The sequence below is a fragment of the Kitasatospora sp. NPDC127111 genome (genome assembly GCF_042677465.1).
Lineage (GTDB): Bacteria > Actinomycetota > Actinomycetes > Streptomycetales > Streptomycetaceae > Kitasatospora.
In genome coordinates this window covers 1-57,671 of record NZ_JBHXTG010000005.1, presented here as the reverse complement: position 1 = coordinate 57,671, position 57,671 = coordinate 1, and the positions used below count along the sequence as shown (strand labels likewise).

The following is a 57,671-nucleotide window of genomic DNA, read 5'->3' as shown; positions in this document are numbered from 1 at the left end:
CAGCGGGGCGCCGTTGTGCAGGCAGCGCAGCACGACCGAGCCGGAGAGCAGCGCCAGCTCCTCCTGGCCCTCGGGGTAGCGCCGGCCGAGGACCTCGATCTCCCGGCGGGGCAGCACCTTGCGCGGGCGCGGGGCGTACGAGAAGACCCGGAACCACTCGATCGAGTCACCGCTGTAGCGACCGATACCAAAAACCCACCCCTTGCCGTCGGTCTGGGGGACCGGGGCGGAGGTGGGCTTGCCGTTCTCGTCGAGGTCGGGCTGCGTCGAGGCGTCGGCGGGCATTTTGAGCCGGTAACTGCAGTCGAACGTGCCACCGACACGCTGGATGACACGGCGGCGTACCGCGAACGCGACCAGGCCGATCACACCCAGCGCCACGACCGCCGCACACACGACAAGGGCGAGGACCATGCTCACCTACCTCCTCGCTACCCGCGTTCCCCGTATCGGTCGGATCAGGCGACCGCGTTGACCTACCAACTGAGACGACAGTCCCGGGGTCACGCTCACGCGTCCCCGGGACCGTCGGTCGACCCCGCTAGAGGGTCTGGCGCACTCAGGCGTGGGCCTTGAGACCGCGCGCCGCGAACAGTCGCACCTCGGCGCGACGCTCGGCGTGCTCGTCCAGGTCCGACTTCGCCTTCTCCAGTGCCCGCTCGGCACGGGCGACATCGATCTCGTCCGCCAGCTCGGCGATCTCCGCGAGCAGAGACAGCTTGTTGTCGGCGAAGGAGATGAAGCCACCGTGCACCGCGGCGATCACGGTGCCGCCGTCCACCGTGCGGATGGTGACCGGGCCGGTCTCCAGCACGCTCAGCACCGGCGTGTGACCCGGCATGATGCCGGTGTCACCGGAGGCCGTACGGGCGACGACGATGGTGGCCGCACCGGACCACACCTTGCGGTCGGCTGCGACCAGCTCGACGTGCAGCTCAGCCAACGTGGGCTCCTAGGCTCATGCAACCCCCGATTACTCGGGAGTTTCGGTAAGAATAACGGCCCCGCGCCCCCGGCATGAAACCGGCGGCACGGATTTGACCGGAATCACAGCCGATGCGACGTGAGGGGTGGTCCCCAGGCTCGGGGGCCACCCCTCACGGTCACTCAGCTGCTACCGGCCGCGATTACTTCTTCGCCAGCTCGGCGGCGTTCTTCTCGAGGTCCTCGATGCCACCGCACATGAAGAAGGCCTGCTCCGGAACGGCGTCGTACTTGCCGTCCGCGATCGCGTTGAAGGCCTCGATGGTCTCCGACAGCGGGACGGTCGAGCCCTCGACACCGGTGAACTGCTTCGCCACGTAGGTGTTCTGCGAGAGGAAGCGCTCGATGCGGCGGGCACGGTGGACCGTGACCTTGTCCTCCTCGGACAGCTCGTCGATACCGAGGATCGCGATGATGTCCTGCAGGTCCTTGTACTTCTGCAGGATCCCCTTGATACGGACGGCCGTGTCGTAGTGGTTCTGCGCGATGTACCGCGGGTCGAGGATGCGGGACGTGGAGTCCAGCGGGTCGACGGCCGGGTAGATGCCCTTCTCCGAGATCGGGCGCGACAGAACGGTGGTCGCGTCCAGGTGGGCGAAGGTGGTGGCCGGCGCCGGGTCGGTCAGGTCGTCCGCGGGGACGTAGATCGCCTGCATCGAGGTGATCGAGTGACCGCGGGTCGAGGTGATGCGCTCCTGCAGGAGGCCCATCTCGTCGGCCAGGTTCGGCTGGTAGCCCACCGCGGAGGGCATGCGGCCGAGCAGGGTCGACACCTCGGAACCGGCCTGGGTGAACCGGAAGATGTTGTCGATGAAGAGGAGCACGTCCTGCTTCTCGACGTCACGGAAGTACTCCGCCATGGTCAGCGCGGACAGCGCGACGCGCAGACGGGTGCCCGGCGGCTCGTCCATCTGGCCGAAGACCAGCGCGGTCTTGTCCAGAACGCCCGAGTCGACCATCTCGTCGATGAGGTCGTTGCCCTCACGGGTGCGCTCGCCGACGCCGGCGAACACCGACACACCACCGAAGTTCTCGGCGACGCGGTAGATCATCTCCTGGATCAGAACGGTCTTGCCGACACCGGCACCACCGAACAGACCGATCTTGCCACCCTGGACGTACGGGGTGAGGAGGTCGATGACCTTGATGCCGGTCTCGAACATCTCGGTCTTGGACTCGAGGTCCTTGAAGTCCGGGGCCTTGCGGTGGATCGGCCAGCGGACCTCGACCTGCTTGTCGAACTCCGCCTGGTCCACGTTCAGCACGTCACCGAGGGCGTTGAAGACCTTGCCCTTGGTGATCTGGCCGACCGGCACGGAGATGGCGGCACCCGTGTCGGTGACCTGCGCGCCACGGACCAGGCCGTCGGTCGGCTGCATCGAGATGCCGCGGACCAGGCCGTCGCCGAGGTGCTGGGCGACCTCGAGGGTGAGGGTCTTCTTGCCGGTGCCGTCGGGGTTGTCCACCTCGACGTGCAGGGCGTTGTACATGTCCGGGATCGCGTCGACGGGGAACTCCACGTCGACGACCGGGCCGATGACCCGCGCGACGCGGCCCGTCGCCGTGGTCGGCTCAACAGTGGTGGTCATTCTCATTCGCTCCCGCGGCTGGCGTCAGCGAGCGCGTTGGCGCCACCGACGATCTCGCTGATTTCCTGGGTGATCTCGGCCTGACGGGCCGAGTTGGCAAGCCGCGTGAGCGACTTGATGAGCTCGCCGGCGTTGTCCGTCGCGCTCTTCATCGCACGCCGGCGAGCGGCGTGCTCGGAGGCGGCCGACTGCAGCAGCGCGTTGTAGATCCGGCTCTCGACGTACCGCGGCAGCAGCGCGTCGAGGACGCCCTCCGCCGACGGCTCGAAGTCGTACAGCGGGAAGATCTCGTGCTTGGCCTTCGACTCGTCGCTGAGCTCGACCTCGTCCAGCTTCAGCGGCAGCAGCCGGGCGTCGACCGCCGTCTGCGTCAGCATCGACTCGAACTTCGTCGAGATCAGGTGGAGCTCGTCCACGCCGCCCGTCTCGGCCGTGAAGGCCTCGATCAGGTCGACCGCCACGGCCTTCGCGTCACCGTAGGTCGGCTTGTCGGAGAATCCCGTCCACGAGCCCTCGACCGGGAGGTCGCGGAAGCTGTAGTACGAGACGCCCTTGCGGCCGACGATGTACGTCACCACGTCCTTGCCCTCGTCGCGGAGCTTCGCACTGAGCGTGAGCGCCTGCTTGATGGCGTTGGTCGAGTAACCGCCCGCCAGACCGCGGTCCGCCGTGATCAGCAGAACGGCGGCCCGGGTGGCGTTCGGGTTCTCGGTGGTGAGCGGGTGCTTGGCGTTGGACCGGGTGGCCACCGCCGTCACCGCCCGGGTGAGCTCATCGGCGTACGGAGTGGAGGCGGCCACCGCGCGCTGCGCCTTGACGATGCGCGACGCGGAGATCATCTCCATCGCCTTGGTGATCTTCTTCGTCGCGGTGACAGAGCGGATCCGGCGCTTGTAGACCCGAAGCTGTGCTCCCATGGGTCGTTACGTCCTTTCCCTCGCTACCGGACTCAGGCCTGCTCGGAGAGCAGCTTGCCGTCGGCGGTCTGGTAACCCTGCTTGAAGGCGTCGATCGCGGTGGTCAGCGCGTCGACGGTGCCGTCGGCGAGCAGACCGGTCTCGACGATGCCCGCCAGCAGGTCCTTGTGCTGCAGACGGACGTGGTCCAGGAACTCGCGCTCGAAGCGGCGGATCTCGGCGACCGGGACGTCGTCCAGCTTGCCGGTGGTGCCGGCCCAGATGGAGACGACCTGCTCCTCGACCGGGAACGGCTGGTACTGGCCCTGCTTCAGCAGCTCGACCATGCGCGCACCGCGCTCCAGCTGGGCCTTGGAGGCCGCGTCCAGGTCGGAACCGAAGGCGGCGAACGCCTCCAGCTCACGGTACTGGGCGAGGTCCAGACGCAGGCGGCCGGCGACCGAGCGCATGGCCTTGATCTGGGCGGAGCCACCGACGCGGGAGACCGAGATGCCGACGTTCACGGCCGGGCGGATGCCGGCGTTGAACAGGTCGGACTCCAGGAAGCACTGGCCGTCGGTGATGGAGATGACGTTGGTCGGGATGTACGCCGAGACGTCGTTGGCCTTGGTCTCGATGATCGGCAGACCGGTCATCGAGCCGCCGCCGAGGGCGTCGTTCAGCTTGGCGCAGCGCTCCAGCAGGCGGGAGTGCAGGTAGAAGACGTCACCCGGGTAGGCCTCGCGGCCCGGCGGGCGGCGCAGCAGCAGGGAGACGGAGCGGTAGGCCTCGGCCTGCTTCGACAGGTCGTCGAAGATGATCAGGACGTGCTTGCCGTCGTACATCCACTCCTGGCCGATGGCGGAGCCGGTGTACGGGGCGAGGTACTTGAAGCCGGCCGGGTCGGAGGCGGGAGCAGCCACGATGGTGGTGTACTCCAGCGCGCCGGCCTCCTCCAGGGCGCCGCGGACGGACGCGATGGTGGAGCCCTTCTGGCCGACGGCGACGTAGATGCAGCGGACCTGCTTCTCCGGGTCGCCCGAGCGCCAGTTGTCGCGCTGGTTGATGATCGTGTCGACGGCCACCGCGGTCTTGCCGGTCTGGCGGTCACCGATGATCAGCTGACGCTGGCCACGGCCGATCGGGGTCATCGCGTCGATGGCCTTGATGCCGGTCTGCAGCGGCTGCTTGACCGACTTGCGGGCCATGACGCCGGGGGCCTGCAGCTCCAGGGCGCGGCGGCCGGTGGAGGCGATGTCGCCCAGACCGTCGATCGGGTTGCCCAGCGGGTCCACGACGCGGCCGAGGTAGCCGTCGCCGACCGGGACGGAGAGGACCTCGCCGGTGCGGCGCACCGTCTGGCCCTCCTCGATGCCGCTGAACTCACCGAGGACGACGACACCGATCTCACGGGTGTCGAGGTTCAGCGCGAGGCCGAGCGTGCCGTCCTCGAACTTCAGCAGCTCGTTCGCCATGACCGAGGGCAGGCCCTCGACCTTGGCAATACCGTCCATGGCCTCGGTGACCGTGCCGACCTCTTCACGCGAGGCCGCGTCCGGCTGGTACGACTGGACAAAGTCGGCCAGCGCGTCCCGGATCTCCTCCGGACGGATCGTAAGCTCCGCCATCAGGCTTCCCTGCTCTCCTAGTTTGCGATCCTCGGCCCGCCATTGAGGGCCGCAAGTATTCGACTCTCGGCCGGGTCTCTCGAACCGGCCGTACGATTTGCCGGCTCCGGTGGAGCCGGTTCCCGACCGAGGGTCGGATGTGCTTCGGTGCTCAGCCTTCGAGCGACTGGCGAGCGCCTTCGAGGCGGCTCGACACGGTGCCGTCGATGATCTCGTCACCGATCTGGACCTTGACACCGCCGACGACCTCGGGGTCGACGTCGATGTTCAGGTGCACCTGGCGGCCGTACAGCCGGCCCAGAGCACCCGACAGGCGCTCCTTCTGGCCGTCCGACAGCGGCACCGCGGTGGTGACCAGGGCCACCACGCGCCCGCGCCGGGCGGCGGCGAGCTTCGAGTAGGACTCCAGGCCCTGTTCCAGGCTACGGCCACGCGGGTTGTTCACCAGGGCGGTGACCAGCCGGACGGTGCCCGCGTTGGCGCGGCCGCCGAGCAGCTTCTTGATCAGCGCGGCCTTGGCGACGGCACCGGCCTTGGGCTCGGTCAGCGCGGCGCGCAGCTCCTGGGAGCCGCTCACCACCCGGCCGAACCGGAACAGCTCGTCCTCGACGTCGTCCAGGACACCGGCCTTGTCGGCGGCGATGACCTCGGCGTACGCGGCCAGCTCCTCCGTGGCGTCGACCAGGTCGCGCGCGCCCGACCAGCGGGAGCGGACCAGGCCGGAGACCAGGTCGAGGGTCTCGCCGGAGACCTGGCCGGTCAGCAGCGAGGAGACCAGCTGGGCCTTGTCCTGGCCCGACCGGGACGGGTCGGTCAGGACGCGGCGCAGCGACACCTCGCGGTCCAGCAGGACCGTGACGGCGGTGAGCTCCTCGGCGACCTTGGCCGCGTCCACCGAGGTGGAGTCGGTCAGGCTGTCGAGGTTCTGCCGCCCGGCGGCGAGGGCCTCGCGGCTAGCGCCGATCACTTGGCCGCACCCTGAGCAACGGCGGCCTTGGCCTCCAGCTCATCCAGGAAGCGGTCGATGACACCGCTCTGCCGCGCGTGGTCCTCCAGGGACTCGCCCACGATGCGGGAGGCCAGCTGCGAAGCGAGCGAACCCACGTCCTGGCGCAGGGCGGCGGTCGCCTGCTTCTTGTCGGCCTCGATCTGGGCGTGGCCGGCGGCGACGATGGCCTCGCGCTGGCGCTGGCCCTCCTCGCGCATCTCCGCGAGCTGGGCGGCGCCCTGCTCGCGAGCCTGCTCGACGATCCGAGCGGCCTCGTGACGCGCCTCGGCGAGCTCGGCGCGGTACTGCTCAAGCAGGGCCTGGGCCTCGGCCTGAGCGGTCTCGGCCCGCTCCATGCCGCCCTCGATGGCGTCCCGGCGCTCCGACAGCACCTTCTCGATGCTGGGGAGGAGCTTCTTGCCGAGCAGACCGAAGACGATGAAGAAGCAGAGCAGGCCGATGATGATCTCGGGCCACGCGGGAAGGAGAGGATTCATCTTCTCCTCGGCCGCGAGCTGCGCCGCGAACGTCATATCTGGACCTTCCTCGAAAGGGTCTACGGCAGGATTACTTGTTGCCGAAGACGAACGGCATGACGATGCCGATGAGGGCGAGCGCCTCGGTCAGCGCGAAGCCGATGAACATGTTGGAGCGGATGAGACCGGCGGCCTCGGGCTGACGGGCCATGGCCTGGACACCGTTACCGAAGATGAGACCGACGCCGATGCCGGGGCCGATGGCGGCGAGGCCGTAGCCGATGGAGGCGACGGAACCGTAGACAGTGCCCTCAGCGAGGAAGCTCATTGCAGTTGTCCTTTGCAGGGGTGGTGAACCGGTGGTGATTGGCCACCGGGCGATCCGGGAGTTGGTTCGGGGTGGGGCCGCGGCCCCTGGCTCAGTGCGCCTCTTCGAGGGCACCGGCGATGTAGCTGCTGGCCAGCATCACGAAGATGTAGGCCTGCAGGAACTGGACCAGCAGCTCGAAGGCGGTCAGCGCGACGGCGACGACGAACGAGGCCGAGCCGTACAGCGCGCCCAGGCTCGGGCTGAGCAGGTACCAGGAGGCGATGGAGAACATCACGATCAGCAGGTGGCCGGCGAACATGTTCGCGAAGGCTCGGACCGCGAGCGTGAAGGGACGCACGAAGATGTTCGAGAAGAACTCGATCGGCACCAGGATGAACATGACCCAGCCGGGGATGCCCGAGGGCCAGCAGAGGTTCTTCATGCCGCCGACGAAGCCGTGCTTCTTGAAGGTCAGCGTCATGTAGGTGATCCACACGACGCCGGCCAGACCCGCCGGGAAGGCGATCGCCGCGGTGACCGGGAACTGGGCGAACGGGATGATCGACATGATGTTCATCAGCCAGATGAAGAAGAACATCGAGACGAGCATCGGGACGTACTTCTCGCCCTTCTTGCCGATCGTCTCCAGCACGATGGACCGCTTGACGAAGTCGTAGCCGATCTCACCGACCAGCTGCAGCTTGCCGGGGACCAGGCGCGGCTTGGCGAAGGAGGCCCAGAAGAAGACGACCACAAGCACTGCGACGATCATCGACAGCAGCATCGGCTTGTTGAAGTAGAAGCTGCCGATCGTGAAGATCGGCTCGAAGTCGAACTCGTTCAGGCCCGGGGCCGGGAAGCCGCAGCCGGCGTCCCCGAAGTGGCAACTGCCTGAGGCGAGGTACGTGAGCTGATCAGCACTCACCACGGACTCCTTCGTCGTGACGCATGGTTACGGCAACCTCGGTGTGTCGGCGTGGCCTGCGACCACGGAGCGGCACTGGAACTTGATGGGTTTCTCGCGGACCCCGCGCGGCAGCGAGCTGCGCCACTGCGGGACCATCGAAGACTGCGCGGATCCGGGGGGCGATCCGTCCACCTATCGGACAGACCTGGCCGCTTCCCGTACTCCGTTGTTGCGACGGACGATAGCAGCCCGTCAGTGCGGCATAAACACCGCCCCCCTCGTTGGGGGGACAGCTGGGCCCCGTCACTGTTGACGCCCCTTGTCCGACGGCTTGTCGGCCTTGTTTTCGGAGGCGTCGGGGTTGACGTAGAAGGTCTTGGCCTTCAGTGCGCCGCGCACCTGGAAGCCCGTCCAGATCAGGGCGCAGCCCAGCAGCGTGAAGGCGAACGCCTGCCGGTTGAAGAGTTCGGTGTTCTTGAAGACCGCGAGGACGATGCCGACCAGCAGGATCTGAGTGGTGTAGACCAGCAGCGCCGCGGCCATCATGATGTGCGGGTTCGACCTGGTCAGCCGGTCGAGGGCGACCTGGCCGGAGCTGAAGAAGGCCATCACCAGCAGCGTTCCGAAGAGGGCGCCGAGCAGTCCCTTGCCACCCGCGACGGCAAAGGAGATCACCATGGCGATGATCCCGGCGACCGCAGTGGGGATCGCGGCGCCTCGGAGGATCCGGGCGTCGTTGGACGGCATGTCGGCAACTCCGGCGGCATGTCGATGTGGCAGGGGGACGGGCACAGAACGTGGTGGGTGACACCGGACCGAGGGGGCCCGGGCCGGCCGCTCGGCGGCGAGCCCGTCGAGGGAGACCGGCCAGGGACGGAAGTCATCCACCTGTGAGGTCTTTCGGCGTGTTCTCGGTACTCGTGAACGGTATCACAAACTATTTGATGAGAGCTTTACCATGAATGTGTGGTACCTGTCACACTGACGGCCCAACGGTGCCGCCGTACGGGTGAAGCATCTTGACGTCGCGTCAGCTCACCTACCGGTTGCGGCCACCGAAGTGACCGCGGCCGCCGGCCGTCGAGTTCTTCGGAAGTTCACCCAGCAGTTCCTTGTCCTTCGCGGACAGCTCGGCCATCGGCGCGGAGGTGGGCGCGGTCACCGCGGGGTCGGCCCCGGCGGCCGGCGCGGCACCGCGGGCCGGACCGCGGCGCCGGTAGCGCGGCGGGACGAAGGCCTGCACGGCGCGCGGCGCGCGCGGGCGGAACCGCGGGGTGAGCAGGACGACCAGGCCGACCAGGCAGAGCCCGGTCAGGGTCAGGATCACCGTGCGGCCGGTGTTGGTGACCGAGAAGGCGACGGTGCCGAAGGCGATCAGCGCGGCCCAGAAGTACATGATCAGCACGGCCCGGCTGTGCGAGTGGCCGACCTGGAGCAGCCGGTGGTGCAGGTGGCGCTTGTCGGCGGCGAACGGCGACTGGCCGGCCCAGGTGCGGCGGACCACGGCGAGCAGCAGGTCGGCCAGCGGCAGCGCGATGACGGTCAGCGGCAGCAGCAGCGGGATGTAGATCGGGACGAGGGCGTGCACGGTGGCGGTCTGCGAACCGGTGGTGCTGGTGATCAGGTCCGGGTCGACGCGGCCGGTGATGGAGATCGCGGCGACGGCCAGCATCAGGCCGAGCATCATCGAGCCGGAGTCGCCCATGAAGATCCGGGCCGGGTGCAGGTTGTGGGCCAGGAAGCCCAGGCACATGCCGATCAGCAGCACGCTGAACAGCACGGCGGGGGCGGCGTCCGTGATCGTGTAGCCGTACCAGAGCCGGTACGAGTACAGGAAGAAGGCCATCGCGGCGATGCAGACCATGCCGCCGGCCAGACCGTCCAGGCCGTCGATGAAGTTCACCGCGTTGACCATGACGACGACCATGACGACCGAGATGACCATGCCCTGGGTCGGGCTCACCGCGACCGCGCCGACACCGGGCACCGGCAGGGTGATCACGGTGACCCCCTGCCAGACCATCACGCCGGCCGCGATCATCTGGCCGCCCAGCTTGACCAGCGCGTCCACGCCCCACTTGTCGTCGAGCACGCCGAGCAGCCACATGATCCCGGCGCCGGAGAGCAGCGCGCGGATGTCGGTGCCCTGGGAGAAGACCTTGGACAGGTTGTCCAGCTGCGAGGCGACCAGGATGCCCGCGCAGAGGCCGCCGAACATGGCGATGCCCCCGAGCCGGGGCGTGGGCTCGCGGTGCACGTCACGGGCGCGCAGCGGCGGCATCGCGCCGGCCGCGATGGCGAACTTCCGGACCGGGCCGGTCAGCAGGTAGGTGACGGCCGCGGTGCAGAACAGCACCAGCAGATACTCACGCACCACTGGCCTCCTGCAGCACTGTCCGACGGGTGGGTACCGAAGGTACTCCCGTGCCTGTCCGGGGTTCGAGGTGCGTCGCCACGCCACACACCTTATTGAGTCGGACGCCCGGAACGCGCATCGCGGTTCGCCCTACCGGGTAGGTGGTCCGGATACCCGCCTACCGGCGGTCGGCGAAGGCCCCCGCGATCTCCCGGACCCGGGCGCCGATCCGCACGTCCGTCCCCCCGGCGAGCAGGCGTCCGACCAGGCCGGCGATCTCGGCCAGTTCGGCCTCGCCCATGCCCTGCGAGGTGACCGTCCCGGTGCCGAGCCGGATCCCGGAGGCCTCGGACGGCGGTGCCGGGTCGTACGGCAGGGCGCACTTGCCGAGCATCAGCCCGGCGGCGGCGCAACGGCGCTCGGCCTCGGCGCCGCTGACCCCGAGCGGGCCGACGTCCGCGGTCACCAGGTGGGTGTCGGTCCCCCCGGTCAGCGGGCGCATCCCGGCCTCCGCGAGCCCCGCGGCCAGGACGCGCGCCCCCGCGACGGTGCGGTGGGCGTACGCGCGGTACTCGGGGGTGGCCGCCTCGGCGAACGCGACGGCCTTGCCGGCCACCTCGTTCATCGCCCCGCCGCCCTGGCTGAACGGGAACACCGCCCGGTCGACCCGCTCGGCCAGCTCGGCGGTGCAGAGCAGCAGGCCGCCGCGCGGGCCGCGGAGCAGCTTGTGGGTGGCGGCCACGGTGACGTCCGCGTACGGCACCGGGGAGGGCGCCACGCCGGCCGCGACCAGGCCGGTGGTCTGCGCGGCGGCGGCGATCAGGTAGGCGTCCACCTCGTCGGCGATCTCCCGGAAGGCGGCCCAGTCCGGGTGCCGCGGGTGCGAGATGGACCCGGCGACGATGGCCTTGGGGCGGTACCGGTGGGCCAGCTCCCGGACCTCGTCGAGGTCGGTCAGGCCGTCCTCGCGGCGCACCCCGTAGCCGACGAAGTCGAACCAGCGGCCGGAGAAGTTGGCCCGCGAGCCGCAGCTGAGGTGACCGCCGTGTTCGAGCGACATCGCGAGCACCACGTCGCCCGGCCGCAGCAGCGCCGCGTACGTCGCCAGCATCGCCGAAGTGGCCGACCGGGGCTGGACGTTGGCGTGCGGGGCGGAGAACAGGGCGCGGGCCCGGTCGATCGCCAGCAGCTCGGCGGCGTCCGCCAGCGCGCAGCCGGTGTGGTGGCGCCGGCCGGGGTAGCCCTCGGCGTACTTGTCGATCAGCGGGCCGCCGAGCGCGGCCAGCACGGCCGGGCTGGTGAGGTTCTCCCCCGCCAGCAGCTGGATGCTCTCGGCCCGCCGCTCGGCCTCGGCGGCGAGCAGGTCGGCCAGCTGCGGGTCCGCCCGGCGCAGCACCTCGGACGCCCACCGGCGCCCCGTCGTCTCGGAGGATCCGGTCGCGGCATCGGTGACGGTCATGGCGGAGCTCCCGGGCAGCGTGGGGCGGCGTTCCTCCAGCGTATGACCGCCCGCCCCGGGCGGCTCGCCGACGCGGTGAGCGGTGCACCCGCCCGGGCGCAGGCCGGCGTCCAGCGGCGAGAGGGCGCGCCGGTGCCGAAAGGGAGGAGCGAGGAGGCACCGAGGTACGAGGGGCATCGGAGCGACGACCGTCGGCACCGGGACCAGCGCCCGGTGCCGCTGTCAGGGGCGCAGCGCGGGGACGCCGGTGAGGGCGGTGACGACCGGGTCCACCGCGTGGAATATCTCCTCGCCGCAGTTGCGGAACATGCCGATCGGGGCGCCGTACGGGTCGTGCACCTCGTCGGACTCCGGGCTGGCGGCGAGCAGCCAGCCGCGCAGCGCCGCCGCGGCCCGGACCAGGGCGCGGGCACGCTCGGTGACGTCGGCCCCGCGGCGCGGGTCGGGCAGGGTGCCGGGGTCTATCGTCCGCACCAGGCGGGTGAACTCCTTGAGGGTGAAGGTGCGCAGCCCGGCCTCGTGCCCCATCGAGATCACCTGGGCGCGGTGGTCCAGGGTCGCGGTGAGCACCAGGTCGGCCTCGACCACGTGCTCGTCCAGCAGCTCGCGGCCGGTGAAGCCGCCGCTGTCGGCGCCGTACTCGTCCAGCACCGTGGCGGCGTGCTCCTCCATCGGCGCGCCCTCGTGGCCCCAGGTGCCGGCGCTCTCCACCAGGATCCGCCCGGCCACCCGGGGGCTGAGCCGGGTGTCCAGCTCACGCCGGGTGAGCCGCTCGGCGATCGGCGAGCGGCAGATGTTGCCGGTGCAGACGAACAGGATCCGGAAGTGGTCCAGCGGCCTGGGGCCCACGCTCAGGTACGGCGATATGCCGGGCCCGGCATGGAGGGAGGCGGCCGTCAACTGCCGGCCTCCAGGTCGGGGACGACCTCCCTCAGCTGCTCGGCGCTGATCGCGCCGGCCCGCAGCAGGACCGGGACCTTGCCCGTGACGTCGACGATGGAGGACGCGGTGGCGTGGTCGGCCGTGCCGCCGTCCAGGTAGACCGAGATGGCGTCGCCGAGCTGCTGCTCGGCCTCGTCGCAGGTGGACGGCGACGGGCCGCCGGTCTTGTTGGCGCTGGAGACGGCGAGCGGGCCGGTGGTGTTCAGCAGCTCGATCGCGACCGGGTGCAGCGGCATCCGGACGGCGACGGTGCCCCGGGTCTCGCCGAGGTCCCAGCGCAGCGAGGGCTGGTGCCGGGCGACCAGGGTGAGCCCGCCGGGCCAGAAGGCGTCGACCAGCTCCCAGGCCTGCTCGGAGAAGTCGGTGACCAGGCCGTGCAGGGTGGTCGGCGAGCCGACCAGGACCGGCGAGGGCATGTTGCGGCCGCGCCCCTTGGCGGCCAGCAGGGCGGCGACGGCCTCCGGCGAGAAGGCGTCCGCACCGACCCCGTACAGGGTGTCGGTGGGCAGCACGACGAGTTCGCCGCGGCGGATGGCCGAGGCGGCCTCGCGCAGGCCGGTGGCGCGGTCCCCGGCGTCGGCACAGTCGTAGCGGCGGCTCATCGGTGCGGTCCCCTTCCGGAATGGCTCATGACATCCACAGCACGGCCGTGCGAGCGGTCGTACGGCACTCGACGGTTCACAACGACGCCCTTCGGGCGGTCGTGAAGCGCGGCCGGTTGTTCAGGTCGCGGTGGTCGGCGGTGTCCGTCCAGCCGCCTTCCTCGTTGAAGATCCACGGCACCTGGCCGCCCTGGGTGTCCGCGTGCTCGATCACCACGGCGCCGCCCGGGCGCAGCAGCCGGGCGGCCACCCGCTCGATGCCGCGGATGGTGTCCAGCCCGTCCTCGCCGGAGAACAGCGACATCTGCGGGTCGTGGTCACGGGCCTCCGGCGCGACGTACTCCCACTCGGTGAGCGGGATGTACGGCGGGTTGGAGATCACCAGGTCGAACCGGCCGTCCCAGGAGCGGTCGTCCTCGAAGGCCTTGGTGGCGTCGCCCGCGTGCAGGGTCACCCGGGCCCGGTCCGAGCTGGCCTCGATGTTGCGCCGGGTGTACCGCAGCGCGCCCTCGTCCAGCTCGAAGGCGTGCACGGTGGAGCGCGGCAGCTCCTGGGCGAGGGCCAGCGCGATGGCGCCGGAGCCGGAGCAGAGGTCGACCACCAGCGGCTCGGCGACGTCCATGTCGCGGACGGCGTCTATGGCCCACTCGACGACCGACTCGGTCTCCGGGCGGGGCACGAAGACCCCGGGGCCGACCTCCAGCTCCAGGTAGCGGAAGAACGCCCGGCCGGTGATGTGCTGGAGCGGCTCGCGCGCCTCGCGGCGGGAGACGGCCTCCCAGTAGCGGGCGTCGAAGTCGGCGTCCTTCACGGTGTGCAGCTGGCTGCGCTTGACGTTGTGGACGTGTGCGGCGAGCTCCTCCGCGTCGAAGCGCGGCGACGGCACGCCGGCCGCGGCCAACCGCTGGGTGGCCTGGGCCACCTCGGCGAGCAGCAGGTTCACGTACGACCTCTTGTTTCTGCGCTGCGGCTTCTCTAGTGCGTCTGCGGGGTGCGTCTGCGGGCCGGGCGCGGGTCTCAGCCCTGCTGGGCCGCGGCGAGCTTGGCCGCCGCGTCCGCGTCCACGCAGGACTGGATCACCGCGTTCAGGTCGCCGTCCAGGACCTGGTCCAGGTTGTACGACTTGAAGCCCGTGCGGTGGTCCGAGATGCGGTTCTCGGGGTAGTTGTACGTGCGGATCCGCTCGGAGCGGTCGACCGTGCGGACCTGGCTGCGGCGCGCGTCCGAGGCCTCCCGCTCGGCCTCCTCCTGCGCGGCGGCCAGCAGCCGCGAACGCAGGATGCGCATCGCCTGCTCCTTGTTCTGCAGCTGGCTCTTCTCGTTCTGGCAGGAGGCCACGATACCGGTCGGAAGGTGGGTGATCCGGACCGCCGAGTCGGTGGTGTTGACCGACTGGCCGCCGGGGCCGGAGGACCGGTAGACGTCGATCCGCAGGTCGTTGGCGTGGATCTCGACCTCGACCTCCTCGGCCTCGGGGGTGACCAGCACGCCGGCCGCGGAGGTGTGGATGCGGCCCTGCGACTCGGTGGCGGGGACGCGCTGCACGCGGTGCACGCCGCCCTCGTACTTCAGCCGGGCCCAGACGCCCTGGCCGGGCTCGGCGTTGCCCTTGGTCTTCACGGCCACCGAGACGTCCTTGTAGCCGCCGAGGTCGGACTCGTTGGAGTCGATGATCTCGGTCTTCCAGCCGATCCGCTCGGCGAAGCGCAGGTACATCCGGAGCAGGTCACCGGCGAACAGCGCGGACTCCTCGCCGCCCTCGCCCGCCTTGATCTCCAGGATGACGTCCTTGTCGTCGCTCGGGTCGCGCGGGACGAGGAGCAGGCGCAGCTCCTCGGTCAGCTCCTCGCGGCGGGCCTCGGAGTCCTTCACCTCGGTGAGGAACTCCGGATCCTCGGCGGCGAGTTCGCGCGCGGCATCGATGTCGTCGCCGGCCTGCCGCCACTCCCGGTAGACCCGGGTGATCGGGGTCAGCTCGGCGTACCGCTTGGCCAGCTTGCGGGCGTTGGCCTGGTCGGCGTGGACGGACGGGTCGGCCAGCCTCGTCTCGAGGTCGGCGTGCTCGACGAGGAGCTCTTCGACTGCCTCGAACATGGGGTGGCCTTCTTCCCGTGGGTAGCGGTGGTGGGGGTGGCGGGGCGCCGGGGCGCCGGGAGACGCGAACGGCGCCGGCCCCCAAGCGCCCCCGGAACGAGTACGGGGGCACCGGGAACCGGCGCCGAGGGAGCGCTAGGCCTTCGCGCTGTGCTGCTTGCCGAAGCGGGCCTCGAAGCGGGCCACGCGGCCACCGGTGTCGAGGATCTTCTGCTTGCCGGTGTAGAACGGGTGGCACTGCGAGCAGACCTCGGCGCGGATCTCGCCACTGGTCTCGGTCGAGCGGGTGGTGAACTCGTTGCCGCAGGTGCAGGTCACGCGGGTGACCACGTACTCGGGGTGAACGTTGGGCTTCAAGGGGTTCTCCTAGGTTTCGGGAGGGCACCGGGTCGGCGACTGGAGTGCCGCACGTGAACCGGGACCGACGGACCAGTCTGCCAGGACCGGCCGCTTCTTCCCAAACCGGGTGGTGCCCCGGGATATTCCGGGCCGCGCTCAGCGGCCCGCGCCGGTCCCGGCCGGGGGCCTCGCGGCGGTGGCGGGGGCGGTGACGGGGACGCTCGCGGCGGCGGAGGCGGCGGGGGCGCTCGCCACGGCCTGGGCGGCGGCGCTGGGGCCGGCCTGGGCCGGATTCTCCGGCTGCGCCTCCAGCACGGCCTTCGGCAGCGGCCGGTCGGCCTTGAGGGCCGCCCAGAGCTGGTCGGCCTGCGGCTGCTGCGGGACCACCCGGTTGGGGTCGCTGGGGGCCGTCACGACCGGCAGGGTGACCATCGAGAGCTGGTCCGGGCCGATCCCCTTGAGCTCCTGGGCCAGCCCGACCAGCGAGTTCACCGAGGCCAGCGCCGAGTCGGTGGTGATGGAGCGGGTCAGGGTGTCGCCGACCGACCAGAGCTTGACCGGGTTGCCGAACAGCCCGATCCCGCCGGTCTGCCGGAGCAGCGACTTCACCATCTGCTTCTGCAGTTCGATCCGGCCGAGGTCGCTGCCGTCGCCGACCCCGTGCCGGGTGCGGACGAAGGCCAGTGCCTGCTTCCCGTCGAGGTGGTGCTCGCCGGCCGCGAGGTCCAGCCCGCTGTCCTGGTCGTGGATCGGCACCGTGGTGGTCACGGTGGCGCCTCCCAGGGCGTCCACGACCCGGGCGAAGCCCTCGAAGTCGATCTCGACGTAGTGGTCCATCCGCAGCCCGGTGAGCTGCTCGGTGGTCTTGACCGCGCACGCGGCGCCACCGGTCTCGTACGCGCTGTTGTACATCGCGCGCTTGGCCGCCAGGGTCGGCCGGCCGGTCGCGTCGGTGCACTCGGGCCGGGCGACCAGGGTGTCGCGGGGTATGGAGACCACGTCGGCCCGGGAGTGGTCCTGGTTGACGTGCACCACCATCGCGGTGTCCGAGCGGGCGGTCTCACCGGTGTCGCCGCCGGCCAGCTGGCCGTTCAGGCCGTTCCGCGAATCCGAGCCCAGGACCAGGACGTTGAACGAGCCGTCGGTGGCGGACGGCGGCCGGGCGGTGCCCAGCCGGGCGTCGATGTCGACGCTCTTGATGTTCCCGTTGAGCTTGAAGTACGCGTAGCCGGCCGCCCCGGCCCCGAGGACGACGAGCGCGGCGGACGCGCCCGCGGCCACCCGCAGGACCCTGCGGCGGCGACTCGGAACCCTCGTGTGCTCGACCATAGGCTCCAGAGTAAATCGGACAACATGATCCAAAGACCTTGATATGTCCCAACCCTGGAACAAGCGCCCGCAACACGCGCGGAACCCCGGTCCGCTCGCGCGAACCGGGGTTCCGTGCCGGTGAGTTGCCCGGGTACGGTCAGTCGCCGGACCCGGGGGTCGTCTTGGCGATCTGCATCAGGAACTCGGCGTTGGACTTGGTCTGCTTCATCTTGTCCAGCAGCAGCTCGATCGCCTGCTGCGAGTCGAGCGCGTGCAGCACCCGGCGGAGCTTCCAGACGATGGCCAACTCCTCGTTGCCCAGCAGGATCTCCTCCTTGCGGGTGCTCGAGGCGTCGACGTCGACGGCCGGGAAGATGCGCTTGTCCGAGAGCTTCCGGTCGAGCTTGAGCTCCATGTTGCCGGTGCCCTTGAACTCCTCGAAGATCACCTCGTCCATGCGCGAGCCGGTCTCGACCAGCGCGGTGGCCAGGATGGTCAGCGAGCCGCCGTTCTCGATGTTGCGCGCGGCACCGAAGAACTTCTTCGGCGGGTACAGCGCGGTCGAGTCGACACCACCGGACAGGATGCGGCCGGAGGCCGGCGCCGCCAGGTTGTAGGCGCGGCCGAGGCGGGTGATCGAGTCCAGCAGGATCACCACGTCGTGGCCCAGCTCCACCAGGCGCTTGGCGCGCTCGATGGCCAGTTCCGCGACGGTGGTGTGGTCCTCCGCCGGGCGGTCGAAGGTCGAGGAGATGACCTCGCCCTTCACCGACCGCTGCATGTCGGTGACCTCCTCCGGACGCTCGTCGACCAGGACGACCATCAGGTGGCACTCGGGGTTGTTGTGGGTGATCGCGTTGGCGACCGCCTGCAGCACCATCGTCTTGCCGGTCTTCGGCGGCGCGACGATCAGACCGCGCTGGCCCTTGCCGATCGGCGACACCAAGTCGATGATCCGGGTGGTCAGCACGCCCGGGTCGGTCTCCAGGCGCAGCCGCTCCTGCGGGTACAGCGGGGTCAGCTTGTTGAACTCCGGGCGGCCGCGGCCGCTCTCCGGGTCCATGCCGTTGACCGAGTCCAGCCGCACCATGGCGTTGAACTTCTCGCGGCGCTCGCCGTCGCGCGGCTGGCGCACCGCACCGGTGATCGCGTCGCCCTTGCGCAGGCCGTTCTTGCGGACCTGGGCGAGCGAGACGTAGACGTCGTTCTGGCCCGGCAGGTAGCCGGAGGTGCGCACGAACGCGTAGTTGTCGAGGATGTCGAGGATGCCCGCGACCGGGATCAGCACGTCGTCCTCGCCGACCTGCGGCTCGGCCACGCCGGCCTCGAAGCCCTCGCGGCGGCCACGGCCACGGCGGTCGCGGTAGCGGCCGCGGCGGCCACGGCGGCCGTCACCGAACTCGTCGTCCTCGTAACCGCCCTGCTGCGCCTGCGGCTGGGCCTGCTGGCCGCCCTGGCGGCCCTGCTGCTGGCCGTCGGCCTGGCCGCCCTGCTGCTGGCCGCCCTGGCGGTCGGCACGGTCCCGGCGGTTGCGGCGGTCGCGACGCGACTCGCGGCCCTCGCCCTCCTGGGCGGCCTGGGCCTCGCCGGCCTCCTGGCGGCCCTCGCGCTCGCCGCCCTCGCGGCGGTCGCGACGGTCCCGGCGGTCGCGGCGGGTCTCGGTACGACCCTCCTCGCGGCTCTCGAAGCCACGGGTCTCGGCCGGGCGGGCCTCGGCCTGCTTGGCCTCGGTGACGACCGCGGCGGGCGTCTCGGCGGCGGCCTCGGCCACCGGGGCGCCGGCGGCCGAGGTGGCGCGGCGGCGGGTGCGCTCGGTGCGGGCGGGCGCGGCGGTCTCGGCGGCGGCCTGGACCGGGATCTCGATCTGGGCCTGCGCCTCGGCGGCGGCCGGGGCCTCGGCCTGCGCGGCCTTGGTGCGGCGGGCGGGCTTCTCGGCGGGCTCCGCGGCGTCCGCCTTGGCGGCGGTGCGCTTGGCGGGGGCCGGGGCGGTCGCGGTGGCGCCGCCGGCGGCGAGCAGCGGGTCCCCGCCGCTCTTCTCCTTGATGGCCTCGATCAGCTGGCTCTTGCGCAGGCGTCCCGTGCCGCTGATCCCGAGCGTCGAGGCGAGCTTCTGCAGCTCGGCCAGGACGAGGCCGTCCAGGCCCGCGGCGGCGGTACGACGGCGCCGGGCCGGGGCGGCGGGGGCGGCGGCTGCGTCCGACGCTTCGGCGTCCGGGCGCGCGCCCATCAGATCGGTGGTGTCGCTCACTAAGGGTCCTTCCCTGGAGCGGACGTCGGCCTGTCTGGCTCGGCGACCGGTTGTGCTGTCCTGACCAACGCTCGACTGCGTCGGTCCGAGGCGGTGATCCCCCGGATGGCGGAAGCCAGTCGGGAGAGAGCTGCGAGGTGCGGTGCGTGAAGCACGGGTGGTGCTGAGTGGCGCGATGGGATGGTCGCGTGACCCTCCCCCGGCCTTCGGCCGGGTGGTACCCCCACCCCGGCCTCGGCCGGGTGGTACCCCCACCCCGGCCTCGGCAGAGGGGCGTATCCCCACGCTGCCCGCGAAACCCGGTCCCCGTCGCGTGACGGTGGACCGCGCTCCGCCCGTCCTGGCCTCGAGGTGGGAGGCCGCGGGTGGGAGTCAGGTGCCGTCACGGCTTCGGGATGCGGCCGCATGTCGCGCAGGCAGGCTGCGTACGCGCTGCGGTGGGCTCCCGGAGAATCGTCGCCCCGTACATCGCCTGGACTCCGCTGGTGCGGAGTGCTGGGATCGGGACGCGGCGCACCGAGCCCCGGAGGGCACCTGGTGCAGCAATGAGGTTAACACTACCGACCCCCTGAGACATTCCCCAGCCTTGCGCTTGCCAATCGTGTCCGGACGGCCCGGCTCCGGACGGGCCGGTCCGGGCCCGCGGACGCACGGCCGGACCCGGCGCCGGCCGCCGTACCCCCGGCGGGCCGGCCCGGACGTGCGGGCCCGGAGGTGCCGCTCAGACGTCGAGCGGGAGGACCGAGGCCCCGGTCCGGTCGAGTTCCAGCCGGTGCGCGGCGAACACCGGGCCGCCCGCGCCGTGGTCGCCGGCGAAGGCCAGCACCTTGTCGGCGCCCGCCTCGTCGGTGAGCGCCAGTACGGTCGGGCCGGCCCCGGAGATCACCGCGGGGACGCCCTCCGCGCGCAGCGCCCCCACCAGCGCCGCGCTGTCCGGCATCGCGGAGGCCCGGTAGTCCTGGTGCAGCCGGTCCTCGGTGGCGGCGAGCAGCAGCTCGGGCCGCCGGGTCAGGGCCTCCACCATCAGCGCGGCGCGGCCCGCGTTGACGGCGGCGTCGGCCAGCGGGACGGTCTTGGGCAGCAGGCCGCGGGCGGTCTCGGTGAGCACCTCGGTGGCCGGTACGAAGACCACCGGCACGACCTGCGCGGACGGCTCCAGGGTGACGGCCCTGGCCGACTCCTCGTCGGTCCAGGCCACGGTGAAGTTGCCGCGCAGACAGGCCGCGACGTTGTCCGGGTGGCCTTCCAACTCGGAGGCGAGGGCCAGCAGCGCGTCGTCGTCCAGGGCGGACGGGCCGCCGATCGTCACGGCCCGGGCCGCCACGATGCCGGCGCAGATCGCGGCGGACGAGGAGCCCAGGCCCCGACCGTGCGGTATGCGGTTGGCACAGACCACTTCGAGCCCGCGCGGCTGGCCGCCGAGGCGGTCGAAGGCGGCGCGCATCGAGCGGACCACCAGGTGGCGCTCGTCGCGGGCCAGGGTGTCGGCACCCTCACCGGCGATGTCGACGGACAGCCCGGAGTCGGCGACCCGGACGACCACGTCGTCGTACAGACCCAGCGCGAGTCCGAAGGCGTCGAAGCCGGGGCCGAGGTTGGCACTGGTCGCGGGAACCCGGACCCGGACGGCGGCGGCACGGAACGCAGGACCGGCCATGCGGTGGACTCTCCTGGGGAAATCGGGCGGCGCGGAGCGCGTCGGTGCGAGGGTGGGGGGAGGGCCGCGGGCCCCGGCCGGGGCGGGCGGTCAAGGCCGTCGGCGCGGCCCGCGGAGGGGCCGGACCCGGGGCATGTGCCACACGGCCGAACCCAGAGTATCGAAGAGAGGTTCCACAGTGGTACACCCCGTGGGCCATCGATCTGGTGTGTTGCCGTTTCTGGCCGGAATTCGCGCCGGAATGCCACCGGAATGCGCGATGGAATTGACACAAAAGTGTCAGCGGAGAACGGCGCCGGGCCGACCCCCGAAAGAGTCGGCCCGGCACCGGTCACGGTGCGGCGGGGATCAGTCCAGCAGGCCGAGGCGCTGCGCGGCGGCCTCCGCGTCGATCGGGACGATCTGCGGCTGCGGCGCGCCGGCCACCGCCCAGTCCGGGTCCTTGAGGCCGTTGCCGGTCACGGTGCAGACGATCCGCTGGCCCGGGTCGACCAGGCCGGCCTCCGCCTTGGCCAGCAGACCGGCCACCGAGGCCGCCGACGCGGGCTCCACGAAGACGCCCTCCTGCGCGGCCAACAGCCGGTAGGCGGAGAGGATCTGACGATCGGTCACCTTGTCGATGAGGCCGCCCGACTCGTCCCGCGCGGCGAGCGCGAAGTCCCAGGAGGCCGGGTTGCCGATCCGGATCGCGGTGGCGATGGTCTGCGGCTTGAGCACCGGCGCGCCGTCCACGATCGGGGCCGAGCCGGCGGCCTGGAAGCCCCACATCCGCGGGGTGCGGGCGGCCAGTCCGTCGGTGGCGTATTCCCGGTAACCCTTCCAGTACGCGGTGATGTTGCCCGCGTTGCCGACCGGGAGGACGTGGATGTCCGGCGCGTCGCCGAGCATGTCCACGATCTCGAAGGCGGCGGTCTTCTGGCCCTCGATCCGGACCGGGTTGACCGAGTTGACCAGCGCCACCGGGTACTTCTCGGACAGTTCACGCGCGAGGGTGAGGCAGTCGTCGAAGTTCCCGTCCACCTGCAGGATCTTGGCGCCGTGGACCAGCGCCTGGCCCATCTTGCCGAGGGCGATCTTGCCCTGCGGCACCAGCACCGCCGACACCATCCCGGCGCGCACCGCGTACGCGGCGGCGGAGGCCGAGGTGTTGCCGGTGGAGGCGCAGATGACGGCCTGGGCGCCGTCCTCCTTGGCCTTGGAGATGGCCATCGTCATGCCGCGGTCCTTGAAGGACCCGGTCGGGTTGGCGCCCTCGACCTTGAGGTAGACCTCGCAGCCGGTGCGCTCGGAGAGCACCTGGGCGGGGACGAGCGGCGTGCCGCCCTCGAGCAGGGTGACCACGGGAGTGCTGTCGCTGACCGGCAGGCGGTCGCGGTACTCCTCGATCAGGCCGCGCCACTGGTGGGTGTGCGCGCCTCGGACGACGTTCTCGGCAACGGCGTTCATGGCTGTTCCTTACTCCCCTTCGACCCGCATGATGCTGGCCACGTCCCGCACGCTGTCCAGCGCGCGGAGCTTGTCGACCGTCGCCGACAGCGCGGCGTCGGTGGCACGGTGGGTGACCACGACGAGCGAGGCGTCGCCGTCGCGGCCCTGCTGGCGCACGGTGTCGATGGAGACGCCGTGCTCGGCGAAGACGGACGCCACCTGGGCGAGCACGCCCGCGCGGTCGTCCACGTCCAGGCTGACGTGGTACCTGGTGACCACCTCGTCCATCGGCTTGGCCGGCAGCTGCGTGTACACGGAGTCACCGGGACCGGTGGCACCGGCGAGCTTGTTCCGGCAGACCGCGACCAGGTCGCCGAGGACCGCCGAGGCGGTCGGCGCGCCGCCGGCGCCCGGGCCGTAGAACATCAGCCGCCCGGCCGCCTCGGCCTCGACGAACACCGCGTTGTACGCCTCGCGGACGGAGGCCAGCGGGTGCGAGAGCGGGATCATCGCCGGGTGGACGCGCGCGGTGACGGAGGCGCCGTCGGCGGCCCGCTCGCAGATCGCCAGCAGCTTGACCACGCAGCCCATCTGCTTGGCGGAGGCGATGTCGGCGGCGGTCACCTCGGTCAGGCCCTCGCGGTAGACGTCCGCCGCGGTGACCTTGGTGTGGAAGGCGATCCCGGCCAGGATCGCCGCCTTGGCGGCGGCGTCGAAGCCCTCCACGTCGGCGGTCGGGTCCGCCTCGGCGTACCCGAGCGCGGTGGCCTCCTCCAGCGCCTCCGAGTAGCCGGCGCCGGTGGTGTCCATCTTGTCGAGGATGAAGTTGGTGGTGCCGTTGACGATCCCGAGCACCCGGTTGACCTTGTCGCCGGCCAGCGACTCGCGCAGCGGGCGGATCAGCGGGATCGCGCCGGCCACCGCGGCCTCGTAGTACAGGTCCACCCCGGCCTCGGCGGCCGCGGCGTGCAGCTCGGCGCCGTCCTGGGCGAGCAGCGCCTTGTTGGCGCTGACCACCGAGGCGCCCCGCTTGAACGCCGACAGGATGTGCTGTTTGGCGGGCTCGATGCCGCCCACCACCTCGATCACCACGTCGATGTCGCCCCGGTTGACCAGGGCCTCGGCATCGGTGGTGATCAGGTGCTCGGGCACGCCCGGGCGGGCCCGGCCGGCCCGGCGGACCGCGATGCCGGCGAGCTCGACCGGCGCGCCGATGCGCGCGGCGAGGTCGGCGGCGTCTGTCGTCATGATGCGCGCCACCTCGGAGCCCACCACACCACAGCCCAGCAACGCCACCTTCAGCGGCCGCGTACGCATCATCCGACTCCGCTCTGCATTCATCGTGCTTCGGTATTTCCGGCGGGATTCTCGGAGCCCACCGGAACTTCGGTCTGTACCAGTCTCCGGGACTTTCCGCACAGATCTACGGTCGTTCCATGATCTGAGACGAGGATTTCGTCATCCGATATCCAGACGCAGGAGATCCTCCTCCGTCTCGCGCCGGACGATCACCCGCGCCGAACCGTCCCGGACGGCCAGCACGGGGGGCTTGAGGGCGTGGTTGTAGTTGCTCGCCATCGATCGGCAGTACGCCCCGGTGGCGGGCACCGCGATCAGGTCGCCGGCGGCCAGGTCGGCTGGCAGGAAGGCGTCCCGGACGACGATGTCGCCGGACTCGCAGTGCTTGCCCACCACGCGGGACAGCATCGGCTCCGCGTCGCTGGTCCGCGACACCAGGGCCACCGAGTACTCGGCGTCGTAGAGCGCGGTACGGATGTTGTCGGACATGCCGCCGTCCACGCTGACGTAGGTGCGCAGGCCCTCCAGCGGCTTGACCGTGCCCACCTCGTACAGCGTGAAGGCGGTCGGGCCGACGATCGCCCGGCCGGGCTCGACGGACAGCCGCGGGGCGGCCAGACCGGCGGCGGCGCACTCGCGGTGCACGATCCCGGCCAGCGCGACGGCGATCTCGGCCGGCTCGCGCGGGTCGTCCTCGCTGGTGTAGGCGATGCCGAGGCCGCCGCCGAGGTCGATCTCGGGCAGTTCGACGCCGTGCTCGTCGCGGATCTGCGCCAGCAGGCCGACCACCCGGCGGGCGGCCACCTCGAAGCCCGCCGTGTCGAAGATCTGCGAGCCGATGTGCGAGTGGATGCCGCGCAGCTCCAGGCCGTCGGGGTGGGCCAGCACCCGGCGGACCGCCTCGGCCGCCGCGCCACCGGTGAGCGAGAGGCCGAACTTCTGGTCCTCGTGCGCGGTGGCGATGAACTCGTGGGTGTGCGCCTCGACGCCGACGGTGATCCGGATCAGCACCCGCTGCCGGACGCCCTGGCGGGCGGCGATCGCGGCCAGCCGCTCGATCTCCTCGTAGGAGTCGACCACGATGTGCCCGACGCCGGCCTTCACGGCCTGCTCCAGCTCGTGCACCGACTTGTTGTTGCCGTGCAGCGCGATGCGCTCGGCGGGCATCCCGGCGGCCAGCGCGACGTGCAGTTCGCCGCCGCTGCACACGTCGAGGTTCAGGCCCTCCTCGTGCAGCCAGCGCACGACCGCCTTGGACAGGAACGCCTTGCCGGCGTAGTACACGTCCGCGTCGTCGCCGAAGGCGTCCCGCCAGGCGCGGGCCCGGGAGCGGAAGTCGGCCTCGTCCATGACGTAGGCCGGGGTGCCGAACTCGGCGGCGATCCGCTTGACGTCGACACCGCCGACGGTGACCGCGCCGTCGGCGCCGCGGGCGACGGTCTCCGACCAGACCTTGGGGTCGAGCGCGTTCAGGTCGGCCGGCGGGGCCTGGTAGTGGCCCTCGGGCAGGACGTCGCCGTGACGGGGGCCTGCGGGGTGTGCGGAGCGACTCATCTCTGGACTACTTCCTAGACCTATGGCGAGGGGCGGCGACGGTCACCGTTGACCGTCAGCCGCCCCCGCCGTGCGCTTGGGGGGTGGTACTACATCCGCTCGGGCGCCGTCACGCCCAGGAGCGTCAGGCCGTTGGCCATCACCGTTCGCGTGGCCTCGACCAGCCACAGGCGCGCGCGGTGCGTGTCGGTGAGCTCCTCGTCGCCCTTGGGCAGGAACATGCAGTTCTCGTACAGGCGGTGGTACTTGCCCGCGAGGTCCTCCAGGTACCGCGCGACCCGGTGCGGCTCGCGCAGCTCGCCGGCGGTGGCCAGGACGCGCGGGAACTCGCCGAGGGCGCCGAGGATGTCGTTCTCCCACTGGGTGGCGAGCAGCTCGGGTTTGAAGTCCTCGGCCGCGCCCTTGTCGACGCCGAGCTCGGCGGCCTTGCGCGCCACGCCGCACATCCGGGTGTGCGCGTACTGCACGTAGTAGACCGGGTTCTCGTTGCTCTGGCTGGTGAGCAGGTTGATGTCGAGCGTGATGGTGGAGTCGGTGGAGGAGCGCGCCAGGGTGTAGCGGGCGGCGTCCACGCCGATCCAGTCGACCACGTCGTCGATCGTGATGATGTTGCCGGCCCGCTTGGACATGCGGACCTCTTCGCCGTCGCGAAGCATCTTCACGAACTGGCCGATCTTGACCTCGATGTTGCGGTCCATGTCGTCACCGGCGCAGGCGGCGATGGCCTTGAGGCGGTTGACGTAGCCGTGGTGGTCCGCGCCCAGCATGTAGACCGAGACCTCGGCGCCGCGGTCCCGCTTGGACAGGTAGTACGCGGCGTCGGCGGCGAAGTAGGTGGTGTCGCCGTCGGCCTTGATCAGGACGCGGTCCTTGTCGTCGCCGAAGTCGGTGGTGCGCAGCCAGATGGCGCCGTCCCGGTCGAAGACGTGGCCCTGCTCGCGCAGCCGCTCCATGGCCTTCTCGACGGCGCCGGAGTCGTGCAGCGACTTCTCCGAGAACCAGACGTCGAAGTGGGTGCCGAACTCCTCCATCGAGCGCTGGATCTCGGCCACCATGAGCTTGAGGCCCTCGGTGCGGAAGACCTGCAGCTGCTCGTCGTCGGACAGGTCGAGCACGCCCGGGACGCCCTCGGTGATCGCCTTGGCGATGTCGGCGATGTACTCGCCGACGTAGCCGTCCTCCGGCACCGGCTGCCCGTTGGCGGCGGCCTTGAGCGACGCGGCGAACTTGGAGATCTGCACGCCGGCGTCGTTCAGGTAGTACTCGGTGGTGACGTCGGCGCCGGAGGCCCGCAGCACGCGCGCCAGCGAGTCGCCGACGGCGGCCCAGCGGACGCCGCCGATGTGGATCGGGCCGGTCGGGTTGGCGGAGACGAACTCCAGGTTGATCTTGAGGCCCTTGAGCGCCTCGTTGCGGCCGTAGGCCTCGCCCGCCTCGACGACGGTGCGGGCCAGCGCGCCCGCGGTGGCGGTGTCCAGGGTGATGTTCAGGAAGCCCGGACCGGCGATGTCGACCTTGGCGACGCCGGTGATCCCGCGCAGGCGGTCCGCCAGCACCTCGGCGACGGCTCGCGGCGGCTTGCCGGCCGGCTTCGCGAGCTGGAGGGCCACGTTCGTCGCGTAGTCGCCGTGGTCCCTGTTCTTGGGCCGCTCGACCGTCACGTGCTCGGGCACGGCGACGGCCAGCTCGCCCGCCTCGACGGCGGCGCTCACTGCGGCCTGGACTGCCTGGGAAAGCTCTGCGGGGGTCACGACGCCAAGCGTAGGCGAGACGGGGTGCCCGCCCGCCACTCGGTTTGCCCGTTGAGACGGCGGGAACGCCCTGGTCGGCGGTGCTCAGCCGCGTTCCGTGCGCTCTGTTCGCTCAGGGCGAAACCCGACGGGCTTCCCGCCCAGCGCCATCAGCCGCCGGACCAGCGCCACCAGATCCGCCGGATCGAAGGGCTTCCCCAGGTACCCGTCCACCCCGACCGCCTCCCCGAGGTCCAGGTCGGCCGGCGAACAGGCGCTCACGATCGCGATCGGCAGCCCGCTCGTCCCCGGCGCCGCGCGCAGCCGGGCCGCCGTCCGCAGCCCGTCCAGCCTCGGCATCACCACGTCCAGCGTCACCACGTCCGGCTTGACCCGCCGGACCACCTCCAGGCACTCGGCGCCGTCGGCCGCGGTCACCACCTCGAAGCCCTCCAGCTCGAGGTTGACCCTGATCAGCTGGCGGATCACCTCGCTGTCGTCCACCACGAGGACCCGCCCGGACACTCCCGACACCTCACCGAGGGTATCGGCGGGCCACCCGCCCCGTCCGGCCTTTGCGCACTTCCACCCGCCCGCCGGAGACCCGCGATCGGAAACCCGTGCACGGACCACGCCCCGAGCCTGGTAATGTTCTCCACGTCGGAGCGAACGCGAAGACGACACCAAGCAGGCCCCCGTAGCTCAGGGGATAGAGCACCGCCCTCCGGAGGCGGGTGCGCAGGTTCGAATCCTGCCGGGGGCACTTCGCGAGAAGTGCAACTGAGGCCCAGGTCAGTGGAGTTGATCCACGGATCTGGGCCTTCGTCATTCCCGGGCGCGGTTCGGGGCGGCTCCGCCCGGCCGCGGCGGGGTGGGCCCCGCCCGGCGCCGGGGGTCAGGAGGCCGCCGCGACCGCCTCCAGGTAGAGCGCCGCGATGGTGTGGTCGAAGTAGGCGCTGTACGAGGTGTCGTCGGTGTCACCGCCCTGCTGGTGGCCGCCGATGGTGCCGACGACGTGGCCGGTGGCGGTGCTGATCCAGGGGCCGCCGCTGGTGCCGCCGGGGTAGCCGGGGCAGTCGACCACCCGCTGGTAACTCCCCTGCCGGTCGGTGGTGTTGGTGCAGAGGTTGGGGGTCTCGGCGCCGGCGGGGTAGCCGTAGAGGCGGACGGTGGCGTCGAAGGGCTCGTCGGGGCCGAGGCGGTTGGCGCCGACGACGTCCTCGATCCGGCGGCCGTTCGAGGCGGCGGTCTCCAGGATGGCGAAGTCCTCGTCCTGGTCGCCCGTGCGGGACCAGCCGTCGGTGGTGTGCACGGCGGTGACCCGCCAGGTGCCGTACGGGGCCTCGCCGTTGCGGTAGCCGGGGGCGAAGACGACGCCGTCGGCGCTGCTCAGGCAGTGGGCGGCGGTGAGCAGCAGGTTGCCGGTCGGGCTGTGCAGCACGCTGGCGGTGCAGAAGTGGTTGCCCGCCTCCACCGCGCCCTCGAACAGGGCGCCCACGGTGGCCGATTCGCTACTGGCCGGGGCCGCGGTGGTGGTACCGGGGGCCGCCGTGGCGGTCGGCGACGGGGCCGCGGTGGCGGTCGGCGAGGGCGCCGCGGTGGCGGTGGCGACGGGCGGGGGCGTCACGGCGGGGGTGGCCGCCGGGTCCGCCGCGCGGGCGGCGGAGTCCGACGCCGCGGGCGGTGCCGGGGAAGGGGCCGGGGCCGGGGTCGCCGACGTGACGGCCGCCCCCGAAGGGCCGCCGACGGCCGTCGCCTCCGAGGTCAGGCCGTGCGTGCCGACGACGAAGGCGGCCACGGTGAAGGCCGACAGCACGGTGAGGAGGGTGGGGGCCAGGAGGCGGCGTCGGGGCGGTCGGCGACGGTGCTGGCCCATACCTGATCTGCTCCTGCCCGGGGTGTCGGTGCGAGTACGGACCCGACTATGGCGGAACCAGCTGGGAAGGGTGTGATCTCCGACTGGGAGGAGGATGAGAAAGCGTCATCCCGCCAGGCCGGCCGCGAGCCCGTCGGCGGTGATGAACGCGGTGTGCGTCCCGGCCGTGGTGCAGGCGAAGGCCCCGGCCACCGAGCCGGCGCGGGCGCAGTCCGGCAGCGGGCGGCCGCGGAACCAGGCGTACAGGAAGCCGGTCACGAAGGCGTCCCCGGCACCGTTGGTGTCGACCACCGGGCGGCCCGGGTCGACGGCGGGCAGGTGCAGCGGCGCGGTGTCCCGGGTGAGCAGGTGGCAGCCCTCCGCGCCGGCGGTGGCGATCACGGCGGTGGCCCGGCCCTCGGCGAGGATCGCCCGCATCACCTCCTCGTGGCGGCCCCGGCAGCCGGCCACCGAGAGGAAGACCAGGTCGGAGTTGAGCGCGTAGTCGCGGTGGTGCTCCTCGGCGCCGTCCCAGTCGTGCAGGTCGGTGGAGCTGGTGCGGCCGAGCCGGTGGAGGTCCGGGTACAGGTCGCGGCTGGTGCCGGTGATGGAGAGGTGGACGTGCCGGCTGCGCTCCACGTAGGGGAGGTAGAACGCGCGCGGCAGGCGCAGGTCGGCGGGGTGGCGTCCGTCGTAGAAGGAGAACCGGCGGCCGGCCGCGTCGACCAGGTTGACCGCGCGCGGGGTCCCGTGCGGGGAGACCAGGTGCGCGAACGGGAGGCCCTGCCGGGCGTATTCGGCGAGGATCAGCTCGCCCTGCGGGTCGTCGCCGAGGTGGTCGATGAAGGCGGTGCGCAGGCCGAGGTGGTGGGCGCCGAGGGCGACGCCGTTGCCGGTGTGGGCGACGTGGTCGCGGATCGGCGGCACGGACCGGGAGTCGCCGTCCGGGATCTCCAGCCGGTCGACCCGGACGATCGTGTCGACGCCGGCCCCGCCGACCACGAGCAGCTCGTACTCGTACTCGTACTCGGACCCGGACGCGGTGGTGGCGGCGGACTCGAACTCCGGCACGGCGGCGCCTCCTTGATCCCTGGTGGTCGCCAGGAGTCAAGCAGGCGCCGGACGTTGACTGCAAGACCTTGCGGAAAGTTTCAGAATGCCCGTGCTCTCAGGTCGTCCACCGCTTACGAGGCCCGCTGCCGCTGGCTCGGCGACACCGCCCCGGCCTTGGCGCTCACCCCGCCGCCGGCCGCCCCGGCCTCGGCCGGTGCGGCGCCGGTCCCGCCGGTGGCCTCCCCGGGGGCCGGCCGGTGGTTGATCATCAGGAACGCGATCAGCGCCGCCAGCAGCAGGATGCCCATCGCCACCCAGGTGGCGACCACGTACCCGTGCACCGCGCCCTCGGCCCGGACCGCGGGGTCGGAGGCGATCCGGGTGGCCAGGAAGCTCGCGGTGGCGCTGGCCGCGATGGTGTTCAGCAGCGCCGTGCCGAAGGATCCGCCCACCTGCTGGGCCGAGTTGATGGTGGCCGAGGCCGCGCCGGCCTCGTTCGGGGCGACGCCGAGGGTGGCCAGGCTCATCGAGGGCATGAACACCAGGCCCATGCCGAAGCCGAGCAGCAGTTCGGCGGGCAGGACCATGCCGGCCCAGGGGCTGTCCACCTTCATCTGGGTGAGCCAGGCCATGCCGGCCGCGGCGAGCAGCAGCCCCGGTCCGATCAGGTTGCGCGACGGCACCCTGGTCATCAGCCGGGCCGCGAAGCCGGTGGAGCTGATGACGATCGCGGCGGTCATCGGCAGGAACGAGACGCCGGACATCACCGGCGAGAAGTGCTTGATCACCTGGAGGTAGTAGGTCAGGAACAGGAACAGGCCGAACATGCCGACCATCGCGAGGCCGACCGAGAGCGCGCCGCCACCGCGGTTGCGCTCGCCGACGATGTGCAGCGGCAGCAGCGCGTGCTCCGTCCGCTTCTCGACCAGCACGAACACCGCCAGCAGGGCCACGCCGAAGGCCAGCGCGCCCAGCACCAGCCAGTCGCCCCAACCCCGGCTGACCGCCTCGGACATGCCGAACACGATGGCGAGCAGACCGCCGCAGCCGAGCAGCGCGCCGGGCAGGTCGAGTTTGACCCGGCGCCCCTTGGCGATGTGGTCACGGGTGAGGACGTAGTAGGCGGCGACGGCCGCGCAGATCGCGATCGGCGTGTTGACGAACAGGCACCAGCGCCAGTTCAGGTACTCGGTCAGCAGGCCGCCCAGGATCAGGCCGATCGCGGCGCCGCCGCCGGCGATCGCACCGAAGATGCCGAAGGCCGTGCTGCGCTCCCGTGGATCGCTGAAGGTGGTCGAGAGCAGCCCCAGTGCCGACGGGGCGAGCAGTGCGCCGAACGCGCCCTGCAGGGCGCGGGCCGCGAACAGCATCGCCGGACCGGACGCGCCGCCGCCGATCGCGGAGGCGAGGGCGAAGCCGAGCAGGCCGATGGTGAAGACGCGCTTGCGGCCGAAGAGGTCGCCGAGCCGCCCGCCGAGGAGCAGCAGTCCGCCGAAGGCCAGGGTGTAGGCGGTGATCACCCACTGCCGGTTGGCGTCGGAGATGCCGAGGTCCTTCTGGGCCGACGGCAGCGCGATGTTCACGATGGTGATGTCGAGGACGATCATCAGCTGGGCGATGGCGATGACCGCCAACGCCCACCATCGGCGGCTGTCGGCCGCCTCCTTGATCTGATGACCGGTGGCAGGTTGCGAAGACACTGGGGGAGCCTTCCGTCGGGTGCGGAGAGGTCACGCAGTCGCCTTCCAGCCAAACGCGCGGTGAGCGGATTGGCAAGGAAAAACCTCACCAAATATGGCGAATTGGGACCAAAGAACCAGGATCCCGGGACCGCGGGACCAGGACCGCGACGGAAAGCGACGGCGGGCCCCCAGGCGTCCAGGACACCCGGGGGCCCGCCGTCGCGCGGCCGGCACCGCTACAGCGCGGCCAGCTCCGCGACCAGGTCGTCCAGGCCCAGCGAGCCCTGGGACAGCGCCGCCATGTGCCAGGCCTTGAGGTCGAACGCCTCGCCGCGCGCCTCGTGCGCCGCCCGGGCCGCCGCCCGGCCGCGCAGCCAGGCGCGCTCGCCCAGCTTGTAGCCGATCGCCTGGCCGGGCATGCCCAGGTAACGGACCAGCTCGCTGTCCAGGAACTCGGTCGAGAGGCCGCAGTACAGGCCGAAGAACTCGCGGGCGGAGTCCGGCAGGACGGTCTCGCCCGGCTTGTACGGCGAGTCCGCGGGGAACTCCAGGCCGACGTGCATGCCGATGTCGACGATCACCCGCAGTGCGCGCATCATCTGGGCGTTGAGGTAGCCGAGCCGGTGGCCGGGGTCGGTGAGGTAACCCAGCTCGTCCATCAGGCGCTCCGCGTACAGCGCCCAGCCCTCCAGGTTGGCGCTGACCCCGCCGATGCTGACCTGGTAGGTGGAGAGCCGGTCGGCGACGTAGTTCCACTGCGCGAGCTGGAGGTGGTGGCCGGGGACGCCCTCGTGGTACCAGGTGGAGACGAGGTCCCAGACCGGGAAGCTCTGCCGGTCGAGGGTCGGCAGCCAGGTCCGCCCCGGGCGGCTGAAGTCCAGCGACGGCGCGGTGTAGTACGGCGCGGCGGCGCTGCCGGGCGGGGCGATCATCGACTCGACCCGGGTGACGGGCTCGGCCAGGTCGAAGTGGGTGCCCTGCAGGTCGTTGATCGCCTGGTCCATCAGGCCCTGGAGGTACTCACGGGTGGCCTCGGCGCCCCGGATGGCCGGGCCGTCGCTCTCCAGCCACTTCATCGCCTCCATCGGGGTCGCGCCGGGGAGCACCTTCTCGGCCTCCGCCCTCATCTGGGCGAGCAGGTCGTGGAACTCCTCCCAGGCCCAGCCGTACGCCTCGTCGAGGTCGAGGTCGGCGCCGGTCCAGTAGCGGACCCAGCGGCCGTAGCGCTCGCGCCCGGTGGTGTCGGGGGCGTCGGCGGCGGCCGCGGCGTACTCGTCGGCCAGCCACTCGCGCAGCCGGCCCAGCGCGTCGGAGGCGGCGAGGGCGAGCTCGCCCAGGCCCGGGCGCAGCGACTCGGGGGCCTGCTGGACGAACTCGCCGAACCAGCCGCCGGGGTGCTCGCCCTCGGCCCACTCCTCCAGCTGCCCGACCATGGTGGTGACCTGGCGGGGGCCGGAGAGCAGGCCGCGCCGGATGCCCTCGGTGAGCGTCTCGCGGTACTGGTCGAGCGCGGCGGGGACCCGGGCCAGCCGGCGGCCGGCCTGCTCCCACTGCTGCTCGGTCTCGGTGGGCATCAGGATGAAGACGTCACGCAGGTTGTGCACCGGGGAGCCCAGGTTGCGGATCGCCCGGAAGCCCTCCCCCGCCTCGTGGACGGCGAGTTCGGCGGTGAGCCGCTCGCGCAGCAGCCGGGCGCAGCGGCGCTCGGCCTCGTCCTCGGCCGCACCGGCCTCCTCCGCCGCGACGAGCCGGGCGAGGGTCTGCCGGGCCAGCTCGGCGATCGCCTCGTTGCCTGCCGGGGAGAGGTCGGGCAGCCGGTCGTCCTCGGGGTTGAGCCCCAGGTACACCGCGGTCAGCGGGTCCAGCGAAGCGAGCGCCCGCACGTAGGCGTCCGCGATACGGCGCGGGGTGGTGCCGTCGGAGCTGATCAGTTCTTCAACCATTCGGACATCATTTCGTGGCGGGAGCCGATTGCAAGCCCCTCCCCCCTGGCATGGACCGGCCAGATCGGCCCGGCGCCCCGCGCACCGGCGGGCGGGCACGGCGTCCGTCCCCGGCTCGCCCGGCGTCCGTCCCGGGCGGGTGCCCGCTCCCCGGGCCGGTCCGCCGGGGAACCTGTCACCCGACCGGGTGAACGGGTGGGGCGCGGACCGCCGGGCGAGAAGTGCCCCGCAGGCCAGGGGCGGAACGCCGGGACGGCCATTACGCTGACCGCCATGGACGCCAGCTCAGCCTCAGCCCCCACCACCCCCGAGGCCCGCCCGCGCCGCGCCGGATACCGGCGGCTGCCCGTGCAGCAGCGCCGGGAGCAGCTGATCGCGGTGGCCCTGGAGCTGTTCGCCGCCCGGGCCCCCGAGGAGGTGGGCCTGGACGACGTGGCGGAGGCCGCCGGGGCGTCCCGGCCGCTGGTGTACCGCTACTTCGCGGGCGGCAAGCAGCAGTTGTACGAGGCCGCGCTGCGCAGTGCGGCCGAGGAGCTGACCAGCCGGTTCACCGTGCCGCTGGCCGGTACCCCGACCGCACAGCTGGCCGCCGTGCTGGACAGCTACTTCGCCTTCGTGGCCGAGCACGACGCCGGCTACGCGGCGCTGCTGCGCGGCGGTTCGGTGGTGGAGACGGCGGGCACCTCGGCGATCGTGGACGAGGTGCGGCGGGCGGCGCTCAAGCGGACGCTGCGTCACCTGGGTGTGCGGGAGCCCGGGCCCCGGCTGACGCTGCTGGTCCGCTCGTGGATCGCGGTGGTCGAGGGCGCCTCGCTGACCTGGCTGGACGAGGGCCGGACGGTTCCGGTGGCCGAGCTGCGGGACTGGCTGGTGGACCAGTTCGTGGCGATGGCGGCGGCCACGGCGCTCGGCGACCCGCAGACCGCGGAGGTGCTGGCCGGTCTGCTGGCCCTGGAGGGCCCGGACGACTCGCGGGTGGCCCGGCTGCGCGCGCTGCTGGAGCCGCCCGCCTGACGGCGCGGCCGCGCCCCTTCGGCCGGTCGGCGCCCCCAGCCCCCGTGCCCGGGGCCGGGGCCGGTGACCGTTCCGGGGCAGGCCCCGGGGGTCACCGACGGTGCGCGTCACGCCTTGCCGAGCACCTGGCGCTGGCGGCCGAGCCCGTCGATCTCGATCTCGACGATGTCCCCCGGGGTGAGGAACGGGGTCCCCGGGCGACCCAGGGTGACCCCGGCCGGGGTGCCGGTGACGATCACGTCGCCCGGCTCCAGCACCATGAACTGGCTGGCGTACCGGACGATCTCCAGCACCGGGAAGATCATCTGCGCGGTGGAGCCGTCCTGCCGCAGCTCGCCGTTGACCCAGAGGCGCAGCGGCAGCCGCTGCGGGTCCGCCACCTCGTCCGCGGTGACCAGCCAGGGCCCGAGCGGGGTGAAGGTCTCCGCCGACTTGCCCTTGTCCCACTGGCCTCCGCGCTCGAACTGGAAGGCGCGCTCGGTGACGTCGTTGGCGATGGTGTACCCGGCGATCACCTCCGCCGCCGCCCGGTGGTCCTCCAGGTAGCGGCCGGTGCGGCCGATCACGATCGCCAGCTCGGCCTCGTAGTCGGTCTTCTCGCCGCCGCGCGGCACCAGCACCTCGTCGTACGGGCCGACCACGGTGGAGCTGGGCTTGAGGAAGATCACCGGCTCGTCCGGGATCGGCGCCCCGGCCTCGGCGGCGTGGTCGCGGTAGTTGAGCCCGATGCCGACCACCTTGCCGGGCCGGGCCACCGGCGCGCCCACCCGCTGCCCCGTGAGGTCGGCCTCCGGCAGCAGGCCGGCGGCCACGTCCCGGGCCAGCGCGACCGGGTCGAGCCCGGCGAGGAAGGCGCCGTCGATGTCCCGGGCCCGCCCGGAGAGGTCGTACGCGGTGCCGTCCTGGCCCAGCACGACCGGACGCTCGGCGCCCGGCGGTCCGACACGGAGGAGCTTCATCTGAGCGTCACCACCAGTTTCTTCGCAGCTGGCCGGGGCGGCCGCACACCGCACCCGGACTCTTGCTTGCGAGGTATATCAACGCCTCCCACCTGCGAACCAGGGTGTCCCCGTGGGCGAATTCCTATCAATTCCCACAAGCGGCGACGGCCCCGAATCGGGTGCCCGTACGGTTGACAGCCCCCGGCGCACACCCCGGCCCGGGCTCCGCCGTGGGCGAACGGCCTCATGCCCAGGGCGAACACGCGTGCGGGCGGGCAGGCCCGGCGCACAGGATCACGGGCATGGAGCTCACGCGGGTGCGGCCCGAGTTGTACATGATCACACTGGACTTCGGCACCGCCTACCTCTGGCGGGACGAGAACGACGGGAACGGGGGCGGGGAGGCCCTCACCCTGGTCGACACCGGCATCGCCGGGTCGGCCGACGCCATCGAGGCGGCGATCCGCCGGGCCGGGTCGGACCCGGCGGCGCTGCGCCGGATCGTGCTGACCCACCACCACGAGGACCACACCGGCTCGGCCGCCGAGCTGGCGGAGCGCTGGGGCGCCGAGGTGGTGGCGCACCGGCTGGAGGCCCCGGTGGTCCGGGGCGAGCAGGCACCGGTGCCGCCGGTGCTGAGCCCCTTCGAGGAGGAGATCCGGGCCGGGCTGCCGCCGCTCCCTCCGGCCCCGCCCTGCCCGGTGGACCGGGAGGTCGAGGACGGCGAGGTGCTCGACTTCGGCGGTGGCGCGGTGGTGGTGCACGTGCCGGGGCACACCGACGGCAGTGTCGCCGTCCACCTGCCCGCGCCCGGCGTGCTCTTCACCGGGGACGCCGTCGCCAACGTCGGGGGGCAGACCATGATGGGCGTCTTCAACACCGACCCGGCGCGCGCCGCCGAGGCCCTTCGCCGGCTGGCCGCGCTGCCGGTGGAGACGGCGGTGTTCGGCCACGGCGAGCCGATCGCCACCGGCGCCTCGGCGGCCCTGCGGTCAGCCGTCCAGAAGCTGCCGCAGGGTTAGCGGGCGGTCCCGGCCGGGGCCGCTGCGGTCGCGCTCGCGCCGCCAGCGGTCCAGGTCGCGCAGCGCGTCGGCGCGGGCGTCCGGCTCGTCGGCGAGCGCCTGCTCCAGCTCGCCCAGCAGCGCGACGGCGGCGCCCGGGCTGCCGTCACGGGCCAGCCAGAGGGCCAGGTCGTGGCAGGTGCGCAGGGTGCGGAGGTCGTCCGGGCCGCAGGTCCGGGCGAGTTGCGGGACCAACCGGGTGAGGATCTTGACGGCCTCCCCCGGCCGGCCCTCCACCCCGTACTGCCAGGCCTGGTCGGCCCGCCGGCGCAGCGCCTCCGCGCTGGGCTCCTCCACGCCGACCTTGATCTCGCGCAGCCGGCGGCGGACCTCGGCGGCGTCGGCGGGCCGGTCGGCCGGGTTCTTGGCGAGCAGTTGGCGGACCAGGACGGCCAGCGCCGGGTCGGGGGTGCGGATCGGCGGCGGCGGGTCGTTCAGGTGCTGGTACATCAGGGTGACCGGCGTCCCGGCATTGAACGGCCGCTGCCCGGTGCAGAGTTGGAAGAGCACCACGCCGAGCGCGTACAGGTCGGCGCGGCCGTCGATCGGGGCGCCGGACCAGCACTCGGGGGCCAGGTAGGGCGGGGTGCCGATGACCACGCCGGTGGAGGTGAGCCCGCCGGACTGGGTGAGCAGCCGGGCGATGCCGAAGTCCAGCACCTTGGCCTCGCCGCTGTCGGCGATCATGATGTTCTCCGGCTTGATGTCCCGGTGCACCACGCCCGAGCGGTGCGCCGCGTCCAGCGCCTTGCAGACCTGCCGGATCCACTTCAGCGAGAGCGCCAGGTCCGGGGTGCCCTCCCTGAGCACCGCGGACAGCGGCCGGCCGGGCACGAGTTCCATCACCAGGTAGTGGGTGGACCAGGCACCCCGCTGCACCCGGCCGTAGTCGTGCAGGGTGACGATGTGCGGGTTGGAGAGGCTGCCGGCGGTCCTCGCCTCCCGCACGAACCGCTCGACCGCCTCCTCGTCGCTCGCCTTCTCCTCGGAGAGCAGCTTCACCGCGACCGGCCGCCCGATGTTGCCGTCGTACGCCGCCCAGACCACGCCGAAACCGCCCGCGCCGAGCTCGCGGTCCAGCCGGTAGCGGCCGTCCAGCACCTCCCCAGCCCTCATGTCTCCCCCTACCCCCAAGTCCACCGGATCTGACCGGTGTTCACCGTGACCGGGACACGATAGCGGCGGGGGAGAACGGCTGGGTGAACGGCCGAGCAAGGGCCGGAGGCCGCCGCCGGCGGGCCGGTCACCGCGTCACGGCGTCACGGCGTCACCGTGTCACGACGTCACGACGTCACGACGTCACGGCCCGAAGATCTCCTCCACCAGGTCCTCGGCCGTGACGTGGTCCGGCGCGGAGAGGATCCAGTCCCCGACCCCCTTGATGCCGGTGCCGCGCTCCAGCGCGGTCAGGCAGGCGTCGGCCTCCTGGTCCGAGGCGAAGTCCCAGGCCAACAGGCGCCGGACGAGCGCCAGTGCCTCGGCCTGGCCGATCCGCACCTTCCGCGCGGCGCGGGAGCGGCGGGCCGGCTGGGCCAGCCGCTGCTGGTAGGCGGACAGGTCGTGCCAGGCCTGCACGGTGGTCGGGTGCTGTTCGCCGAGCGCCCGGGCGAGGTCCGGCAGCAGGGTGCGCAGCTGCAGCACGGCGCCGTCCAGGTCGCCCCGGTTGGCCGCGTACACCGCCAGGTCGTGCCGCGCCTTGAGCACTCGCGCGTCGTGCCCGCCCCAGGCGGCGTGCAGGTCCGGCAGCAGCTGGGTGAGCCGGCGGATCGCGCTGACCGTCTCGCCGCTCTCCCCGATGCACCAGGTCAGGTGGTACCGGGCGGCGAGGGTGTCGGGGTCGGTCTGGCCCAGGGCCAGCCGCATGTCCTCGACCACCGTGGTGAGCAGCCGGATCGCGCCGTCGAGGTCGCCGGCCCGGCTCAGGTACCAGGTGAAGTCCCGCCAGGCGTTGAGGGTGTCCCGGTCGGTGGCGCCGAGCGCGACCACGGAGTCCCGGGCGACCGCCTGGAGCTGGATCGCGGACTCGCCGGCGGTGGCCGCCCGGTGGGCGGCGGTCCGGCGCTCGCGCAGCGCGGCCCGGACGGCCTCGTTCGCCGCGGGCGGGGCGGTGACCGGCGGGGTGGTGAGCGGCGACAGCACGGGCGGGTGCGCCGGCCGCGGCGCGTCGGCGGGCGGCGCGGCGAGCGCCGAGGCCGGCGGCCCGGCGGGTACCGGCGGGGCCGTGGGGGTGGGGGCGGCCGACGCCGGGGCGACCGGCACCGGAGGGGCCGACGGCGGAGCGGCGGGCGGGGGCGGCAGCGGGCGGTCCAGCACCGTCGGGGTCGCGGCCGCCGGCGGTACGGCCGGAGCCGCCTCCGCCCGCCGCTCCGCCAGGGCCGCCAGCCGCCGCTCCACGGCGCGGGCGTCGGCCGGCCGGTCCGCCGGGTCCTTGGCCAGCAGCTCGGCGACCAGCGCGGCCACCCCCGCGGGCAGCCCGAACGGTGCCGGATCCAGCGCCGGCGGCGGCTCGTTGAGGTGCTGGTACATCAGCACCGGCGTCGAGTCCCCGCCGAACGGCCGCGCCCCGGTGCAGAGTTCGAGCAGGACGCAGCCGAACGCGTAGAGGTCCGCCCGGCCGTCCACCCGGCCGCCGGTCCAGCGCTCCGGCGCCATGTACGCCGGGCTGCCGACGATCGTCCCGGTGGTGGTCAACCCGCCCGCGCCGACGTCCAGCTGGGCGATGCCGAAGTCCAGCACCTTGAGCGTGCCGGCCTCGGTGACCATGATGTTGTCGGGCTTGATGTCGCGGTGCACCATGCCCGCGTCGTGGGCGGCGGCCAGCGCGGAGCAGATCTCGCGCCCCCAGCGCAGGCTCTGCTCCGGGTCGGGCAGGCCGGCCCGGAGCACGGCGGTCAGGGTGCGGCCGCTGAGCAGCTCCATCACCAGGTAGGTCACCTGCCGGCCGCCGAGCTCGCCCTCCCCGAGGTCGTGCACGGTGACGATGTGCGGGTGCGAGAGGTTCCCGGCCGCACAGGCCTCCCGGACGAACCGGAGCGCGGCCTTCTGCTGGTCCTCGCCGTGGTGGCTGATGACCTTGACCGCCACCTGCCGCCGCATCCGGGTGTCCAGGGCCCGCCAGACCACGCCGAAGCCGCCCTGGCCGAGCCGCTCCATCAGCTCGTACCGGCCGTCCAGCACGTCGCCGACCATCACCCGCCCCACCCCCGCCTCTCGAAACCGCCCCACTCTATCGACGCCCCGGGCCGCCCCTCCGCGCCGTCCCGGAGCCCTGCCGAAGACGGGTGCCCCTGCCGAGGACCGGCACCCCTGCCGTCGACGGGCGCCCGGGTGCGAGGATGGCTGCAGGCCCCCGCGACGGCGCGGCGGCCGGACGAGCAAAAGCCGAGGAGCCCAGTCATGGCCAAGCAGGCCCCGCAGAGCGACCCGGCGCAGGACGCCCCCGAGGTGTCGGCGCCCCAGCACGCGGCCGCCGGGCTGCCCGCGGTCGGCCACAGCCTGCGGATGGCCACCGAGCAGATGGGCCTGCGCCGCACCGCCGCCACCCTGCTCAAGGTCAACCAGCCCGACGGCTTCGACTGCCCGGGCTGCGCCTGGCCCGAGCCGGGGAAGACGCACACCGCCGAGTTCTGCGAGAACGGCGCCAAGGCCGTCGCCGAGGAGGCCACCGAGCGCCGGATCCGCGCCGAGTTCTTCGCCGCCCACCCGGTCGCCGAGCTCGCCGAACGCTCGGGCTACTGGCTGGGCCAGCAGGGCCGTCTCACCCAGCCGATGCTGCTGGACGAGGGCGCCACCCACTACTCCCCGGTCTCCTGGGACGACGCCTTCGCGCTCATCGCCGAGGAGCTGCGCGCGCTGGACACCCCGGACGGCGCCGCCTTCTACACCTCCGGCCGGACCAGCAACGAGGCCGCCTTCGCCTACCAGCTGTTCGCCCGCCGGCTGGGCACCAACAACCTGCCGGACTGCTCCAACATGTGCCACGAGTCGTCCGGCTCGGCGCTGACCGAGACGCTGGGCGTCGGCAAGGGCAGCGTCAGCCTGAAGGACCTCTACCAGGCCGACCTGATCATCGTGGCCGGCCAGAACCCGGGCACCAACCACCCGCGGATGCTCTCCGCGCTGGAGCGGGCCAAGCGCGCGGGCGCCACCATCGTCAGCGTCAACCCGCTGCCGGAGGCCGGCCTGGAACGGTTCAAGAACCCCCAGCAGGCCCGCGGCCTGATCGGCCACGGCACCAAGCTGACCGACCTCTTCCTGCAGATCCGGCTCGGCGGCGACCTCGCCCTGTTCCGCGCCCTCAACCAGCTGATCCTGGAGAAGGACGCCGTCGACCACGCCTTCGTCGCGGAGCACTGCCACGGCTTCGAGGAGTTCGCCGCCGAGGCCCGGCGGACCGACCGCGAGGAGGTGCTCGCCGCCACCGGCCTGCCCTGGGCGCAGATCGAGGAGCTGGCCCGGCTGGTGTTCGCCTCGAAGAAGGTCATCGTCTGCTGGGCGATGGGCCTCACCCAGCACAAGCACGCCGTGCCGACCATCCGCGAGGTGGTCAACTTCCTGCTGCTGCGCGGCAACGTCGGCCGCCCCGGTGCCGGGGTGTGCCCGGTGCGCGGCCACAGCAACGTGCAGGGCGACCGGACGATGGGCATCTTCGAGCGCCCGTCGAAGGCCTTCCTGGACGCGCTGGGCGGCGAGTTCGGCTTCGAGCCGCCGCGCGCGCACGGCTACGACTCGGTGGACACCATCCGCGCGATGCGCGACGGGCGGGTCAAGGTGTTCTTCGCGATGGGCGGCAACTTCGTCGCGGCCACCCCGGACACCGAGGTCACCGAGGCGGCGATCCGCCGCTGCCGGCTGACCGTCCACGTCTCCACCAAGCTCAACCGCTCGCACGTGGTGACCGGCGCCCGCGCGCTGATCCTGCCCACCCTCGGCCGCACCGACCGCGACGTCACCGCCCGCGGCGCGCAGTTCGTCTCCGTCGAGGACTCGATGGGCCAGGTGCACTCCTCGCGCGGCGGCCTGCGTCCGCCCGCGCCGGGCCTGCTCTCCGAGGTGGCGATCGTCTGCCGGCTGGCCCGCGCCGCGCTCGGCCCGCAGGACGGCGTCCCGTGGGAGGAGTTCGCCGCCGACTACGACACCCTGCGGGACCGGATCGCCCGGGTGGTGCCGGGCTTCGCCGACTTCAACGAGAAGGTCCGCCGGCCGGGCGGCTTCACCCTGCCGCACGGCCCGCGCGACTCGCGGACCTTCCCGACCGCGACCGGCAAGGCCAACTTCACGGTCAACCCGCTCACCGCGCCCGAGGTCCCGGAAGGCCGTCTGCTGCTGCAGACGCTCCGCTCGCACGACCAGTACAACACCACGATCTACGGCCTGGACGACCGCTACCGGGGCATCACCGGCGGCCGCCGGGTGGTGCTGGTGAACCCGGCCGACGCCGCCGAACTGGGCCTGGCCGAGGGGGCGTACGTCGACCTGGTGAGCGAGTGGAAGGACGGCTTGGAGCGCCGCGCCCCGCACTTCAAGGTGGTGCACTACCCGGTGGCCCGCGGCGGCGCGGCCGCGTACTACCCGGAGACCAACGTGCTGGTGCCGCTGGACTCCACCGCCGACATCAGCAACACCCCGACCTCCAAGGCCGTGGTGGTCCGCTTCGAACCGGACACCGGCGCGCACTGACCCGTGCCCGAGGGACGGTGGGGCCCGGTGGCCCACCGCCCCTCGGGCGTTTCCCGGTACGGGTCAGCGCTGCGCGGCCGACGGGGTCGCCGAGGTGGTGCCCGGGGCGGAGGCGCTGGCGGAGCCGGTCCCGGTGGCCGTGGCGGTGGAGGCCGGCGAGCCGCTCCCGGTCGTCGGGGTGCCCGGAGTGGTGGGCGTGCCCGTCCCGGTCGGCGTGCCGGTGCCGGTCGGCGTCCCCGTCGGGGTGCCGGTCGGCGTACCGGTGGGCGTGCCGGTCGGCGTCCCCGTCGGCGTACCGGTCGGGGTGCCCGTCGGCGTACCGGTGGGGGTGCCCGTGGGCGTGGTGGACGGCGTCCCCGGGTCGGTCGGCGTCGGCGTGCCGGGCGCGGGCGTCCCGGGCGTGGGCGTGGCCGGTGCCGGCGTGCCGGGCGCGGGCGTCACCGGCACCTGGTTGGCCGGGCTCGGCGCGATCGGGGTGACGGTGTCCCAGCCGGCCGGGAGGTCCGGCACCTTCCAGGCGCCGCCCGCCTCGTCGGCCGCGGTCTCCGGGTCGGGCCGGACGGCGCCGAGGATCGGCATCGAACCGATCGGCGAGACCTTGATCACGGCACCCGGCCGCGGCGCCTGGACGACCAGCCCGCCGCCGATGTACAGCGCGACGTGGGTCGCGCCCTCGAAGTAGATGACCAGGTCGCCGGGGCGCAGCTGGTTCAGCGCGATGCGCTGGAGCTGGGCCCACTGCTCCTGGCTGGTGCGCGGGATCGGCTTGCCGGCGTGCAGCCAGGCCTGCGAGGTGAGGCCGGAGCAGTCGAAGACGTCCGGGCCGGCCCCGCCCCACACGTACGGCTTGCCGAGCTGCGCCAGCGCGTAGGCGACGGCGGCGCGGCCGGCCAGCGAGGGGGTGCGCTCGCCCTTGCCGAGCGCGCCGGAGGCGAGGAAGGCCAGCTGGGCCTCGTCGGCCTTGGCCTTCTCCAACTGCTCCAGCTCGGCGCGCTGGGCGCCGGTGAGCGAGGAGACCAGCTGCTCGACCGAGGCGAGGTCGGCGGCGACCTTCGCCTTGGCGGCGTCCTGCTGGGCGACCAGCGCCTGGGCGTTCCTGAGCGCCTCCTCGTTCTGCTTCTGCAGCCCGGTGAGCGCGTCGCGGTCGGACTTCAGCCGGTCGAGGAACTCGGACTGGGAGCGGCTCGCGGTGGCGAGCAGCTCGGCGATGGTCACCGCCTCGTAGGGGTCCTTGGAGAGCAGCAGCTCGGCGTAGGCGGAGGCGGCGCCGTTGCGGTACTGGGCCGCGGCGAGCTGGGCGGCGATGTCGGTGCCGGCGTCGACCAGCTTCTGCTGGCGCTCCAGCCGGTCCTTGAGGTCGGCGAGCGCGGTCTGCTGCTCGGTCACGCTGGCGACGGCGGCGTTGTACTGCTCGGTGGCGGCCTCGGCGCCCTTGTACAGCTCGTGCAGCCGGTCGAGCAGCGGGCCGAGGGTGGCCTTGGCCTCGGCGAGCGGGTCGGCGCCGGGAGCGACGGCGGGGGCGGTGACGCCGGGGGTGCCCGGGTCGGGCGCGGCGTAGGCGGCCTGGGCCGCGAACGGCAGCGCGAGCGCGGCGACCGCGAGGGCGGCCCCGCACCGCAGGGCGGCCCGCACCCATGGCCGCACTCCGGCCGACTCCGTGCGCTGCGCTGCCCCGCCCATGGGTGTTCCTCCCCGCCCCGTGCTGCCCCGGGACGCCCGGAGCCGGGCCGATCCTCCCACGGGTTACTCGCCGGAAACAGACCGCCCCCGTCCGGGCCGGTGAATTCTCGTCCGCGGCTGTGAGACAGGTCTCACCAAACCCGAACGAAACCGGACGTTCCATGCCAATGCCCAGGTCAGTGCGTCGGAGGACACCTTGTGGAAAGGTAGCGTCAACCGGTCAGACACCATCGGAACCACGAATCCCGGCTCAGTTCACCTTCCGTTCACCGAGCGTGCCTACCGTCGCGATCGACACCAACGTCAGTGCGACAACTACGACGATTGTTTGGGTATGGAACACATCTCGTTCCTGGTGGCCGTTGTGATCATCACGGCGCTCGCCTTCGACTTCACCAACGGGTTCCACGACACCGCCAACGCGATGGCCACCTCCATCGCGACGGGAGCCCTCCGGCCGAAGGTCGCGGTCACCATCGCGGCCGTCCTCAACTTCGCGGGCGCGTTCCTGTCCGTGAAGGTCGCCACCACCATCTCCGGCGGCATCGTCAACGAGAAGTCCGGCATCCACCCGGAGATCATCTTCGCCGCACTGGTCGGCGCGATCCTGTGGAACCTGCTCACCTGGCTGAGAGGCCTGCCGTCCAGCTCCTCGCACGCGCTCTACGGCGGCCTGATCGGCGCCACCGTGGTCGGCGTCGGCGTCAACGGCGTCAACTTCGACACCGTGGTCACCAAGATCCTGATCCCGGCGATCGCCTCCCCGCTGGTGGCCGGCCTCGCCTCGTGGGGCGCCACCAAGCTGGCGTACGCCATCACCCGCAAGAGCAACGGCGAGACCGTCACCAAGGGCTTCAAGGCCGGCCAGATGTTCTCGTCCTCGCTGATCTCGCTGGCCCACGGCACCAACGACGCCCAGAAGACGATGGGCATCATCACCCTGACCCTGGTCTCGGTCGGCGCCCTGCCGAAGGGCGCGCTGCCCCCCACCTGGGTGATCGTCTCCGCCGGTGCCGCCATCGCACTCGGCACCTACATGGGCGGCTGGCGGATCATCCGCTCGATGGGCAAGGGCCTGGCGGACATCAAGGCGCCGCAGGGCTTCGCGTCCGAGTCGGCGGCCGCGACCGTCATCCTCACCTCCTCGCACATGGGCTTCGGCCTCTCCACCACCCAGGTCTGCTCCGGCGGCATCATGGGCGCCGGCCTCGGCGGCCCGAAGGGCGAGCTGCGCTGGAGCCTGGTGCGCCGCATGGTCTACACCTGGGGCCTGACCCTGCCCGCCGCGGCCCTGGTGTCCGGCGCCGCGGCCTTCCTGGCCCAGCAGGGCAGCTGGGGCGTGGCGCTGGTCGGCGCCGCCCTGGTGGCCGGCTCGGGTGCGATGTGGATCATCTCCCGCCGCCAGCCGGTCGGCGCGGACAACGTCAACGACGTCGCCGAGGTCACCCCGGTCGAGGTCGCCCCGGTGTCCGCCACCCCCACCCCCGCCTCGACCACGGTCGCGGCCTGACCGCCGCCGGCTGAGGAGCACACACCATGCACATCAAGTGGAACGCCCTGGCGCAGACCGCCGGCTTCAGCTTCGGCATCACCGTCGCCGTGGTCACCGTCTTCGCGCTCGGCATCCTGGCGCTCTCCCACCGCGAGGCCGCGCTGACCGCGCAGCGCTCGGCAGCCGGCACCGACGCCCCGGCGGCGGGCGGCGGCCGGCTGGCCCTGGCCGGCGCGTACGTCTGCTTCGCGGTCTGCGGCGCGGCCGTCCTCTACGGCCTGTCGCTGATCGCCGGTCACTGAGTCCCGATCACACGGCGGAGGGCCGGGGAGCTTCCAAGCTCCCTGGCCCTCCGCCGTTCCCGGCCGCCGTCGGGTCCGGCCGTCGTCGGTCCGGACGGCCGGGTCAGTCCTGCTGGGTGGTGCGCAGCGCGGTCTCGCGGATGAAGAGCACCGTGACGCAGGCCAGCAGCGCGAACGGCGCCGCGACCAGGAAGACCACGCCCACACCGTGCCCGAAGGCGTCGGTGACCAGCGGCACGACCGCCGCGGGCAGCTTCCGCAGGTCCGGGATGCCGCCGGACGCCGCGGCACCGGCGGCCGGGACGTGCGCGGCGGCGAGGTTCTCCGCCAGGTAGTGGCCGACCTTGTTGCTCATCAGGGCGCCGAGCGCGGAGACGCCCATCGCGCCGCCCATGGTGCGGAAGAAGGTGACGACCGAGCTGGCCGCGCCGAGCTCGTGCCGGGGCACGGTGTTCTGCACCGCGAGGACGAGGTTCTGCATGGTCAGGCCGAGGCCGACGCCCGTGACCGCCATGTAGCCGGCGAGCAGCCCGTACGGGGTGTCCACCCGGGCGGTACCGAGCAGGCCGAAGCCGACCGCCAGCAGCAGGGTGCCGGAGACCAGGTACGCCTTCCACCTGCCGTACTTGGTGATCAGCTTGCCGGCCACGGTGGAGGAGAGCGCCAGGCCGAGGATCATCGGCAGGGTCATCAGGCCGGCGACGGTCGGGGACTTCTCCTTGGCCAGCTGGAAGTACTGGCTGAGGAAGGTGGTCGCGCCGTACATCCCGATCCCGACCAGGACGCTGGCGAGCGCGGCCAGGGTGACGGTGCGGTGGCGGAAGAGGTCCGGCGGGATGATCGGCTCGACGGCGCGCTTCTCGACCAGCACGGCGAGGGCGCCCAGCAGCAGGCCTCCGCCGACCATGACCGCGGTCTGCCAGGAGAGCCAGGCGTAGTCCTTGCCGGCCAGGGTGATCCAGATCATCAGCAGGCTGACGGCGCCGGTGATGACCAGCGCGCCCAGGTGGTCGATCTTCACCCGGCGCTTGACCACCGGCAGATCGAGGGTGCGCTGCAGCACCAGGATCGCGGCCAGCGCGAACGGGATGCCGACGTAGAAGCACCAGCGCCAGCCCAGCCAGGAGGTGTCGACGATGACGCCGCCGATCAGCGGTCCGCCGATGGTGGCCAGCGCGAAGACGGCGCCGAAGTACCCGCTGTACCGGCCGCGCTCGCGCGGCGGGACCATCGCCGCCAGGCAGATCTGGGCGAGCGCGGTGACCCCGCCGGCGCCGATGCCCTGCAGGGCGCGGCAGGCGATCAGCTGGCCGGTGTTCTGCGACAGGCCGGCCAGCGCCGAGGAGGCGATGTAGATGACCAGGGCGATCTGCAGCAGCAGCTTCTTGCTGGCGAGGTCGGAGAGCTTGCCCCAGATCGGGGTGGAGGCGGTGAGGGTGAGCAGGGTGGCGGTGATCACCCAGGTGTAGGCGGACTGGCCGCCGTGCAGGTCGGTGAGGATGCGCGGCAGGGCGTTGGAGACCACGGTCGACGAGAGGACGGCGACGAAGAGGCCGAGCAGCAGGCCGGACAGCGCCTCCATCACCTGCCGATGCGTCATGGGTCGGTCGTCGACGGTGGCGGCTCCGGTCGCGGCTGGGGTGGTGACGGTCATCTGGGTCCTTCGACGAGGGCGGCCGGGCGGCGGGACGGGACGGGACGGGAAATCGTTGCCTTGAGCAACCATAGGAGCGATGGTTGCTTAGGGCAACTTTCTTCAAGGCCAAGTAAAGGCCCGGGGACCGCCGGAGATCCCCGGGCCTGCGCCGCCGGCCGCTCAGCTCGCCGCCGACTCGCCGATCACGTCGTTGAAGCGGCGCAGCAGCTCGGCGAACCGGACGACGTCCTCCTCGGCCCAGCTGCCCAGCAGCTCGCGCACCCGTTCCATCCGCGCGTCCCGCGCGCCCAGGTAGCGCCGCCGGCCGTCCTCGGTCAGCGAGACCAGCGCGGAGCGGCGGTCCAGCGGATCCACCTCCCGGGCCACCAGGCCCAGCTCCTCCAGCGCCCGGATCTGCCGGCTCACCGTGGCCTTCCCCACCCCGAAGTGCGTGCCGACATCGGTCACCCGGACCCTCCCGGCCTGCTCGATGTAGCCGAGCATGCCGTAGGCCGCACCCTCCAGCCGCGGGTGGACCCGCCGGGAGAGCTCCGCCACCCGGGCGCGCCCCCGCCGGAACATCAGCGCGACCTCCCGCTCCACCGCCAGCAGGGGTCCCTCGTCATTCGCCGCACTCACCGCGCCAGTATCCCGCAGCCCGCCCGGCCCGACCGCGGCCCGGGATGCCCGACCGCGAAACTATTTCATGGTATGAAGTATTTGCTTTCCCCGACGGACTCCGGACAAGGAGATGTGCATGGCCGCCCCCGGGCAGGTACCGAGCAAGGGCCTCGTCGCCGAACTGAAGGGAGCGGTCACCCCGCGCACGGCGCTCATGGTGATCGCCGTGCTGCTGCTCCAGTTCGGCTTCATCACCTCCTACGTCGGCGCGCTCCACCACCCGACGCCGCACGAGCTGTCGATCGCGGTGGTCGCCCCGCCGCAGGTCTCCCCCAAGCTGGTCGGCGCCCTGGAGTCGGTGCCGGACGACGCCGTGAAGGCCGTCACCGCGCCGGACGCGGAGACCGCGGCCCGGCAGATCAAGGACCAGAAGATCTACGCCGCGCTGGTCTTCAACCCGGCCGGCACCGAGGACACCCTGCTGGTCGGCGGTGCCCGCGGCCCGTCCGCGGCCCGGGCCGCCGACACCATCGTCACCGCGCTGGAGAAGACCCAGGGCCGGACGGTGAAGACCCAGGACGTGGTGCCGCTGGCCAAGGGCGACCCGAACGGCCTCACCTCCTTCTACCTGGTGATCGGCTGGTGCGTCGGCGGCTACCTGGTCGCCTCGATCCTCGGCATCAGCGCCGGCGCCAAGCCCGCCAACGCCCACCGGGCGGTGCTCCGGCTCGGCACGCTGGCGCTGTACTCGATCGCGGCCGGCATCGGCGGCGCGGTGATCGTCGGCCCGGTGCTGGACGCGCTGCCCGGCTCGTTCTGGGGCCTGGCCGGCGTGGGCGCGCTGGTGGTCTTCGCGGTCGGCGCGTTCACCATGGCGCTGCAGTGCCTGTTCGACATCATCGGCATCGGCATCGCGGTGCTGGTCTTCGTGGTGCTCGGCAACCCGAGCGCGGGCGGGGTCTTCCCGCCGCCGATGATGCCGCCGTTCTGGCGGGCGATCGGCGCCTGGATCCCGAACGGCGCCGGCACGGACGCGACCCGCTCGATCGCCTACTTCGGTGGCACCAACCTCACCATGCCGCTGATGGTGCTGCTGGCCTGGGCGCTGGTCGGCGTCGGGATCACCTTCGCCGCCGTCATCGGCCGGCCGAGCCACCGCAAGCGGGAGCTGGTCGAAGCGTAGGCCGCCGAAGACCCCGCTGCCCCGGGGCCCGACCGCACCGGGGCAGCGGGGACACCGGCCCCCGGTCGTCCGGGCGGCTCAGGGCGTGGCCGCCAGCCGGCCCGGGTCGGCGACGATCGCCCGGACCACGCCGACCGCGGCCCCGAGCAGCGGGCCGCGGCGGCCCAGCCGGGAGACCGTCAGCCGCTCCTCCGACCAGGGGCGGACGGTCACCCGGGCGGCCAGTTCGGCCCGCATGGCCGGCAGCAGCCAGGGCGCCAGCTGGGCGTAGCCGCCACCCAGCACCACCTCGGCCGGGTCGAGCAGGTTGACCGCCCCGGCCGAGGCGATGCCCAGCGCCGAGCCGGCCCCGGCCAGCGCCGCGCGGACCTCCTCGTCGCCGGCCTCGGCCCGCTCGGCCAGCAGCGCCACCCAGTCGCCGCGGATCCCCTCCAGGCCGGCCGCCCGCAGCACCGCGGTCTCCCCCGCGTACTGCTCCAGGCAGCCGTTCGCCCCGCAGGCGCAGCGGGGGCCGTCCGGGCGGACCGGCACGTGGCCCAGCTCGCCCGCGTAGCCGCGGGCGCCGCGCAGCAGCCGGCCGCCGACCACGATCGCGCCGCCGACCCCGGCCTCGGCGGAGACGTGCAGGAAGTGGTCCGGCCCGCCGCCCAGCCAGAGTTCGGCGAGCCCGCCCAGGTTGGCCTCGTTGTCGGCTTCGAGCGGCAGCTCGGCCAGCTCCTCGGCGCCCGTGACGCGCAGCGCCAGGCGCAGCTCGGCGGCGACCGGCACGTCCTGCCAGCCCAGGTTGGCGGCCCGCTGGAGCACTCCGCCGCCGTCGCCGACCAGCCCGGGCACGGCCAGCGTCAGTCCGGCCGGGCGCAGGCCCGCCTCCGTGGTCGCCCGGCGCAGCAGCTCGGCCAGGTCGGCCATCACCGCGGCGGGGTGCCGGTCCCGGTTGCGGATCTCCTGCCGGCGCCAGGCGCGGACCTCGCCGCGCAGGTCGACCACGCAGGCGCCCAGGTGTTCCACCCCGATCTCGGCGCCGAGCCCGCCCGGCCCCTCCGGGTTGAGGCCCAGCGCGGTGCCGGGCCGGCCGACCTTGCCGCTGGGCGCGGCCGGGCCCTCCTCGACCAGCAGTCCGGCGGCGATCAGCTCCTCCGCGAGGGAGGAGACGGCGGCCCGGGTCAGCCCGGTGTCGGCGGCCACCTCAGCCCGGGAGCGCGGGGCGCGCGCGATCACCCCGAGCACCAGTGCCAGGTTGGCCCGGCGCATGCCCTGCTGGCTGGCCGGCCCGGCCCGGAGGCCGTCCGTCTCGCGCATCGCCCTCACCCCGTCCGGCTGCCGTTCACCCGCCTCAGGGGCGTCGTCGTTTGCAGCGTAACCGCGTTCGGCCGACGGCTCCCGGCGGGCCGGGAGCGGGAAGTCGGCCGGTCCGACCTCCCGTTCCGGGCCCTGCCGCGGGCCTGGCGGCGGGCCCGGCTCAGGAGATCCGCTGGGGCTGTTCCACCCGGGCGGCGGCCGGTTCGGCGGGACGGGTGAAGACCCAGCGCCGCATCGCCCAGTAGCGGAACAGCATCGCCACGAAGGTGCCCAGGACCATCCCGCTGAGGAAGTCGGCCACCTCCTGGGTGAAGGCCGTCACCCGGGGCTCACGCAGCTCCAGCAGATAGCGCGAGGCGATCAGCGGGAGGTCGTTGACGCCGATCGCCACCACGCTGACCAGTAGGAAGAGCAGCAGCGCGCGTCGGTCGCCGACCGCTCGGAAGGACCACTGCCGGTTGAGCACGTACGAGACCGCGGTGGCCACCACGGTCGCGATGGTGAGCGCCACCACCGGCTTGTGCTGCAGCACCGTGAACTTCAGCGAGAGGTTGAGCACCGTGGTCAGGGCGAAGCAGGCGCCGCCGACCAGCAGGAACTTCACCAGCCTGCGGTGCCTGACCAGGAACGGGCGCAGCCCGGCCGGCACTCTGGCCAGGGCGCGCTGCGTGGGGGACGGCACCTTCGCAGTCTGACCACGCCACCCGCCGTCCGCTACTCCGCGGTGGTCCGCGGCACGCCGGCGGCCGGTCGTTCGGGGCGGGGATCGTCCGGGCGGCCGGTCGTGCCGGGTGGACGGGGCCAGGCCGCCCTACTGACACTTTGTCGCACAAGCCGGGAAGGGGCGCGCGGAGCCGGGAGCGGCTCCGCACACCCCTTCGGGTGACCCGCGGTCAGGCGGCGACCAGCACCTCGGCCGGCTCCAGCGCCAGCTTCAGCACCTCCCGGACGTCCGAGACCGGGTGGACGGTGAGCCGCTCCAGCACCTCGGCGGGGACGTCGTCCAGGTCGGCCTCGTTCCGCTTGGGGATGATCACCGTGGTGACCCCGGCCCGGTCGGCGGCGAGCAGCTTCTGCTTCACCCCGCCGATCGGCAGCACCCGCCCGGTCAGCGACACCTCACCGGTCATCGCCACGTCGGTCCGCACCTTGCGGCCGGAGAGCAGCGAGGCCAGCGCCGTCGTCATGGTGATGCCGGCGCTCGGCCCGTCCTTGGGGACGGCCCCGGCGGGGACGTGCAGGTGCACGCCGCGGTCCCGCAGCGAGGTGACCGGCAGCTCCAGCTCGGCGCCGCGCGAGCGGAGGAAGGAGAGCGCGATGTGGGCGGACTCCTTCATCACGTCGCCCAGCTGCCCGGTGAGGGTGAGCCCGGTGCCGCCCGTCTCCGCGTCGGCGAGCGAGGCCTCGATGTAGAGGACGTCGCCGCCGGCGCCGGTCACCGCCAGGCCGGTCGCCACCCCGGGGACGGCGGTGCGCCGCTCGGCCGGCTCCTGGGCCGCCTCGGGGACGTGGTGCGGCCGGCCGATCAGGGCCCGGAGGTCTCCGGCGCCGATCGCGGCGGGCAGCTCGCGCTCGCCGAGTTCGGCCTGCGCGGCGACCTTGCGCAGCACCCGGGCGATCGAGCGTTCGAGGTTCCGGACGCCGGCCTCGCGGGTGTACTCGCCGGCCAGCCTGCGCAGCGCCTCCTCGTCGACCACGGCCTCGCCGTCCTTCAGGCCCGCCTTCTCCAGCTGGCGCGGGAGCAGGTGGTCGCGGGCGATGACGACCTTCTCGTCCTCGGTGTAGCCGTCGAGCCGGACCAGCTCCATCCGGTCGAGCAGCGGCTCGGGGATGGCCTCCAGCACGTTGGCGGTGGCGAGGAAGACCACGTCGGAGAGGTCCAGCTCGACCTCCAGGTAGTGGTCGCGGAAGGTGTGGTTCTGCGCCGGGTCGAGCACCTCCAGCAGCGCGGCCGCCGGGTCGCCCCGGTAGTCGGAGCCGACCTTGTCGATCTCGTCCAGCAGGACGACCGGGTTCATCGACCCGGCCTCCTTGATCGCCCGCACCAGCCGGCCGGGCAGCGCGCCGACGTAGGTGCGCCGGTGGCCGCGGATCTCCGCCTCGTCCCGCACGCCGCCGAGCGCCACCCGGACGAACGTGCGGCCCATGGCGCGGGCCACCGACTCGCCGAGCGAGGTCTTGCCGACGCCGGGCGGGCCGACCAGCGCCAGCACCGCGCCGCCCCGGCGGCCGCCGACCAGACCGAGCCCCTGGTCGGCCCGGCGCTTGCGCACCGCGAGGTACTCGACGATGCGGTCCTTCACGTCGGCCAGGCCGGCGTGGTCGGCGTCCAGCACCGCGCGGGCGCCGGCGATGTCGTACGCGTCCTCGGTCCGCTCGTTCCAGGGCAGCTCCAGGACGGTGTCCAGCCAGGTGCGGATCCAGGAGCCCTCGGGCGACTGGTCGGAGGCGCGCTCCAGCTTGTCGACCTCCTTGAGCGCGGCCTCGCGGACCTTGTCCGGGAGGTCGGCCGCCTCGACCCGGGCGCGGTAGTCGCCCTCCTCGTCGGCCGGGTCGCCGTTCAGCTCGGCCAGCTCCTTGCGGACGGCCTCCAGCTGGCGGCGGAGCAGGAACTCCTTCTGCTGCTTGGCCACGCCCTCCTCGACGTCCTTGCGGATGGTGTCGTTGACCTCCTCCTCGGCGAGGTGGTCGCGCAGCAGGCCGAGGGCGTACTCCAGCCGGGCCACCTGGTCGGCCTCCAGCAGCACCTTGAGCTTCTGCTCCGCGGTGGCGAAGGGCGCGTAGCCGATGTTGTCCGCGAGCTCGCCGACGCCCTCGATCTGGGCCACCCGGTCGACGATCTGCCAGGCGCCGCGCTTGCGCAGCCACTGGGTGGAGAGCGTCTTGTACTCCTTGACCAGCTCGGCGGCGCGCCCGGCCACCGGGGTGCCGACGGAGGACTCGCGGAACGGCGTCGTCTCCACCCAGAGCGCGGCGCCGGGCCCGGTGGTGCCGGTGCCGATCCGGACCCGGCGCACGGCGCGGACGAGCGCCGCGGGATCCCCGTCGGCCAGCCGGCCGACCTGCTCGACGGTGGCGAGGGTGCCCACCGCCGCGTACGAGCCGTCCACCCGCGGGACCAGCAGGACCTGGGGCTTGCCGGTGCCGGCGGCCGCGGCACGCGCGGCCTCGACCGCGGCACGCACCTCGGTGTCCTTCAGGTCCAGCGGGACGACCATGCCCGGGAGCACGACCTCGTCGTCGAGGGGCAGCACGGGCAGGGTGAGCGGTGTGGACGTCGATGCCATGATCTCTCCCCAGTCAGCGAACTTGAGCTGACCTGACTAAGGTTTCGCGGGCCCCGGATGTTCCCCCGGATCCGTTCGCCGTGAGCGAACGGGGAAGCCCGCGGGAGGGCCTGTCAAAAACGCCCCGGGAGGGTCACATCCGGTCGAGCACGGCCGCGCCGCCGGAGGCGGGGGCCGGCGCCGGGGACGGTGGCGGCGAGGCCGGCTCGCGACGCCGCGACCGGCGGTCCGGCCCGCCCCGCAGCCAGCGCCAGAGCACCACCCCGGCCAGCAGGGCCACCGGGTGGCCGATGCCGGTGACCAGGTCCTGGTCGCTGGTGTACTGCTCGGCCAGCAGCGCCCCCGCCGCGCCGAGCGCCAGCAGCCGCCCGCGCCGGGAGAGCAGACCTGCCAGCGCGCCGAGGCTGGCCAGCACGCCGTAGCTGACGCCGATGTCCAGGTAGTCCATCGCCTCGGACTCCAGTCGCCCGGTCTCCACGCAGAGGATGACCACCGACTGGGAGAGGACCGTGGCACTGATGTGCCCGATCGCGAAGACCGCCGCCGCCCGGCCCGGCCCGATCCGGCGCTCCAGCGGGGCGACGGTGAAGGCGAAGGCCCACAGGTACGGCATCCAGATCGTGCCGGCCACCCAGAAGCCGCTGAGCAGCAGCGCCCGCAGCGGGTGGTGCAACAGGTTGTGCCCGTCCGAGCTGGACGCCGCCTGCAGGCGCAGCACCAGTTCCGGGTCGGCCAGCTTGGAGAACGTGGTGGTGGCGCCGACCACCGCGAGGTAGCCGAGCGCGAAGGGGTTGCGCCGGGGCGTCGGCACCCGGGCCAGCAGCCAGTCGACCAGCCCGGCCCGCAGCCCGTACCGCAGCAGCCCGTACGGCGGCCCGGCACCGGGCGCCGGACGCGGACCGGGTCCGGCACCGGGTCGCGACCCGTCCCGCCCGGCACCCATCCGCAGCCCCGCCATGCCGCCTCCGCTCCAGACCCGCAGCAACCGGCTCCGTCCGGTGCCCAAGGTACCGGCGCGCGCCGGAATTCCCACCCCCGTGATTCTTGTCGTGACCACGGTACGTCCGGCTCCTGGGAGTCAGCTGGGAAAACCCCGTGAAGATCGGTGAAGGCCACGGACACCGGAAGTCCCGACTTTGGTCCGTACCTACCCTCCGCTTACGCACGAGTAGCCCCTCTGACCGGCGGCTCGGCACCAACTAGGGTGCATACGTACCGTTACGGAGTGAAAAATCGCCGGGTAAGGTATCGGCCCGTGCCCACTCGTGAGTGGGTCGGAGGGCGGCTGGACAGCCGGCCCACGGGCCGGAAATGTCCGGTCCACCTGCCGGGAAGCACCCGCGGTCCGTACGCTGCGAAGTGTGCGTGAACGGTGGGCAGTCCACACCTGCCCTCCGACTCGTGCACGCGCTACGGGACGGCGGACCCGGCACAGTCCACGACGGAACAAGACTACGAGCGGAGCCCCTGCCATCCCCACAGGTGGCCGGCCCGCAGCCCTGGGGGCGGTGGCGTGACCGTGACAGAAATTCAGCAGGACAACCAGAACAGCAGCAGCGCGGTGAGCAGCCAGCGCAGAGTGCTGGTGGTGGAGGACGAGCCCACGATCGCCGAGTCGATCGCCGCCCGCCTGGGCGCGGAGGGGTTCAAGGTCGCCGTGGCCCACGACGGCCCGGGCGCCGTCGACGGCTTCCACACCTGGCAGCCCGACCTGGTCGTGCTCGACATCATGCTGCCCGGCTTCGACGGCCTCGAAGTGTGCCGCCGGATCCAGGCACAGCGCCCGGTGCCGGTGCTGATGCTGACCGCGCGCGACGACGAGACGGACCTGCTGGTCGGCCTCGGCGTCGGCGCCGACGACTACATGACCAAGCCCTTCTCCATGCGCGAGCTGGCGGCCCGGGTCAACGTGCTGCTGCGCCGCGTCGAGCGCGCCCAGCAGGCCGCCCGCACGCCCGCGCTCGGCTCGCTGCGCTTCGGCGAACTGGAGATCGACCACGTGCAGCGCCGGGTCCGGCTGGCCTCGGGCGACGTCCACCTGACGCCCACCGAGTTCGACCTGCTGGCCTGCCTGGCCGCCCAGCCGCGCGCGGTCCTCACCCGCGAGCAGCTGCTGGCCGAGGTCTGGGACTGGACGGACGCGTCCGGCACCCGGACCGTCGACAGCCACGTCAAGGCACTGCGGCGGAAGATCGGCGCCAGCTGGATCCGCACCGTGCACGGCGTCGGCTACGCGCTGGAGGCCCCGCTCTCCTAGCGGCGCCTCGGGCGACGGGCCTCCGGGGGGCCCGTGTCCCGAACCGCCGTGCCCACCTCGCGCGGACCACCACGCGAGGGACCACAGCACGCGGGGGATCTCAGGGGACCAATGACCTTTCCACAGCAACGCAACGGGGACGCCGACGGCACCCGGCGGCCCACGCTGGCCGCCCGCGCCGCCCGTCGGGTCTGGGCCGACATCCGGCCGCTCGACCCGGTCCGCTCGATCAAGGGCAAACTCGCCCTCCTGGTGATCGTCTCGGTCTTCCTGGCCACCGGCATGGTCGTGGTGGCGATCCGGTCCGAGACGCAGATCCGGATCATCATGGTGTTCTCCATGATCGCCTCGCTGCTCTTCATGCAGTTCCTCGCGCACGGGCTGACCGCCCCGCTGCGCGACATGACCGCCGCCGCCCGCGCGATGGCCTCCGGCGACTACAGCCGCCGGGTCGAGGTGAACTCGCGCGACGAGATCGGCGAGCTGGCGGCCACCTTCAACCAGATGGCGGCCGACCTGGAGGCCGCCGACCGGCACCGCCGCGAACTGGTCGCCAACGTCTCGCACGAGCTGCGCACGCCCATCGCCGCGCTGCGCGCCGTGCTGGAGAACGTGGTCGACGGCGTGGTCCAGCCGAACCCGGCGACCCTGGGGGCGGCGCTGGAACAGACCGAGCGGCTGGGCCGGCTGGTCACCCACCTGCTCGACCTCTCCAAGATCGACGACGGCGTGGTCGACCTGGACGCCCGCCCCTTCGAGGTCCGCGAGTTCCTGGACGGCGTGCTGCGCGGGGTCACCGTGGACGGCGCGACGGCCGGCGGGGCGTTCTCCCGGCGCGGGGACGTCCGGCTGGCGCTGGAGGTCAGCCCGGCCGGCCTGACCGGCGTGGCGGACCCGGAACGGCTCCACCAGGTGGTCGCCAACCTGGTCGACAACGCCTGCAAGCACTCCCCGCCCGGCGGCACCGTGACGGTCCGCGCCCGGCCCGGGGAGGGGCCCGGCACGCTGCTGCTGGAGGTCGAGGACGAGGGGCCGGGCATCCCGCCGGCCGACCGCAACCGGGTCTTCGAGCGGTTCAGCCGCAGCGGCACCGCCACCGCCCAGGGGCCCGGCGCCGACGGCGGCACCGGCCTGGGGCTGGCGATCGCCCGCTGGGCGGTGGACCTGCACGGCGGGCGGATCGAGGTGGCCGAGGCCGCCCGCGGCTGCCGGATCGAGGTCCGGCTGCCCGGCCCGCGCTGAGCGCACCGCCCGGTGCCGGCGACGACGGCACCGGGCGCGGCCGCACTCGAACGCGGTCCGCCCGTATGTCACAGAAGCGACACAGACGTATACGGATCCCGGCAAGGGTTTTTGTCCGGTTTCGCCCCGATATGGGGGCCGATCAGGCGCGATCGGTTCCCATCCCAAGCGACTTTCTAACGCACATTTTCAGCCAAACTGCAGGTCAGGACTGTGATCTGGGCGACGCCTGAGCCCTGGGGACTGCGCGATCACTGGTCAGGGGCGTAGCCTTAATCCCCGCTGTCCAAACATCCCAAAAGGAAGCGGAAGAGGGCGGTTGCCGCCGTGTCGCAGTCCCAAGAACCCCCGAACAGCTCGGCTAGCTCCACTGGCTTCGGCCCCAATGAGTGGCTCGTCGACGAGATCTACCAGCAGTACCTCCAGGACCCGAACTCGGTCGACCGAGCCTGGTGGGACTTTTTCGCCGACTACAAGCCCGGTACCGAGGTGACTTCAGTGACCCAGGCCGCGACCCAGGTCGGCCCCACGCCGACCCCCGTTGCCGCCCCCGCGCCCGCCGCTGCCGCTCCGGCCGCAGCCCCCGCCGCACCGGCCGCGCCCGCGCCGGCCCCCGCGGCTCCGGCTGCCCCGGCCGCCCCGGCCCC

General features: G+C 72.7%; 48 protein-coding genes and 1 tRNA gene (1 of these 49 running past the window's edge). 10 read left to right on the top strand and 39 right to left on the bottom strand.

Features of this window, described 5'->3' with window-relative positions; translation table 11 throughout:
• The 25 genes from ACFVHB_RS05200 to ACFVHB_RS05080 form a co-directional block, all read right to left on the bottom strand.
• Positions 1–414: the 5' portion of a DUF2550 domain-containing protein gene (locus tag ACFVHB_RS05200; protein ID WP_363554847.1), read on the bottom strand. 87 nt of this gene lie to the left of the window's left edge; the window shows 414 of its 501 coding nt (coding positions 1–414); it begins with the start codon at positions 412–414; the stop codon falls past the left edge of the window.
• Between the two features lie 145 nt (positions 415–559).
• Complete coding sequence (locus ACFVHB_RS05195) at positions 560–943, bottom strand: F0F1 ATP synthase subunit epsilon (protein ID WP_030057524.1); 384 nt, start codon at positions 941–943, stop codon at positions 560–562.
• Between the two features lie 184 nt (positions 944–1,127).
• The gene (atpD, locus tag ACFVHB_RS05190; protein WP_380315320.1) at positions 1,128–2,573 is read right to left on the bottom strand and encodes a F0F1 ATP synthase subunit beta; all 1,446 of its coding nucleotides are present in this window, start codon (positions 2,571–2,573) and stop codon (positions 1,128–1,130) included.
• Positions 2,574–2,575: 2 nt separating this feature from the next.
• Positions 2,576–3,490, bottom strand: a complete 915-nt coding sequence (locus tag ACFVHB_RS05185) for a F0F1 ATP synthase subunit gamma (protein ID WP_380315317.1) — start codon at positions 3,488–3,490, stop codon at positions 2,576–2,578.
• 32 nt (positions 3,491–3,522) lie between these two features.
• Positions 3,523–5,097 (bottom strand): F0F1 ATP synthase subunit alpha, encoded by a 1,575-nt coding sequence (gene atpA / locus ACFVHB_RS05180; protein ID WP_380315314.1) that lies wholly within the window; start codon positions 5,095–5,097, stop codon positions 3,523–3,525.
• A 151-nt stretch (positions 5,098–5,248) separates the two neighbouring features.
• Positions 5,249–6,064: a F0F1 ATP synthase subunit delta gene (locus ACFVHB_RS05175; RefSeq protein WP_380315311.1), complete on the bottom strand. Its 816-nt coding sequence runs from the start codon at positions 6,062–6,064 to the stop codon at positions 5,249–5,251.
• Complete coding sequence (locus ACFVHB_RS05170; RefSeq protein ID WP_380315308.1) at positions 6,061–6,618, bottom strand: F0F1 ATP synthase subunit B; 558 nt, start codon at positions 6,616–6,618, stop codon at positions 6,061–6,063. Before ACFVHB_RS05170 ends, ACFVHB_RS05175 begins: the two co-directional genes overlap by 4 nt.
• A gap of 34 nt (positions 6,619–6,652) precedes the next feature.
• Positions 6,653–6,889, bottom strand: coding sequence for an ATP synthase F0 subunit C (atpE, locus tag ACFVHB_RS05165; RefSeq protein ID WP_148642913.1), 237 nt, complete (start codon positions 6,887–6,889; stop codon positions 6,653–6,655).
• Between the two features lie 91 nt (positions 6,890–6,980).
• Entirely contained in the window at positions 6,981–7,796 is an 816-nt protein-coding gene (gene atpB, locus ACFVHB_RS05160; RefSeq protein ID WP_380315305.1) for a F0F1 ATP synthase subunit A, read from the bottom strand.
• A gap of 285 nt (positions 7,797–8,081) precedes the next feature.
• Positions 8,082–8,525 (bottom strand): hypothetical protein, encoded by a 444-nt coding sequence (locus ACFVHB_RS05155; protein WP_380315302.1) that lies wholly within the window; start codon positions 8,523–8,525, stop codon positions 8,082–8,084.
• Positions 8,526–8,817: 292 nt separating this feature from the next.
• Entirely contained in the window at positions 8,818–10,152 is a 1,335-nt protein-coding gene (locus tag ACFVHB_RS05150) for an MraY family glycosyltransferase (RefSeq protein WP_380315300.1), read from the bottom strand.
• 160 nt (positions 10,153–10,312) lie between these two features.
• The gene (glyA, locus tag ACFVHB_RS05145) at positions 10,313–11,593 is read right to left on the bottom strand and encodes a serine hydroxymethyltransferase (protein ID WP_380315297.1); all 1,281 of its coding nucleotides are present in this window, start codon (positions 11,591–11,593) and stop codon (positions 10,313–10,315) included.
• A gap of 222 nt (positions 11,594–11,815) precedes the next feature.
• Positions 11,816–12,460, bottom strand: coding sequence for a protein-tyrosine-phosphatase (locus ACFVHB_RS05140; RefSeq protein ID WP_380315573.1), 645 nt, complete (start codon positions 12,458–12,460; stop codon positions 11,816–11,818).
• Positions 12,461–12,489: 29 nt separating this feature from the next.
• A complete protein-coding gene (locus tag ACFVHB_RS05135) occupies positions 12,490–13,137 on the bottom strand; it encodes an L-threonylcarbamoyladenylate synthase (RefSeq protein ID WP_148642918.1) in 648 nt (215 codons plus the stop codon).
• Positions 13,138–13,213: 76 nt separating this feature from the next.
• Entirely contained in the window at positions 13,214–14,080 is an 867-nt protein-coding gene (gene prmC / locus ACFVHB_RS05130; protein ID WP_380315294.1) for a peptide chain release factor N(5)-glutamine methyltransferase, read from the bottom strand.
• Positions 14,081–14,154: 74 nt separating this feature from the next.
• A complete protein-coding gene (prfA, locus tag ACFVHB_RS05125; protein WP_380315291.1) occupies positions 14,155–15,231 on the bottom strand; it encodes a peptide chain release factor 1 in 1,077 nt (358 codons plus the stop codon).
• Positions 15,232–15,366: 135 nt separating this feature from the next.
• Positions 15,367–15,588 (bottom strand): 50S ribosomal protein L31, encoded by a 222-nt coding sequence (rpmE, locus tag ACFVHB_RS05120; RefSeq protein WP_148642921.1) that lies wholly within the window; start codon positions 15,586–15,588, stop codon positions 15,367–15,369.
• A 138-nt stretch (positions 15,589–15,726) separates the two neighbouring features.
• Positions 15,727–16,899: an LCP family protein gene (locus tag ACFVHB_RS05115; protein ID WP_380315288.1), complete on the bottom strand. Its 1,173-nt coding sequence runs from the start codon at positions 16,897–16,899 to the stop codon at positions 15,727–15,729.
• Positions 16,900–17,038: 139 nt separating this feature from the next.
• A complete protein-coding gene (gene rho / locus ACFVHB_RS05110) occupies positions 17,039–19,129 on the bottom strand; it encodes a transcription termination factor Rho (RefSeq protein ID WP_380315286.1) in 2,091 nt (696 codons plus the stop codon).
• 721 nt (positions 19,130–19,850) lie between these two features.
• The gene (gene thrB, locus ACFVHB_RS05105) at positions 19,851–20,786 is read right to left on the bottom strand and encodes a homoserine kinase (RefSeq protein WP_380315283.1); all 936 of its coding nucleotides are present in this window, start codon (positions 20,784–20,786) and stop codon (positions 19,851–19,853) included.
• A 348-nt stretch (positions 20,787–21,134) separates the two neighbouring features.
• Complete coding sequence (thrC, locus tag ACFVHB_RS05100) at positions 21,135–22,232, bottom strand: threonine synthase (protein ID WP_380315280.1); 1,098 nt, start codon at positions 22,230–22,232, stop codon at positions 21,135–21,137.
• Positions 22,233–22,241: 9 nt separating this feature from the next.
• A complete protein-coding gene (locus ACFVHB_RS05095; protein ID WP_380315277.1) occupies positions 22,242–23,534 on the bottom strand; it encodes a homoserine dehydrogenase in 1,293 nt (430 codons plus the stop codon).
• Positions 23,535–23,672: 138 nt separating this feature from the next.
• Positions 23,673–25,067: a diaminopimelate decarboxylase gene (lysA, locus tag ACFVHB_RS05090; RefSeq protein ID WP_380315274.1), complete on the bottom strand. Its 1,395-nt coding sequence runs from the start codon at positions 25,065–25,067 to the stop codon at positions 23,673–23,675.
• 89 nt (positions 25,068–25,156) lie between these two features.
• The gene (gene argS, locus ACFVHB_RS05085; protein WP_380315271.1) at positions 25,157–26,818 is read right to left on the bottom strand and encodes an arginine--tRNA ligase; all 1,662 of its coding nucleotides are present in this window, start codon (positions 26,816–26,818) and stop codon (positions 25,157–25,159) included.
• 84 nt (positions 26,819–26,902) lie between these two features.
• Entirely contained in the window at positions 26,903–27,322 is a 420-nt protein-coding gene (locus ACFVHB_RS05080; RefSeq protein ID WP_380315570.1) for a response regulator, read from the bottom strand.
• Between the two features lie 166 nt (positions 27,323–27,488).
• On the opposite strand from ACFVHB_RS05080, the gene ACFVHB_RS05075 reads away from it, so the two are divergent.
• A tRNA-Arg gene (locus ACFVHB_RS05075) sits at positions 27,489–27,560 on the top strand.
• A gap of 132 nt (positions 27,561–27,692) precedes the next feature.
• On the opposite strand, the gene ACFVHB_RS05070 is transcribed toward ACFVHB_RS05075, so the two are convergent.
• The 4 genes from ACFVHB_RS05070 to ACFVHB_RS05055 all read right to left on the bottom strand — a co-directional run bounded on the left by ACFVHB_RS05070 (position 27,693) and on the right by ACFVHB_RS05055 (position 33,330).
• On the bottom strand, positions 27,693–28,673 hold the full coding sequence (locus tag ACFVHB_RS05070; protein ID WP_380315268.1) for a trypsin-like serine peptidase: 981 nt from the start codon (positions 28,671–28,673) through the stop codon (positions 27,693–27,695).
• A 105-nt stretch (positions 28,674–28,778) separates the two neighbouring features.
• Complete coding sequence (locus ACFVHB_RS05065; RefSeq protein ID WP_380315266.1) at positions 28,779–29,723, bottom strand: carbohydrate kinase family protein; 945 nt, start codon at positions 29,721–29,723, stop codon at positions 28,779–28,781.
• A 113-nt stretch (positions 29,724–29,836) separates the two neighbouring features.
• Positions 29,837–31,405 (bottom strand): MFS transporter, encoded by a 1,569-nt coding sequence (locus tag ACFVHB_RS05060; protein ID WP_380315263.1) that lies wholly within the window; start codon positions 31,403–31,405, stop codon positions 29,837–29,839.
• Between the two features lie 218 nt (positions 31,406–31,623).
• A complete protein-coding gene (locus tag ACFVHB_RS05055; RefSeq protein ID WP_380315260.1) occupies positions 31,624–33,330 on the bottom strand; it encodes a DUF885 domain-containing protein in 1,707 nt (568 codons plus the stop codon).
• A 273-nt stretch (positions 33,331–33,603) separates the two neighbouring features.
• Here ACFVHB_RS05055 and ACFVHB_RS05050 point away from each other — a divergent pair, with 273 nt between their 5' ends.
• Positions 33,604–34,344, top strand: a complete 741-nt coding sequence (locus ACFVHB_RS05050; protein ID WP_380315257.1) for a TetR/AcrR family transcriptional regulator — start codon at positions 33,604–33,606, stop codon at positions 34,342–34,344.
• Positions 34,345–34,451: 107 nt separating this feature from the next.
• On the opposite strand, the gene ACFVHB_RS05045 is transcribed toward ACFVHB_RS05050, so the two are convergent.
• A complete protein-coding gene (locus ACFVHB_RS05045) occupies positions 34,452–35,303 on the bottom strand; it encodes a fumarylacetoacetate hydrolase family protein (protein WP_380315254.1) in 852 nt (283 codons plus the stop codon).
• A 284-nt stretch (positions 35,304–35,587) separates the two neighbouring features.
• Here ACFVHB_RS05045 and ACFVHB_RS05040 point away from each other — a divergent pair, with 284 nt between their 5' ends.
• Positions 35,588–36,307 carry an MBL fold metallo-hydrolase gene (locus ACFVHB_RS05040; protein ID WP_380315251.1) on the top strand — a complete coding sequence of 240 codons (720 nt, stop codon included), beginning with the start codon at positions 35,588–35,590 and terminating at the stop codon, positions 36,305–36,307.
• Here the strand turns inward: ACFVHB_RS05040 and ACFVHB_RS05035 are convergent.
• Together ACFVHB_RS05035 and ACFVHB_RS05030 are read right to left on the bottom strand one after the other, a co-directional pair.
• A complete protein-coding gene (locus tag ACFVHB_RS05035) occupies positions 36,278–37,462 on the bottom strand; it encodes a serine/threonine-protein kinase (protein WP_380315248.1) in 1,185 nt (394 codons plus the stop codon). The genes ACFVHB_RS05040 and ACFVHB_RS05035 overlap by 30 nt on opposite strands.
• A gap of 183 nt (positions 37,463–37,645) precedes the next feature.
• Positions 37,646–39,535: a protein kinase gene (locus tag ACFVHB_RS05030; protein ID WP_380315246.1), complete on the bottom strand. Its 1,890-nt coding sequence runs from the start codon at positions 39,533–39,535 to the stop codon at positions 37,646–37,648.
• Positions 39,536–39,742: 207 nt separating this feature from the next.
• Between ACFVHB_RS05030 and ACFVHB_RS05025 the strand changes: the two genes are divergently transcribed.
• Positions 39,743–42,025, top strand: coding sequence for an FdhF/YdeP family oxidoreductase (locus tag ACFVHB_RS05025; protein ID WP_380315243.1), 2,283 nt, complete (start codon positions 39,743–39,745; stop codon positions 42,023–42,025).
• 63 nt (positions 42,026–42,088) lie between these two features.
• Here ACFVHB_RS05025 and ACFVHB_RS05020 read toward each other — a convergent pair whose 3' ends face one another.
• Positions 42,089–43,705, bottom strand: coding sequence for an NlpC/P60 family protein (locus tag ACFVHB_RS05020; RefSeq protein ID WP_380315241.1), 1,617 nt, complete (start codon positions 43,703–43,705; stop codon positions 42,089–42,091).
• Between the two features lie 334 nt (positions 43,706–44,039).
• On the opposite strand from ACFVHB_RS05020, the gene ACFVHB_RS05015 reads away from it, so the two are divergent.
• Positions 44,040–45,215 (top strand): anion permease, encoded by a 1,176-nt coding sequence (locus tag ACFVHB_RS05015; RefSeq protein WP_380315238.1) that lies wholly within the window; start codon positions 44,040–44,042, stop codon positions 45,213–45,215.
• Between the two features lie 26 nt (positions 45,216–45,241).
• Complete coding sequence (locus tag ACFVHB_RS05010; protein ID WP_380315235.1) at positions 45,242–45,499, top strand: hypothetical protein; 258 nt, start codon at positions 45,242–45,244, stop codon at positions 45,497–45,499.
• A gap of 103 nt (positions 45,500–45,602) precedes the next feature.
• Here ACFVHB_RS05010 and ACFVHB_RS05005 read toward each other — a convergent pair whose 3' ends face one another.
• Positions 45,603–47,153: an MDR family MFS transporter gene (locus tag ACFVHB_RS05005; protein ID WP_380315232.1), complete on the bottom strand. Its 1,551-nt coding sequence runs from the start codon at positions 47,151–47,153 to the stop codon at positions 45,603–45,605.
• A 162-nt stretch (positions 47,154–47,315) separates the two neighbouring features.
• The gene (locus tag ACFVHB_RS05000) at positions 47,316–47,774 is read right to left on the bottom strand and encodes a MarR family winged helix-turn-helix transcriptional regulator (protein ID WP_380315229.1); all 459 of its coding nucleotides are present in this window, start codon (positions 47,772–47,774) and stop codon (positions 47,316–47,318) included.
• A 118-nt stretch (positions 47,775–47,892) separates the two neighbouring features.
• Between ACFVHB_RS05000 and ACFVHB_RS04995 the strand changes: the two genes are divergently transcribed.
• A complete protein-coding gene (locus ACFVHB_RS04995) occupies positions 47,893–48,939 on the top strand; it encodes an ABC transporter permease (RefSeq protein ID WP_380315226.1) in 1,047 nt (348 codons plus the stop codon).
• Between the two features lie 78 nt (positions 48,940–49,017).
• On the opposite strand, the gene ACFVHB_RS04990 is transcribed toward ACFVHB_RS04995, so the two are convergent.
• The 4 genes from ACFVHB_RS04990 to ACFVHB_RS04975 all read right to left on the bottom strand — a co-directional run bounded on the left by ACFVHB_RS04990 (position 49,018) and on the right by ACFVHB_RS04975 (position 54,483).
• On the bottom strand, positions 49,018–50,238 hold the full coding sequence (locus tag ACFVHB_RS04990) for an ROK family protein (protein WP_380315223.1): 1,221 nt from the start codon (positions 50,236–50,238) through the stop codon (positions 49,018–49,020).
• A gap of 160 nt (positions 50,239–50,398) precedes the next feature.
• Positions 50,399–50,920, bottom strand: coding sequence for a GtrA family protein (locus ACFVHB_RS04985; RefSeq protein WP_380315220.1), 522 nt, complete (start codon positions 50,918–50,920; stop codon positions 50,399–50,401).
• A gap of 211 nt (positions 50,921–51,131) precedes the next feature.
• Positions 51,132–53,525: an endopeptidase La gene (gene lon / locus ACFVHB_RS04980; RefSeq protein WP_380315217.1), complete on the bottom strand. Its 2,394-nt coding sequence runs from the start codon at positions 53,523–53,525 to the stop codon at positions 51,132–51,134.
• A 133-nt stretch (positions 53,526–53,658) separates the two neighbouring features.
• The gene (locus ACFVHB_RS04975; RefSeq protein ID WP_380315214.1) at positions 53,659–54,483 is read right to left on the bottom strand and encodes a rhomboid-like protein; all 825 of its coding nucleotides are present in this window, start codon (positions 54,481–54,483) and stop codon (positions 53,659–53,661) included.
• A 561-nt stretch (positions 54,484–55,044) separates the two neighbouring features.
• Between ACFVHB_RS04975 and ACFVHB_RS04970 the strand changes: the two genes are divergently transcribed.
• The 3 genes from ACFVHB_RS04970 to ACFVHB_RS04960 form a co-directional block, all read left to right on the top strand.
• Positions 55,045–55,782, top strand: a complete 738-nt coding sequence (locus ACFVHB_RS04970) for a response regulator transcription factor (protein WP_380315211.1) — start codon at positions 55,045–55,047, stop codon at positions 55,780–55,782.
• 111 nt (positions 55,783–55,893) lie between these two features.
• Positions 55,894–57,024, top strand: a complete 1,131-nt coding sequence (locus ACFVHB_RS04965) for an ATP-binding protein (RefSeq protein WP_380315208.1) — start codon at positions 55,894–55,896, stop codon at positions 57,022–57,024.
• Positions 57,025–57,351: 327 nt separating this feature from the next.
• Positions 57,352–57,671, top strand: a 320-nt coding sequence (locus ACFVHB_RS04960; protein WP_380315205.1) for a hypothetical protein, incomplete at its 3' end; no start/stop codon positions are given.

Excerpts from the sequence above, each read along its gene's own strand:
- ACFVHB_RS05050 (WP_380315257.1), top strand. The coding sequence starts at position 33,604 with ATGGACGCCAGCTCAGCCTCAGCCCCCACCACCCCCGAGGCCCGCCCG.
- ACFVHB_RS04995 (WP_380315226.1), top strand. The coding sequence starts at position 47,893 with ATGGCCGCCCCCGGGCAGGTACCGAGCAAGGGCCTCGTCGCCGAACTG.
- thrB (WP_380315283.1), bottom strand. The coding sequence starts at position 20,786 with ATGGCCGGTCCTGCGTTCCGTGCCGCCGCCGTCCGGGTCCGGGTTCCC.
- ACFVHB_RS05055 (WP_380315260.1), bottom strand. The coding sequence starts at position 33,330 with ATGGTTGAAGAACTGATCAGCTCCGACGGCACCACCCCGCGCCGTATC.
- thrC (WP_380315280.1), bottom strand. The coding sequence starts at position 22,232 with ATGAACGCCGTTGCCGAGAACGTCGTCCGAGGCGCGCACACCCACCAG.
- lon (WP_380315217.1), bottom strand. The coding sequence starts at position 53,525 with ATGGCATCGACGTCCACACCGCTCACCCTGCCCGTGCTGCCCCTCGAC.
- ACFVHB_RS05070 (WP_380315268.1), bottom strand. The coding sequence starts at position 28,673 with ATGGGCCAGCACCGTCGCCGACCGCCCCGACGCCGCCTCCTGGCCCCC.
- ACFVHB_RS05170 (WP_380315308.1), bottom strand. The coding sequence starts at position 6,618 with ATGACGTTCGCGGCGCAGCTCGCGGCCGAGGAGAAGATGAATCCTCTC.
- ACFVHB_RS04975 (WP_380315214.1), bottom strand. The coding sequence starts at position 54,483 with ATGGCGGGGCTGCGGATGGGTGCCGGGCGGGACGGGTCGCGACCCGGT.
- ACFVHB_RS05015 (WP_380315238.1), top strand. The coding sequence starts at position 44,040 with ATGGAACACATCTCGTTCCTGGTGGCCGTTGTGATCATCACGGCGCTC.
- ACFVHB_RS05035 (WP_380315248.1), bottom strand. The coding sequence starts at position 37,462 with ATGAGGGCTGGGGAGGTGCTGGACGGCCGCTACCGGCTGGACCGCGAG.
- ACFVHB_RS05020 (WP_380315241.1), bottom strand. The coding sequence starts at position 43,705 with ATGGGCGGGGCAGCGCAGCGCACGGAGTCGGCCGGAGTGCGGCCATGG.
- ACFVHB_RS05115 (WP_380315288.1), bottom strand. The coding sequence starts at position 16,899 with ATGGTCGAGCACACGAGGGTTCCGAGTCGCCGCCGCAGGGTCCTGCGG.
- ACFVHB_RS05155 (WP_380315302.1), bottom strand. The coding sequence starts at position 8,525 with ATGCCGTCCAACGACGCCCGGATCCTCCGAGGCGCCGCGATCCCCACT.
- lysA (WP_380315274.1), bottom strand. The coding sequence starts at position 25,067 with ATGAGTCGCTCCGCACACCCCGCAGGCCCCCGTCACGGCGACGTCCTG.
- ACFVHB_RS05040 (WP_380315251.1), top strand. The coding sequence starts at position 35,588 with ATGGAGCTCACGCGGGTGCGGCCCGAGTTGTACATGATCACACTGGAC.
- ACFVHB_RS05005 (WP_380315232.1), bottom strand. The coding sequence starts at position 47,153 with ATGACCGTCACCACCCCAGCCGCGACCGGAGCCGCCACCGTCGACGAC.
- ACFVHB_RS05185 (WP_380315317.1), bottom strand. The coding sequence starts at position 3,490 with ATGGGAGCACAGCTTCGGGTCTACAAGCGCCGGATCCGCTCTGTCACC.
- prfA (WP_380315291.1), bottom strand. The coding sequence starts at position 15,231 with ATGTTCGAGGCAGTCGAAGAGCTCCTCGTCGAGCACGCCGACCTCGAG.
- ACFVHB_RS05030 (WP_380315246.1), bottom strand. The coding sequence starts at position 39,535 with ATGGTCGGCGACGTGCTGGACGGCCGGTACGAGCTGATGGAGCGGCTC.
- ACFVHB_RS05045 (WP_380315254.1), bottom strand. The coding sequence starts at position 35,303 with ATGAAGCTCCTCCGTGTCGGACCGCCGGGCGCCGAGCGTCCGGTCGTG.
- ACFVHB_RS04990 (WP_380315223.1), bottom strand. The coding sequence starts at position 50,238 with ATGCGCGAGACGGACGGCCTCCGGGCCGGGCCGGCCAGCCAGCAGGGC.
- atpE (WP_148642913.1), bottom strand. The coding sequence starts at position 6,889 with ATGAGCTTCCTCGCTGAGGGCACTGTCTACGGTTCCGTCGCCTCCATC.
- atpA (WP_380315314.1), bottom strand. The coding sequence starts at position 5,097 with ATGGCGGAGCTTACGATCCGTCCGGAGGAGATCCGGGACGCGCTGGCC.
- ACFVHB_RS05095 (WP_380315277.1), bottom strand. The coding sequence starts at position 23,534 with ATGATGCGTACGCGGCCGCTGAAGGTGGCGTTGCTGGGCTGTGGTGTG.
- atpD (WP_380315320.1), bottom strand. The coding sequence starts at position 2,573 with ATGACCACCACTGTTGAGCCGACCACGGCGACGGGCCGCGTCGCGCGG.
- ACFVHB_RS05025 (WP_380315243.1), top strand. The coding sequence starts at position 39,743 with ATGGCCAAGCAGGCCCCGCAGAGCGACCCGGCGCAGGACGCCCCCGAG.
- glyA (WP_380315297.1), bottom strand. The coding sequence starts at position 11,593 with ATGACCGTCACCGATGCCGCGACCGGATCCTCCGAGACGACGGGGCGC.
- ACFVHB_RS05135 (WP_148642918.1), bottom strand. The coding sequence starts at position 13,137 with ATGAGCCGCCGCTACGACTGTGCCGACGCCGGGGACCGCGCCACCGGC.
- ACFVHB_RS04965 (WP_380315208.1), top strand. The coding sequence starts at position 55,894 with ATGACCTTTCCACAGCAACGCAACGGGGACGCCGACGGCACCCGGCGG.
- ACFVHB_RS05010 (WP_380315235.1), top strand. The coding sequence starts at position 45,242 with ATGCACATCAAGTGGAACGCCCTGGCGCAGACCGCCGGCTTCAGCTTC.